Annotated in this window: 48 protein-coding genes and 1 pseudogene (1 of these 49 only partly in view); 22 read left to right on the top strand and 27 right to left on the bottom strand. The window is 73.9% G+C overall.

Annotated elements, in window-relative coordinates; genetic code table 11:
- The coding region (locus AB0L25_RS14475) for a DUF6801 domain-containing protein (protein ID WP_500171997.1) at window positions 1-800 on the bottom strand (800 nt) is incomplete at its 3' end.
- A 418-nt stretch (window positions 801-1,218) separates the two neighbouring features.
- Between AB0L25_RS14475 and AB0L25_RS14470 the strand changes: the two genes are divergently transcribed.
- Window positions 1,219-2,922, top strand: a complete 1,704-nt coding sequence (locus AB0L25_RS14470) for a serine/threonine-protein kinase (RefSeq protein ID WP_500171995.1) — start codon at window positions 1,219-1,221, stop codon at window positions 2,920-2,922.
- Between the two features lie 58 nt (window positions 2,923-2,980).
- Here AB0L25_RS14470 and AB0L25_RS14465 read toward each other — a convergent pair whose 3' ends face one another.
- From AB0L25_RS14465 to AB0L25_RS14455, 3 genes are read right to left on the bottom strand one after another with little or no spacing between them, the layout of a single operon-like run.
- Window positions 2,981-3,985 carry a cupin-like domain-containing protein gene (locus tag AB0L25_RS14465; protein ID WP_500171993.1) on the bottom strand — a complete coding sequence of 335 codons (1,005 nt, stop codon included), beginning with the start codon at window positions 3,983-3,985 and terminating at the stop codon, window positions 2,981-2,983.
- Between the two features lie 33 nt (window positions 3,986-4,018).
- The gene (locus AB0L25_RS14460) at window positions 4,019-5,437 is read right to left on the bottom strand and encodes a DUF6801 domain-containing protein (protein WP_500171991.1); all 1,419 of its coding nucleotides are present in this window, start codon (window positions 5,435-5,437) and stop codon (window positions 4,019-4,021) included.
- A 19-nt stretch (window positions 5,438-5,456) separates the two neighbouring features.
- Window positions 5,457-6,998 (bottom strand): dolichyl-phosphate-mannose--protein mannosyltransferase, encoded by a 1,542-nt coding sequence (locus AB0L25_RS14455; RefSeq protein WP_500171989.1) that lies wholly within the window; start codon window positions 6,996-6,998, stop codon window positions 5,457-5,459.
- Window positions 6,999-7,294: 296 nt separating this feature from the next.
- Between AB0L25_RS14455 and AB0L25_RS14450 the strand changes: the two genes are divergently transcribed.
- The 3 genes from AB0L25_RS14450 to AB0L25_RS14440 all read left to right on the top strand — a co-directional run bounded on the left by AB0L25_RS14450 (window position 7,295) and on the right by AB0L25_RS14440 (window position 10,637).
- Window positions 7,295-8,467, top strand: a complete 1,173-nt coding sequence (locus tag AB0L25_RS14450; protein WP_500171988.1) for a serine hydrolase domain-containing protein — start codon at window positions 7,295-7,297, stop codon at window positions 8,465-8,467.
- A gap of 171 nt (window positions 8,468-8,638) precedes the next feature.
- On the top strand, window positions 8,639-9,862 hold the full coding sequence (locus tag AB0L25_RS14445) for a PucR-like N-terminal domain-containing protein (RefSeq protein ID WP_500171986.1): 1,224 nt from the start codon (window positions 8,639-8,641) through the stop codon (window positions 9,860-9,862).
- Between the two features lie 145 nt (window positions 9,863-10,007).
- Window positions 10,008-10,637, top strand: coding sequence for a DUF4232 domain-containing protein (locus tag AB0L25_RS14440; protein ID WP_500171984.1), 630 nt, complete (start codon window positions 10,008-10,010; stop codon window positions 10,635-10,637).
- On the opposite strand, the gene AB0L25_RS14435 is transcribed toward AB0L25_RS14440, so the two are convergent.
- The 3 genes from AB0L25_RS14435 to AB0L25_RS14425 form a co-directional block, all read right to left on the bottom strand.
- A complete protein-coding gene (locus AB0L25_RS14435) occupies window positions 10,629-11,711 on the bottom strand; it encodes a hypothetical protein (protein WP_500171983.1) in 1,083 nt (360 codons plus the stop codon). The two genes, AB0L25_RS14440 and AB0L25_RS14435, sit on opposite strands and share 9 nt — an antisense overlap.
- Window positions 11,712-11,867: 156 nt before the next feature.
- Window positions 11,868-13,457 (bottom strand): AMP-binding protein, encoded by a 1,590-nt coding sequence (locus AB0L25_RS14430; RefSeq protein WP_500171981.1) that lies wholly within the window; start codon window positions 13,455-13,457, stop codon window positions 11,868-11,870.
- Window positions 13,458-13,571: 114 nt separating this feature from the next.
- Window positions 13,572-15,131, bottom strand: coding sequence for an MDR family MFS transporter (locus AB0L25_RS14425; protein WP_500172012.1), 1,560 nt, complete (start codon window positions 15,129-15,131; stop codon window positions 13,572-13,574).
- Between the two features lie 147 nt (window positions 15,132-15,278).
- On the opposite strand from AB0L25_RS14425, the gene AB0L25_RS14420 reads away from it, so the two are divergent.
- Window positions 15,279-15,860, top strand: a complete 582-nt coding sequence (locus AB0L25_RS14420) for a TetR/AcrR family transcriptional regulator (RefSeq protein WP_500171980.1) — start codon at window positions 15,279-15,281, stop codon at window positions 15,858-15,860.
- 250 nt (window positions 15,861-16,110) lie between these two features.
- Here the strand turns inward: AB0L25_RS14420 and AB0L25_RS14415 are convergent, their stop codons facing one another.
- The 4 genes from AB0L25_RS14415 to AB0L25_RS14400 form a co-directional block, all read right to left on the bottom strand.
- Window positions 16,111-17,253 (bottom strand): phosphorylase family protein, encoded by a 1,143-nt coding sequence (locus tag AB0L25_RS14415; RefSeq protein ID WP_500171978.1) that lies wholly within the window; start codon window positions 17,251-17,253, stop codon window positions 16,111-16,113.
- Window positions 17,254-17,263: 10 nt separating this feature from the next.
- On the bottom strand, window positions 17,264-17,614 hold the full coding sequence (locus tag AB0L25_RS14410) for a tetratricopeptide repeat protein (RefSeq protein ID WP_500171977.1): 351 nt from the start codon (window positions 17,612-17,614) through the stop codon (window positions 17,264-17,266).
- A 61-nt stretch (window positions 17,615-17,675) separates the two neighbouring features.
- Window positions 17,676-19,409 (bottom strand): pyruvate dehydrogenase, encoded by a 1,734-nt coding sequence (locus tag AB0L25_RS14405; RefSeq protein WP_500171975.1) that lies wholly within the window; start codon window positions 19,407-19,409, stop codon window positions 17,676-17,678.
- A gap of 172 nt (window positions 19,410-19,581) precedes the next feature.
- A complete protein-coding gene (locus AB0L25_RS14400) occupies window positions 19,582-20,265 on the bottom strand; it encodes an IclR family transcriptional regulator (protein WP_500171973.1) in 684 nt (227 codons plus the stop codon).
- A gap of 127 nt (window positions 20,266-20,392) precedes the next feature.
- On the opposite strand from AB0L25_RS14400, the gene AB0L25_RS14395 reads away from it, so the two are divergent.
- The 9 genes from AB0L25_RS14395 to fahA all read left to right on the top strand — a co-directional run bounded on the left by AB0L25_RS14395 (window position 20,393) and on the right by fahA (window position 29,291).
- On the top strand, window positions 20,393-20,845 hold the full coding sequence (locus tag AB0L25_RS14395; RefSeq protein WP_500171971.1) for a nuclear transport factor 2 family protein: 453 nt from the start codon (window positions 20,393-20,395) through the stop codon (window positions 20,843-20,845).
- Window positions 20,842-21,669, top strand: a complete 828-nt coding sequence (locus tag AB0L25_RS14390) for an SDR family NAD(P)-dependent oxidoreductase (RefSeq protein WP_500171970.1) — start codon at window positions 20,842-20,844, stop codon at window positions 21,667-21,669. The genes AB0L25_RS14395 and AB0L25_RS14390 overlap by 4 nt, the downstream gene beginning before the upstream one ends.
- Window positions 21,662-22,462: an SDR family NAD(P)-dependent oxidoreductase gene (locus AB0L25_RS14385; protein ID WP_500171968.1), complete on the top strand. Its 801-nt coding sequence runs from the start codon at window positions 21,662-21,664 to the stop codon at window positions 22,460-22,462. The genes AB0L25_RS14390 and AB0L25_RS14385 overlap by 8 nt, the downstream gene beginning before the upstream one ends.
- Window positions 22,459-23,904, top strand: coding sequence for an FAD-dependent oxidoreductase (locus AB0L25_RS14380; protein WP_500171966.1), 1,446 nt, complete (start codon window positions 22,459-22,461; stop codon window positions 23,902-23,904). The genes AB0L25_RS14385 and AB0L25_RS14380 overlap by 4 nt, the downstream gene beginning before the upstream one ends.
- A gap of 47 nt (window positions 23,905-23,951) precedes the next feature.
- Complete coding sequence (locus tag AB0L25_RS14375) at window positions 23,952-25,313, top strand: MFS transporter (RefSeq protein ID WP_500171964.1); 1,362 nt, start codon at window positions 23,952-23,954, stop codon at window positions 25,311-25,313.
- 40 nt (window positions 25,314-25,353) lie between these two features.
- Window positions 25,354-25,929, top strand: a complete 576-nt coding sequence (locus AB0L25_RS14370) for a MarR family winged helix-turn-helix transcriptional regulator (protein ID WP_500171963.1) — start codon at window positions 25,354-25,356, stop codon at window positions 25,927-25,929.
- 133 nt (window positions 25,930-26,062) lie between these two features.
- Window positions 26,063-27,262 carry a homogentisate 1,2-dioxygenase gene (locus AB0L25_RS14365; protein ID WP_500171961.1) on the top strand — a complete coding sequence of 400 codons (1,200 nt, stop codon included), beginning with the start codon at window positions 26,063-26,065 and terminating at the stop codon, window positions 27,260-27,262.
- Window positions 27,263-27,267: 5 nt separating this feature from the next.
- The gene (locus AB0L25_RS14360; RefSeq protein ID WP_500171959.1) at window positions 27,268-28,122 is read left to right on the top strand and encodes a hypothetical protein; all 855 of its coding nucleotides are present in this window, start codon (window positions 27,268-27,270) and stop codon (window positions 28,120-28,122) included.
- Window positions 28,119-29,291: a fumarylacetoacetase gene (gene fahA, locus AB0L25_RS14355; protein ID WP_500171958.1), complete on the top strand. Its 1,173-nt coding sequence runs from the start codon at window positions 28,119-28,121 to the stop codon at window positions 29,289-29,291. The genes AB0L25_RS14360 and fahA overlap by 4 nt, the downstream gene beginning before the upstream one ends.
- Before the next feature lie 34 nt (window positions 29,292-29,325).
- Here the strand turns inward: fahA and fmdA are convergent, their stop codons facing one another.
- From fmdA to AB0L25_RS14340, 3 genes are all read right to left on the bottom strand, one after another.
- The gene (fmdA, locus tag AB0L25_RS14350; protein WP_500171956.1) at window positions 29,326-30,573 is read right to left on the bottom strand and encodes a formamidase; all 1,248 of its coding nucleotides are present in this window, start codon (window positions 30,571-30,573) and stop codon (window positions 29,326-29,328) included.
- Between the two features lie 15 nt (window positions 30,574-30,588).
- Window positions 30,589-30,873, bottom strand: coding sequence for an FmdB family zinc ribbon protein (locus AB0L25_RS14345; protein WP_500171954.1), 285 nt, complete (start codon window positions 30,871-30,873; stop codon window positions 30,589-30,591).
- A gap of 64 nt (window positions 30,874-30,937) precedes the next feature.
- Window positions 30,938-32,062: a CobW family GTP-binding protein gene (locus tag AB0L25_RS14340; protein ID WP_500171952.1), complete on the bottom strand. Its 1,125-nt coding sequence runs from the start codon at window positions 32,060-32,062 to the stop codon at window positions 30,938-30,940.
- A 57-nt stretch (window positions 32,063-32,119) separates the two neighbouring features.
- Between AB0L25_RS14340 and rpmG the strand changes: the two genes are divergently transcribed.
- From rpmG to AB0L25_RS14325, 3 genes are all read left to right on the top strand, one after another.
- Complete coding sequence (gene rpmG, locus AB0L25_RS14335) at window positions 32,120-32,284, top strand: 50S ribosomal protein L33 (RefSeq protein ID WP_378297643.1); 165 nt, start codon at window positions 32,120-32,122, stop codon at window positions 32,282-32,284.
- A 183-nt stretch (window positions 32,285-32,467) separates the two neighbouring features.
- Window positions 32,468-33,673: an alpha/beta hydrolase family protein gene (locus tag AB0L25_RS14330; protein WP_500171949.1), complete on the top strand. Its 1,206-nt coding sequence runs from the start codon at window positions 32,468-32,470 to the stop codon at window positions 33,671-33,673.
- 51 nt (window positions 33,674-33,724) lie between these two features.
- Complete coding sequence (locus AB0L25_RS14325) at window positions 33,725-34,465, top strand: DUF8692 domain-containing protein (RefSeq protein WP_500171947.1); 741 nt, start codon at window positions 33,725-33,727, stop codon at window positions 34,463-34,465.
- Between the two features lie 263 nt (window positions 34,466-34,728).
- Here the strand turns inward: AB0L25_RS14325 and AB0L25_RS14320 are convergent, their stop codons facing one another.
- The 7 genes from AB0L25_RS14320 to AB0L25_RS14290 form a co-directional block, all read right to left on the bottom strand.
- On the bottom strand, window positions 34,729-35,193 hold the full coding sequence (locus AB0L25_RS14320; RefSeq protein WP_500171946.1) for a PPOX class F420-dependent oxidoreductase: 465 nt from the start codon (window positions 35,191-35,193) through the stop codon (window positions 34,729-34,731).
- Between the two features lie 201 nt (window positions 35,194-35,394).
- Window positions 35,395-36,060: a DUF4097 family beta strand repeat-containing protein gene (locus AB0L25_RS14315; protein WP_500171944.1), complete on the bottom strand. Its 666-nt coding sequence runs from the start codon at window positions 36,058-36,060 to the stop codon at window positions 35,395-35,397.
- Between the two features lie 268 nt (window positions 36,061-36,328).
- Complete coding sequence (locus AB0L25_RS14310) at window positions 36,329-36,790, bottom strand: nuclear transport factor 2 family protein (RefSeq protein WP_500171942.1); 462 nt, start codon at window positions 36,788-36,790, stop codon at window positions 36,329-36,331.
- A 91-nt stretch (window positions 36,791-36,881) separates the two neighbouring features.
- Complete coding sequence (locus tag AB0L25_RS14305; RefSeq protein WP_500172011.1) at window positions 36,882-37,157, bottom strand: helix-turn-helix domain-containing protein; 276 nt, start codon at window positions 37,155-37,157, stop codon at window positions 36,882-36,884.
- Window positions 37,158-37,287: 130 nt separating this feature from the next.
- Window positions 37,288-37,989: a DJ-1/PfpI family protein gene (locus AB0L25_RS14300; RefSeq protein ID WP_500171940.1), complete on the bottom strand. Its 702-nt coding sequence runs from the start codon at window positions 37,987-37,989 to the stop codon at window positions 37,288-37,290.
- A 26-nt stretch (window positions 37,990-38,015) separates the two neighbouring features.
- Window positions 38,016-39,374 carry a Dyp-type peroxidase gene (locus tag AB0L25_RS14295; protein ID WP_500171938.1) on the bottom strand — a complete coding sequence of 453 codons (1,359 nt, stop codon included), beginning with the start codon at window positions 39,372-39,374 and terminating at the stop codon, window positions 38,016-38,018.
- Between the two features lie 158 nt (window positions 39,375-39,532).
- The gene (locus AB0L25_RS14290) at window positions 39,533-40,513 is read right to left on the bottom strand and encodes a GNAT family N-acetyltransferase (protein WP_500171937.1); all 981 of its coding nucleotides are present in this window, start codon (window positions 40,511-40,513) and stop codon (window positions 39,533-39,535) included.
- Window positions 40,514-40,708: 195 nt separating this feature from the next.
- On the opposite strand from AB0L25_RS14290, the gene AB0L25_RS14285 reads away from it, so the two are divergent.
- Window positions 40,709-41,599: a LysR family transcriptional regulator gene (locus tag AB0L25_RS14285; RefSeq protein WP_500171935.1), complete on the top strand. Its 891-nt coding sequence runs from the start codon at window positions 40,709-40,711 to the stop codon at window positions 41,597-41,599.
- 33 nt (window positions 41,600-41,632) lie between these two features.
- Here AB0L25_RS14285 and AB0L25_RS14280 read toward each other — a convergent pair whose 3' ends face one another.
- The gene (locus AB0L25_RS14280) at window positions 41,633-42,073 is read right to left on the bottom strand and encodes a MarR family winged helix-turn-helix transcriptional regulator (protein ID WP_500171933.1); all 441 of its coding nucleotides are present in this window, start codon (window positions 42,071-42,073) and stop codon (window positions 41,633-41,635) included.
- 158 nt (window positions 42,074-42,231) lie between these two features.
- Between AB0L25_RS14280 and AB0L25_RS14275 the strand changes: the two genes are divergently transcribed.
- The gene (locus AB0L25_RS14275) at window positions 42,232-43,029 is read left to right on the top strand and encodes an SAM-dependent methyltransferase (RefSeq protein ID WP_500171932.1); all 798 of its coding nucleotides are present in this window, start codon (window positions 42,232-42,234) and stop codon (window positions 43,027-43,029) included.
- Between the two features lie 135 nt (window positions 43,030-43,164).
- On the opposite strand, the pseudogene AB0L25_RS14270 reads toward AB0L25_RS14275, so the two are convergent.
- Window positions 43,165-43,782, bottom strand: a pseudogene (locus AB0L25_RS14270) (alcohol dehydrogenase catalytic domain-containing protein); the annotation flags it as partial.
- Here AB0L25_RS14270 and AB0L25_RS14265 point away from each other — a divergent pair.
- The 3 genes from AB0L25_RS14265 (at window position 43,738) to AB0L25_RS14255 (ending at window position 45,135) form a co-directional block, all read left to right on the top strand.
- Window positions 43,738-44,412, top strand: coding sequence for a LysR family transcriptional regulator (locus tag AB0L25_RS14265; protein ID WP_500171930.1), 675 nt, complete (start codon window positions 43,738-43,740; stop codon window positions 44,410-44,412). The pseudogene AB0L25_RS14270 and the gene AB0L25_RS14265 overlap by 45 nt on opposite strands.
- A gap of 61 nt (window positions 44,413-44,473) precedes the next feature.
- The gene (locus tag AB0L25_RS14260; protein ID WP_500171928.1) at window positions 44,474-44,806 is read left to right on the top strand and encodes a hypothetical protein; all 333 of its coding nucleotides are present in this window, start codon (window positions 44,474-44,476) and stop codon (window positions 44,804-44,806) included.
- A gap of 20 nt (window positions 44,807-44,826) precedes the next feature.
- Complete coding sequence (locus AB0L25_RS14255; RefSeq protein ID WP_500171926.1) at window positions 44,827-45,135, top strand: hypothetical protein; 309 nt, start codon at window positions 44,827-44,829, stop codon at window positions 45,133-45,135.
- A gap of 79 nt (window positions 45,136-45,214) precedes the next feature.
- Here AB0L25_RS14255 and AB0L25_RS14250 read toward each other — a convergent pair whose 3' ends face one another.
- From AB0L25_RS14250 to AB0L25_RS14235, 4 genes are all read right to left on the bottom strand, one after another.
- A complete protein-coding gene (locus tag AB0L25_RS14250; RefSeq protein ID WP_500171925.1) occupies window positions 45,215-45,361 on the bottom strand; it encodes a hypothetical protein in 147 nt (48 codons plus the stop codon).
- A gap of 15 nt (window positions 45,362-45,376) precedes the next feature.
- Window positions 45,377-45,838 (bottom strand): pyridoxamine 5'-phosphate oxidase family protein, encoded by a 462-nt coding sequence (locus AB0L25_RS14245; RefSeq protein ID WP_500171923.1) that lies wholly within the window; start codon window positions 45,836-45,838, stop codon window positions 45,377-45,379.
- Window positions 45,839-45,973: 135 nt separating this feature from the next.
- Window positions 45,974-46,249 carry a hypothetical protein gene (locus AB0L25_RS14240; RefSeq protein WP_026402708.1) on the bottom strand — a complete coding sequence of 92 codons (276 nt, stop codon included), beginning with the start codon at window positions 46,247-46,249 and terminating at the stop codon, window positions 45,974-45,976.
- Between the two features lie 31 nt (window positions 46,250-46,280).
- A protein-coding gene (locus tag AB0L25_RS14235; protein ID WP_500171922.1) for a hypothetical protein crosses the window boundary here: on the bottom strand, window positions 46,281-46,426 show its 3' portion. Its footprint extends 196 nt past the window's final position; 146 of the gene's 342 nt are visible here — the last part of the coding sequence; its start codon lies beyond the right edge, outside the window — the gene reads right to left on this strand; its stop codon occupies window positions 46,281-46,283.

The following is a 46,426-nucleotide window of genomic DNA, read 5'->3' as shown; positions in this document are numbered from 1 at the left end:
CGCGCCGTCATGCGCGGCGACGTCCGCCCGGTGGTCGGCGTGGGGGTGGGCGTGGGGGTCGGGGTAGGCGTCGGCGTCGGCGTGGGGGTCGGCGTCGGCGTCGGAGTCGGGGTGGGGGTGGGCGTGGGGGTCGGCGTGGGCGTGGGGGTGGGGGTCGGGGTGGGGGTGCCCTCGACGATCTCGAAGGTGGCGAAGGGCTCGTCCTGGCCCGGGTCCTTGGTGCACTGGACCTCCTGGCCGCCCGGCCAGACCTCGGTGCCGTCCGCCCGCTTCGGGTTGATGACCTGCGTCATGTTGCCGACGTGGATCTCACCCGGGCCGGTCTGGGTGAAGACGAGCTGCGGCGCGGCGCCCGTGGCGATCAGGTCCCAGGCGGCCCCCGGACGGTTCGGGACGGGCGTGGTGTCGAACATCGCGTCCACGGCGACGGGCAGCGACGGCGACTCCGGCACCGACAGCGTCGCCTGCGCGGTGGCCCAGCCCTCCAGGGTGGCGGCCTGGACGGCGCGCAGCCCGTTGTGGATGGTCGGGGTGATGTGCGCCGTCGCCTCGATCTCGAACGCCGGCGTCTGCTCGCCCACGGCGATCTCCGTCGGGATGTCGGAGCGGACGTCGACGACGAGCGGCTGGTTGCCGATCAGCGGGAAGACGCAGTGGTAGTTGATCGTCTGGTGGACGGGCTCCGCCATGGCGGGCGCCGCGGCCGCGACGCCGAGCGCGGTGAGGCCGAGGCCGCCGATGGCGGCGGCGGCCAGGCCGCTGACGGTCCGGCGCGTGCGGTTGCTGAGCTTGCCTTCCAACTTTCTGCCCTTTCTGGACGGGACCCGGTGCATCAAGCGACGCACCGCAGAGTCGAAACGCCCCCCGAAAAATCAGATCTTGGAAAAGCTCTGATATTCGTTGCCGTAAGTTACTCGGCGGGCGAACGGCATGTCTGTGCCGAGCAATGACAAAAACGCGGAGCCCGCCACTCAACCCCATCAACAGATACGGATGCGTTTCTCAATGTCGCGAGAAGGCCGCGAATTAATCATTTTCCGAGCAGCGGCGGCCGGCATTGCTCACCGACTGACAGAGAACGCCCGGGCGGGCGCGCCGCGCGGGCCGCGCGGCGCGGGATTTGTCATTTCGTGAGCGCCCGCGCTTCCGCGACCGGGCCGGTTGCTGAGATCATCGGCGCTCGGACGGAACGGAACGGTCTTCTGGGAGGTGCCCGGCATGGAGCCGCTGCGGCCGGAGGATCCCCGCGAGGCGGGGCCGTACCGGCTGGAGCGGCGACTCGGCGGGGGCGGGACGGGCCGCGTCTATCTCGGCCGCTCCCGGGACGGCCGCCCCGCCGCGGTCAGGATCGTCCGCGCGGAACCGACCTGGGACGCGTCGTTCCGCAGCGGGTTCGCGCGGGAGGTCGAGGCCCTCCGGAAGGTCGGCGGCCCGCGCGTCGCGCCGGTCGTCGACGCCGGCGTGGACGCCGACCCGCCGTGGCTCGCCACCGCCTACGTGCCGGGCCCGTCCCTGCGGGACGCCGTCGGCCTGCACGGCCCGCTGCCCGCCCCGGCGCTGGCGGTGCTAGGGGCGGGCCTGGCGGAGGGGCTCGCCGCCGTGCGGGCCTGCGGCCTCGCGCACCGGGACGTGAAGCCGTCGAACGTCGTGCTGGCCGAGGACGGCCCGCGGCTCGTCGACGCCGGCGTCGCCCGCGCCCTCGACGCGGCGGCCCGCACCCTGCCCGGCGGGCCGCTCGGCGGGCGGGCCGGGACGCCGGCGTTCATGTCCCCCGAGCAGGCGCGCGGCGAACCGGCGGGCCCGCCCGGCGACGTGTTCGCGCTGGCGTCGGTGCTGGTCTTCGCCGCGACCGGGCGCGGCCCGTTCGGGACCGGACCGGCCCACGCGGTCCTCCACCGGGTCCGGCACGAGCGGCCCGACCTGTCCGGCGTCCCGTCGCCGCTGGCGGAGCTGCTGGCCGCGTGCCTGGCCAAGCGGCCCGACGACCGCCCCACCGCGGACACCGTCCTGGACGCCCTCGCCGTCCCGGCCACCGGCGCGCCGTGGCCACCGCCGAACGTGACGGCCCTGGTGGACGAACTCCGCGCCGCGACCCTCGAACCCCCCGCCGCCGAGCCGGACGCGCCGGACGATCCGGTGGAGCGGGCGTCCCTCACCGTGGCGAACTTCGGCCGGAGCGACCTGCAGATCATCGTGGACGGCGCCGCGCGGTGCGCCCTCCCGCCGGGCGGGCGGGAGACCCTGGCCGTCGCGGCGGGCGGGCACTCGGTGCAGGCGCGGGCGGCGGAGCAGGCGAGGCCCTCCCGGCGGCGCAGCCCGCTGAACCGCGTCGAGGCCCGACCGGGCGAGGACGTCCGGCTCGCCTTCGCCGTTCGCGGCAGCGGCGGGACGAAGCCGGTGCTCACGCGGATGGCGCTCTTCACGGGGCCGCGGGTCCCGGTCGCGGCGCGGGTCGCGGCGCGCTGGGGCGTGAAGGGCGCGCTCCTGGGCGGCCTGGTCTGCGGCCTCCTGCTGTCGGCGGGGGCGCTCGACGGCGCGGGCCGGTCCGCCGGACGGACGCTCGCGACCTTCCTCGCGGCGGGCCTCGCGGTCGGGGCCGCGGCGGGCTTCCTGCTCGCCCTCCTCCTGCGGCCCCGGAGCCTCCGCCTGGACTCCCGGGGCCTCACCGTCTTCTTCCCCCGTGGACGGTTGTGGAGGAAACGGATCCGCTGGCGGCGGCTCGCGGAAGCCGCCCTGGTCGGCGCCGGGCCGGACGCCCGCATCGTCGTCCGCTACCGCGGGACGCCCGGCCGTCCCGGTCGCGGCCGGGACGGCGTGGTCGTGTGCCAGGTTCGGGACGTGAGCGACGGGCACGACCTCGCCGAGCTCCGCCGGGCCCTCGCGTGGTTCGCGGGCGACCTCTACACGGACCGGACGCCCTGACCGTGCCCCCTCGGACGCGCCCTCGGACGCGCCCTCGGACGCCCCCTCGGGCGCGACCTCAGAGGTGCTGGTACGTCGTGTAGTTCTCGGCGAAGTCGTTGTAGCGGCGGAAGTTCGTGAAGCTCATCGTCGCGGTCGTGTCGAGGCCCTCGACGTAGTGCCACCAGCCGATCGGGATGAACAGCAGCTCGCCCGGCCCGAGGGTGCACTCGTGCACCTGCGCGTTCCGCATCTTGGGGAACCGCGCGTCGTCCACGTCGCTCGCGTCCACCTCGGAGTAGCAGTGGACGTTGTTGTAGATGTACGCGGTGTCGTGCAGCGGCACCAGCTTGACGTGCTTGCGCCCGATGACCTGCGCCATGAAGTTGTTCGTCAGGTCGTGGTGGTAGGGCGTCTTCGTGCCTGCGGGGCCGAGCCAGAAGAAGCTCTTGCCGCGCGTGTCGCCGTCGAGGTACTCGTCGATCGGGTCGATGTCGTTCCACAGGACGTCCAGCGCGTCCTGGTTGCGGGAGCCGTTGTTGGCGGTCATGTAGAAGTCGTTCGTCCGGCCTGCTCCCTCGACGAGGTCGAGGTACTCGCGGAACGGCATGACGCGCTTGTGCTTGGGGCCGTTAATCTCGTAGTTCTCGTCGGACTCCCGGCCGAACTGCACCTCGACCTCGCGGTCGCCGCAGCGGTCCCGGAAGTAGTCGAGGCTCCATTTCTCGAGGGCCGGCCACGACTTGAGCATTCCGGTGATGATGACGGGCCGGTTCTGCGCGTAGTACTCCTCGAAGAACTCGTCCCGGGACGGACGTTCGCGCCGTTCGACCACGCCGCTGCTCGCCCGCATCCGGGCGAGGCGCCCGTAGACGGTGAGGGTCCATTCGCGCTTGCGGAGCCGGTTGGCGACGCGCGAGCCGCCCTGCACGTACGGGCTCTCCAGCGCCGCGTTCACCTCGCGGTCGGCTTCGGCCGCGCCGAAGTCGTTCTGCACCAGCACCGCGCGGATCGCCTCCGGCGGGTTGCCGAGGAGCAGGTTCTCGGCGATCCAGCGGCGCCACTGCTCGATGGGAGGGGCCACGGTCTTCTCCTTCGCGACGGGGGTCGGCCGGGGTCAGCCGGAGGCGGACCCGGAACGGGACGGTTCGGGCAGCACCGGCGGGCAGCCGATCTGCGCGAACGGGATGCAGGTGGCGCCGAGGGTGACGCGGAGCAGGTTCTTCGGGCCGGACACGGACCCGGTGAACAGCGGGTCGAGGTCCTCGCCGGCGCCGCAACCGGCGAACGGCGGGATGGCGAACGTCCCGTCGAGGACGCCGCCCTCGAGGATGTTGGTCATCGTGCCGGTGAGCCGGAGGTCGGCGGGGACCTCGGTGCGGCAGCGGTCGCCGACGTCCAGCGGCGTGCCCTTCACGCTGACGTCGTGGATGCGGATCGACATCCTCATGTGCGCGTTGACGGTCTGCACGCCGGTCTCCAGGTCGGTGATCGCCTCAACGGAACCGTAGACCGGTTCGCCCGCTTCCAGGGGCTCCTGGGTGAGTTCCATCGTCGCCGTCGTCGGCATGAGGCCGAACGTCAGGAACGTCGACCGCGACCGCAGCGGGGTCACGAACCGCTGCCGCAGCTCCGCGCCCGTCGAGGTGATCTTGTAGATGACGTTGGTGAGGGCCGGGTCGGCGAACTCGGGATCGTTGACGATCGCCGCGCCGTCCAGCTTCGTCACGTTCGAGAACCCCGACAGGTAGATGCAGCCCGACATCCACGTCGTGTCGGGACCCTCGTAGGTGCCGCACTCCGGCGGCGTCTCGCCCGGCGGGTCCGCGGCGGGCGGGGCGGCGGCGCGCGGCGCGGCGGGCGCGGACGTCCCGGGCCCGGTGGGCGCGCCCGGACCGGCGCCCGGCGCCCCGGCCCGCACCGGGACGCTCGCGAGCGTGACGTCCTGGTCCGCGACCGGCTCGCAGGTGACCGCGACCGGCCCCGCGCCCTCGGGCGTCCGGCCCGCGGCGTCGCGCGGGTCGAGGTTCAGGGTGAGGGCGGCCGCCTCGAACGTGAGCGCGCCGGTCGCGGCGGGCGTCACCGGCGGGACGTCCCCGGACGCCTCCAGCACCAGGTCCGCGCCCGCCGCGACGGTCGCCGCCGGGGCGGCCAGCCCCGCCCAGGTCACCGGCGTCGGCGTGCCGCCCTGCGCCGCGACGACCGCGAGCGCGGCCGTCCCCGCGACGGACGCGGCGCCCGCGGGCAGGCCGGCCGCCGGGACGGCGTCCGCCGGGATCGTCGCGGTGACGGTCGCGCGCCCCGGCCGGACCGGCTCCCCGGCCGTCCCGTCCGCCGGGAAGCCCGCGCGGACGCGGACGTCCACGTCCCGGGACGTCCCGGACGGGAACGCGCACGCGTACCGCAGCGTCGCGTCGGCCTCCACCGCGCGGGCGGGCGCGGCGCCGCCGCCCGCGACCACCGCTCCGGCCGCGGCGGCGGCGAGCGCGACCGCCGCCGACGTCCCGCGAACCCGACGCGTCACCCGGTTCGTCATCTGCGCACACCTCGCATGGTCAGCTCCAGCCGGGAAGCCACAGGCGCGCCTGCCGCGCGGGCTCGGGGAGCGGTTCGGCCGTCAGGATCGGGTGCAGGTGGTACAGGTTCGCCGCAACGACCAGGACGTACACGACGCCCGCGGCGCGCGCGGTGACGGGCAGGGCCGCGTGCAGCCGCCCGGCGAGCAGGACGAGCGCGAGGACCGCGAACGGCAGCATCGGCAGCATGTACGTCGAGTACATCGTCCGGTCGTCGAGCGCGGCCGGGAACCACGGCAGCCAGCACGCCAGGTAGCCGCCGACGACCGCCGCGCCCCGCCGGTCCCGGACGAACACGGCGACGGCCGCCAGCGCGGCGATCGACGCCCACCAGATCGCGGGCGTCCCGACGTGGGCGATCTCGGCGACGCACGGCTCCGCGCCGCAGCCGTCCGACGCCGCCCGGTACATCGCGGCCGGGTGCCCGAGCCACGGCCAGTCCCACGGCCACGACTGCGCCGGGTTCGGCTCGGTGACGCCGGCGTGGAAGTCGAGCGTCATCGCGTGGTAGTGCCACAGCGACCGGATCGGGTCGAGGAACGACGGCCACACGTCGCTCGGGTGGTGCTCGGCCCAGTCCCGCTGGAACCCGACGACCCGGCGCCCGAAGATCGCCTGCTGCAGGCCCGTCCCGGACGCGAACCAGCCCCACCAGCTCGCCGCGTAGACCGCGCCCGCGACCACCCAGAACTGGACGAACGACAGCGGAACGTCGAGCCTCGCCGTCGTCCGCCAGGGACGTTCGGCGCCCGCGTCGCGGCGCGCCTTCCGGTCCCACAGCAGCGCCAGCACCCACAGGAACGCGACCGCGTAGACGGCGGACCACTTCGTCGCGCAGGCGAGGCCGAAGCAGAGCCCGGCCGCGAACCGCCACCGCCGGACGAGGAACCGGCCGGCGCCGCCGGCGAGCGCGGCGCGCGTCCGGTCGCCGTCGACGACGAGGCACCCGAACCCGGCGACGAGCCACAGCAGCAGGAACACGTCCAGCATCGCGAGGCGGCTCGACACGAGCCACGCGCCGTCGAGGGCGAGCAGCAGGCCCGCCGCGCAGCCGAGGACGGTCGACCCGGTCATCCGCCGCGCGGTGCGGGCGAGGATCAGCACGGTCAGGACGCCCGCGAGCGCGGCCGCCGCGCGGAACCCGAACGGGCCGGCGCCGAACACCGCGATCCCGGCGGCGATGAACCACTTGCCGAGCGGCGGGTGCGCCGCCCACGCGCCGCCGCCCGCGAGCCCCGACTCCGGGTGCCCGGCCAGGAAGTGCGCGTTCGCCGGATACCCCTGCCGGTCGGCGTTCCAGTTGTGCTCGACGCCGAAGTGCAGCAGCGACCACGCGTCCTTCGCGTAGTACGTCTCGTCCCAGACGAGCGCGTGCGGCTCGCCGAGCCGGTGGAACACCAGCGCCCCGGCGACGGCCGAGACGAGCAGCGGGCCGAGCCACCCCCACGGGACGGGACGACGGGACGGCCGCGGCGCGTCGTCCGCGCGTCCGGTCTCGTCCAGCGCTGCCGAGGCGGTCACCGTCAGCCTGCCTTTCGCCGTGGTCCCGGCCGGGGGCGCGGCCCGGCCGGGAGTTCAGGACCGTAACGAGCGGCGAACCACCGGATAAATCGAGTTCACGACGAAGAAAGGAGCCGCATTCCGCAGTCAAGTGATGACCTCGGCGGCGTTTCCGAAAAATTGTCGTCCGGGGACAATTTTCGGCGCGGGAGGGTGTCGTCAGGTACACCCCCCGCCGGGGGCTGGGCCCAGTGCGGGCACGGGCGCGCACCGGAAGAGTCGATCTTGCCGAACCGCACCGCACCCTGGAGGCCCGCATGCCGCGCACCCGAACCCGCCGCCCCGCCGCCCGCCGGTCGCTCGCCCGCGCCGCGCTCGCGGCGGCCGTCGCCGCGACCGCCGTCACCGCCGTGGCCGTCCCCGCCCAGGCCGCGCCCCACGACCGGCACGGCGGGCACGGCCGTCCCGGGCAGCACGAGCGGACGGTCGAGGCGTGGGCGGACCGGCTCGTCGCGGACGGCGCGCCCGGCGTGACGATCATGACCCGGCGCGGCGGGCGCGTGCACCACGCCACCGCCGGCGTCGCCGACAAGGCCACCGGGCGCCCCATGGACCACCGGCTGCTGTTCCGCATCGCGAGCGTCACCAAGTCGTTCACCTCGACGGTCGTGCTGCAGCTCGCCGCCGAGCGGCGGCTGTCGCTCGACGACACGGTGGAGAAGTGGCTGCCCGGCCTGGTCCGGGGCAACGGCAACGACGGCTCGAAGATCACCGTGCGGCAGCTCCTCGCGCAGACGAGCGGCCTGCACGACTACACGTCCGACCCGCGGATCTTCGCCGAGCCGGCGCGCTCCTGGACGCCCGAGGAGCTCGTCGCGATCGCAATGGAGACCCCGCCGCACCACGCGCCCGGCACCGGCTGGAACTACGCGAACACCAACTACATCCTCGCCGGGATGATCATCGAGCGGGCGACGGGGAACACCGTCGGGCACGAGTACGAGAAGCGGATCTTCCGGCCGCTGCGGCTGCGCGACACGTCCTACCCGGAGACGAGCACCGCGTTCCCCGGCCCGTACGTCCACGGCTACTACTTCGACTTCGGCGACGTCAGCACGCTGGTGAGCCCGTCGAGCGCCCGCGCGTCCGGCGGCATCGTCTCGACCGTGGACGACGTCGCGCGCTTCCACCGGGCCCTGTTCACCGGGCGGCTGCTGCCGCACCGGCAGATGCGCGAGCTGACGACCGTCCGGCCCGTCAACGACGGCGGGATCGTCGAGGACTACGGCCTCGGCGTCGCCCGGATCGCGTTCTCCTGCGGGTACGCGTGGGGGCACGACGGCGGCTTCCCCGGCTACCGCACCTGGACCTACACCAGCGCCGACGGCAAGCGCCAGGCCGTGATCACCTACAACGAGTCGGCGCTGGAGACCGACACCGCGTTCCGCGCCGACCTCGCGAAGGCCGCCGACGCCGCGTTCTGCTCCTGACGCCCGTCCGCCGCCCGGCGGAGATCACCGCTCGCGGGTTCTTGTAACCCGCTGAGCAGTGATCTTCGCGTTTTGTTCCCGTGCCCTACAGAAACCGCGCGGGCACCGTGCGTACGGTCGGGGACCACGGCCGGACGCCCGGCCGCCCGGAACGGCGACGGAGGTGCCCCCGTGTCCAGAACCGTCGAAGCCGCAGGCCCCGCCGAGCGGGCGGGCCGGGTCCCGCCGCGGCTCGCCCGGATCATGCGGCCCGAACTGCCCAGCCTCGCAGGGGAGATCATCACCGAGATCCGCCGCGGCATCCCCGCCTACGCGCGGCCGCTGGACGGCCCGTACGGGCAGGTGCTGCGGCTCAGCGTCGAGCACAACCTCGCCGCGTTCGTCGACCGCGTCGCCGCGCCGCCCGGCCCGTCCGACGCCGGGGCGCGCGGCGAGGGCGACCTCGCCCGGACCGCCCGGATGCTCGGCCAGTACGAGGCCCACGAGGGCCGCACCCTCGACACTTTGCAGGCCGCGTACCGGATCGGCGGGCAGGTCGCGTGGCGGCGGGTGATGAAGGTCGCGCCCCGCCACGACATCTCGTCGGCCGTCATGTCGCGGCTCGCCGACGCCCTGTTCAGCTTCCTCGACGAACTCGCCGCGCTGTCGCTGGAGGGCTACCTGGAGGCCCGCGAGCGGCCCATCCCGGCGCTGGACGAGCGCCGCCGCCGGCTGCTGCGGCGCGTCCTCGAGCACGCGCCGCACGAGGCGTCCGAGATCCGGCAGGCCGCGCAGGCCGCCGGGTGGACGGTGCCGGACGACGTCACGCTCGTCGCCGTCGAGCCCGAGTCGCGGTGCGTGTGGACGGCGCTGGACGGCGACGTCCTCGCCGACCTCGAGACCGACGCGCCGCACCTGCTGATCCCGGGCCCGTTCACGCGCGCGCGCCGCGCGATGCTGGACGCCGCGGTGCCGGACCGCCGCGCCGCGATCGGCCTGACGGTTCCGCTGCTCCAGGCCGCCGACTCGCTGCGCTGGGCCCGCCGCGGCCTCGACCTCGCACTGGACGGGGTGGTGGACGACCGGGTCGTCCAGTGCGAGGACCACCTGGTCACCCTGTGGCTGTTCTCCGACCCGGCGCTGGTCGAGCAGCTCACCCGGCGGCGCCTCGGCATCCTGGACGGGATGACGCGGGGCCAGCAGGACCGGCTGACCGAGACGCTGCGGACCTGGCTCGTCACCCGCGGCACCGCCGCCGAGATCGCGGCGGAACTGCACATCCACCCGCAGACCGTGCGGTACCGGATGCGCAAGATCGAGCAGACGTTCGGCGCCGCCCTGGCCGACCCGGAGACCCGCTTCGGCATCGAGGTCGCCCTCCGCGCCGCCCACCTACGCCCCGCCCCCACCCGCTAAGCCCTGCCCACCCCGTCCACGTGCGGCCGAGTGCTCGAAGCCCATATAGGAGAACTGCACACGCGACCGGACCGGGCGGCCGTTCGCCGTCTATGCGGTCGTCAGCGGTCGTCCCGGAGTTCGGGGGTCTGGGAGGATCGGGGTTGTGCCCCTTTTCTTCCGATTTGCCGGGCGGGTGGTGGTGGTCGGTGCCGCGCTCGCGGTGCTCGGTCCGCTCGCGGCCGGGTGCGGCTCCGAGGTCCACACCCCGCCGGCCGCCGGTGCCGCGCCCGTCCCCGAGCCGGGCGCGTCGGCCCCGCCGGGCTCGGCGACGCCGCCCGTCTCGCCCATGCCCACGCCGCGGGGGCCGCGGACCGCGCGGACGGAGTGCGCGCCGGACGGCGTCCGCCTGGAGGCCCTCGAACCGGACGCGGCGATGGGGCTGCGCGGGATGCGGGTGACGCTCGTGAACTGCGGCGACGCGCCCCGCCGGCTGAACGGCTACCCGGCGCTGCGGGTCCTCGACGGGGCGTTCAAGCCGTTCGAGGTGCGGGTCGTCGAGGGCACGAACACCGTGCCCGACCCGGGGCCGCAGGCGATCACCGTGCGGCCCGGCGCGTCCGCGTCGGCGGTCGTGGTGTGGCGGAACACGGTGACCCACGGGACGAACGTCAACGGCACGTTCCTCGAGGTCGGGCCGGGCGGCGGGATCCGCCCGGCGAGCCTGCGGGTGCCGGGCGGGATCGACCTCGGCACGACCGGGCGCCTCGAAGTGACCGCCTGGTCGCTATCGTGACGCGCGCCGGGCGTGCGGGACCGTCCACTGCCCGTCCGGCCGCACCGCGACCGGGCGGACGCCGGGCGGCGCGGGCCGGACGGGCCACCCGGCGGGCGGCGGGCTCTGCGGGACGCCCGGCCCCGGACGGACGACCCGCGGCGGCGCGGCCGCGATGCCCGCGGCGGCGGTCCGGCGGCGCTCGTGGCGGGGGAAGGCGAGCAGCGCCAGCACGGCCAGCAGCACGCCCGCGACCCGCAGCCCGAACGGCGCCGCGTCGCGCGGCCACGGCTCGCCGAACAGCAGCGTCGCCGACAGCAGCAGGTGCGTCTTCGCCGTCACCGTGACGACCGTGACGATGATCGTGAGGCGGCACCGCTGCAGCCCGACCGACACGAGCCCGAGGCCGAGCGTGCCCGCCAGCAGGAACAGGTACGGGTGCGGGGTCGCGAGGACGCCGAACCCCGTGCCGTCCGCCAGCAGCATCGCCGTGCCCAGCCCGAACGCCTCCGTCGCGCCGAGCAGGACGCCCGCGCCGACCCCGTACGCGATGCCGGTGACGGGGCGCGCGTGCCGGCCCGCGACGGGCCGGTCGCGGACGCTGAACATCCAGATCGGCACGGCCAGCGACGGCACGAACACCAGCGCGGCCTTCCACAGCGACAGCGCGCCCGCGGCGTCCGCGCCGCCGGTGCGGTGCAGCGCGTCGGCGAGCGTCCCGCCGTCCCCGGGCAGCACCGACAGCGCGGCCGTCACCATCGCGGCGACGGTGACGACCACGGCGAGCCACTCGCGCGACGTCGGCCGCTCGCCGAACCCGCTCATCCCGACGACCAGCAGCAGCACCAGGCTGAGGCCGTAGGCGGGCAGCGCGGCGATCACCGGCAGCGTCACCAGCGCCGCCGCCGAGACCGCGAACCCGCCGATCAGCAGGAAGACGGCGGCGAGCCAGCGGGGATCGCGCAGCAGCTCGGCCCCGGCGTGCAGCGGGTGCCGTCCGCTGATCGGGTCGGCCCGCCCGACGGCCGTCTTGAACAGGACGAAGGCGACGATGTAGACGGCCTGCGCGGCGCAGGCGAGGACGACGGCGTGCATGGCGCACCTCCGAGGGCGCGGCTCCCGTGGGCCGGGACGCGGGGGCGCCCGACCGCCCGTTCACCAGCCGGACAATCGTTCTTCATCGGATGGTGACATGAGGAGACCCTGCGGCGATTCGCCGCAGGGCACGGAGATGTTCGCGTTTTTGTGCGCCTAGGTGACAGTTCGCGAATCGCCTTCGGATTCCGCGGACAGCCGCCGCCGGACGACCTTTCCCGTCGCGTTCCGCGGCAGTTCCGCCACGAAATGCACGTCGCGCGGAACGGCGAACCGGGCGAGGTGGTCGCGGACGTGCGCCCGCACGGCGTCGGCGTCGAGCGACGCGCCGTCCCGCAGGACGACGAACGCGGCCGCGCGCTGCCCGAACTTCTCGTCCGGCACCCCGGTGACCGCGACCTCCCGCACGTCCGGCAGGCCCTCGATGACCTCCTCGATCGCCCCCGGGAAGACGTTCTCCCCACCGGAGACGATCATGTCGTCGTCGCGTCCGTGCACGAACAGCCGTCCTCGCTCGTCGATCCGGCCGACGTCCCCGAGGCTGATCATCCCGTCGCGCATCTCCTTCGCGGCGCCGCTCGTGTACCCCGCGAACAGCAGCTCGTTCGCCGCGAAGATCCGCCCGACCGTCCCCGCCGGGACCCGTTCGCCCGACTCGTCCAGGATCGCGACGCGGGTGCCGGGCGGCGGCGTGCCCGCGGTGTCCGGGGCGGCCCGCAGGTCCGCGGGCGTCGCGATCGTCACCCACGACGCCTCCGTCGACCCGTACAGGTTGTAGAGGACGTCGCCGAACTCGTCCATGAACGCCGTCGCGAGCGTCGCGGGCAGCGCCGACCCGCTCACCGCCGCGATCCGCAGCGACGGCACCGCCGGCCGGTCCGGGACCTCCAGGATCCGCTGCAGCATCACCGGCACCGCCACCAGCGCGGTCGCCTCCGTCGCCGCGATCGTCCGCAGCGTCTCCGCGGGGTCGAACCGGGGCCGCAGGACGATCGTCGCGCGCAGCGAGATCGCGACCTGCAGCATCGCGTAGCCCCAGGTGTGGAACAGCGGCGCCTCGATGAACATCCGCTCGTGCACCCGGTACGGGATCCGCGACAGGATCGACGTCAGCGGCGACAGCCCCGGCCGCGACTTGCGGTCGGCCCCCTTCGGGCGCCCGGTGGTGCCCGAGCTGAGGACGATCGTCCGTCCCGTCTTCGCGGGCGGCTCGACCTTCTTGCCGTCGTCGCCTGCGACGAGCGCCTCCAGCTCCGCGTCGGTGAGGGCCCGCACGCCGTCCGGCAGCGCCTCGAGGAACCCGCCGAACTCCTCGTCTGCGATCACCACGCCGACCTTCTGCTCCTCGACCACCAGGACGAGCTGCTCGACGCTCATCCCCGTGTTCATCAGCACCAGGTCGGCGCCCGCCTTGCCGCACGCGGCCAGCGCCTCGATCATCCCCCGGTGGTTGCGGCACAGGACCGCCACCACCTTCCCCCGCACCTGCGCGGCCAGCCGGTCGGTGCGCGCGTCGAGCTCCCCGTAGGTCAGCTCGCCCAGATGGTCGACGATCGCGACCCGGTCCGGGTCGCGGGCCGCGGCCGACGCGACCGTCCCGCCCAGCACGGTGCCCCACCTGCGCAGGGCACCGAGCTGGCGCGCGACCCGCAGCGGCGGACCCGGACGCCACAGCCCGCTCCGGGCGAACATCCCGCCCGCCCGCGCGACCGACGCCGTGCGGCGTCCGAACTCCGATCCGCTCATCGGCACTCCCCACCCTGGTCGTTTCGGGTTTCCGACCGTACGGATGGGGAGTTGGCGGTTTCTTCTACTTCAGCCCAGCTCTTCGGGTCCGCCGTTGTCAGTGAACTGACAACCTCACGACCCGCCGAGCTTCGCCGGGACGCCGGCCTCCGCGTCCTCCGGCGCGTCCGGCTCGGGCAGGTCGAGGCTGTCGCGCAGCCGCACCGGCTTCAGCGCCGCCGCCGCGACGATCCCGACGACCGCGATGGCCGCGGAGATCAGGAAGATGTGCCCCGTCGCGTCGCCGTACGCGGCCCGCACCACCTCGCGGATCGGCGCCGGCAGCGCCGCCACGTCGAGGTCGCCGCCCGCGCCGCCGCTCTGCGACGCCGGGACGCCCAGCTTCGCGAGGCCCTCGGCGATGCGGTCCGCGACCTTGCTCGCCAGTACGGCCCCGAGCACCGACACGCCGATCGTCCCGCCCAGCGAGCGGAAGAACGTCACCGTCCCGCTCGCCGCGCCGATCTCGTTCAGCCGCACCGAGTTCTGCACGACCAGTACCAGGTTCTGCATCGTCATGCCGACGCCCGCGCCGATCAGGAACATCCCGACGCCGAGGTAGACCAGCGACGTCTCGTGGTCGATGACCGACAGCATCGCGAACCCGGCCGTCAGCACCACCGACCCGATGACGATGTACTGCTTGACCGTCCCGGTCTTGGTGGCGAGCCGTCCCGCGATCGTGGACGACCCGAGGACGCCCAGCATCATCGGGAACGTCAGCAGCCCGGCCTTCGTCGGGCTGAACCCGCGGCCGATCTGGAAGTACTGCCCGAGGAAGACGGCCCCGCCGAACATGGCCATGCCCACCGCCAGGCTCGCGATGATCGCCAGGGCCGTGTTGCGCTGCGCCACGATCTTCAGCGGCACGATCGGCTCGCGCACCCGCGCCTCGACCCACACCGCCGCGGCCAGCGGCACCAGCCCGCCGGCCACCATCGCCGCGGTCTGCCAGGACAGCCACGCGAAGTCGTTCCCGACGAACGTCACCCAGATCAGCAGGACGCTCACACCGCCCGCGATGAGCATCGCGCCCCAGTAGTCGATCTGGACGTCGTCCCGCCGGAACACCGGAAGCTTCAGCGTCTTCTGCAGCATCACCAGCGCGATCGCCGAGAACGGCACGCCGATGAAGAAGCACCAGCGCCAGCCCAGCCACGACGTGTCGACGATCAGTCCGCCGAGCAGCGGCCCGCCGACCGTCGCGACCGCCATCACCGCGCCCAGGTAGCCGTAGTAGCGGCCCCGGTCCCGCGGGCTGATCATCGCGGCCATGATGATCTGCACGAGGATCTGCAGCGCCCCCATGCCGAGGCCCTGCACCGCCCGCGCCGCGATCAGCTGCTCGGTGTTCTGCGCGAACCCGGACGCCAGCGACGCCACGATGAAGATCACGATCGCGATCTGGAGCAGCAGCTTCTTGCTGTAGAGGTCGGCGAGCTTGCCCCAGATCGGGGTGCTCGCCGTCGACACCAGCAGCGTCGCCGTGACCACCCACGTGTACTGCGACTGGCTGCCCTTCAGGGCACCGATGATCTGCGGCAGCGCCGTGGACACCACCGTGGAACTGAGCATCGCGACGAACAGCACCAGCAGCAGGCCGCTCAGCGCCTCCAGGATCTGCCGCCGCGTCATCGGCGGCGGCGAGGGGGCACGCACACTCAAGGAACGCCTCCGGGAAGTAGTGGGAACGGAAATTTCAAGGCCGCCCGGACGGAATATATTCCCTCTGCGCAAAGTTTCTCAGAGGGCAACATCGTCTACCGCTAGGGTCCTGGAGGCATGGAGAGCCTGCGCGAGCGCAAGAAGGAGGCCACCCGGCGCGCCCTGCACCGCGCCGCGATACGCCTCACCCTCGACCACGGATTCGACAACGTCACGGTCGAGGCCATCGCCGACGCCGCGAACGTCTCCCGCCGCACCTTCTCCAACTACTTCGCCGCCAAGGAGGACGCCCTCCTCTACGGCGACGGCGAGCGCATGCAGTCCCTCCTGCGCACCTTCGAGTCCCGTCCCGCGGCCGAACGCTCGTGGCCCGCACTGCGCAACTCCCTGCACGCCCTCATGGAAGAGGTCGGCGAACCCGACCCGGAGTGGGCCGCACAGGCCCGGCTGGCGCGCGCGCACCCGTCCGTCCTGGCCCGCCAGCTCGCCCGGTGGGCCGAATTCGAACGCACCCTGTCGTCCCTCATCGCCGAACGCGACGAACTCCCCCCGGGCAGCCCCCGCGCCCGCATCCTCGCGGGCGCGTTCATGACGAGCCTCCGCATCGCGTCCCTCGCCTGGACCGACCGGCAGCCCCCGCGCCCCCTCGCGGTCGTGGCCGACGAACACCTCGACGAAATGGCCCGATCTTTCGAGTGACGCATGACGGCGGCGGCGAATAGGCGCGCAGCAAATCCGGGCAGCATTTCCGGGCGGTTCCGGAAAGCGTGCACCGCGTGTCCGGTACCGGACGGGAACGCGACGGACGGCGGGCCGTCGAAAGGGCCGAGAGGCGGTGACGCCGATGCGGCGGATGGCCGGTTACGTGATGCCGGTGTTCCAGCACGGTGCTGAGCGGCGATCTCGGGGCGGAGGTGCGCGGGTTCCGGTCGGGGGTGGTGCTGCTGCGCTACCGGTCCTGATCGGCGCCGAGGAGGGGTTCGTCGGCGGCGCGGAGCTCCTGGTTGGGGAGGCCGTCGGGGTAGTCGCGGCGGACGCGGTCGAGGGCGGTGAGCGCGATGTCGAGGTGGTGGCGCTTGCTGGCCTCGTAGAAGGAGCGGGCGCCGGCGGAGAGCTTGAACTCGGCGTGGAGGGGCTTGTCGGAGACGCACAGGAGCGTCGCGTTGGGGATGCGGTAGCGGAACCCGTTGGCGGCGATCGTCGCGGACTCCATGTCGACGGCGATGCAGCGGGCGCTCTTCATCATGGCGAGGGTGCGGCGCTGGTTGAACTCCCAGTTGCGGTTGTCGGTGGTGTGGACGACGCCGAGGCGGTAGCGGGCGTCGGCGGCGTCGAGGCTGTCGAGCAGGACGGTGTTGAGCCGGTGGTTCGGGATGACGGGGATGTCGAGGGGGAGGACCTCGTCGAGGACGTGGTCGGCGCGCTGGTAGGCGGTGGCGAGCACGAAGTCGCCGAGGGCCTGGTGGTTCCGCAGCCCGCCGCAGTGGCCGATCATGACCATGGTGTCGGGGCGCAGGACGGCCAGGTGGTCGGTGATGGTCTTCGCGTTGGACGGGCCGACGCCGATGTTGACGAGGCTGACGCCGGAGCCGTCCGGGGCGGGGTGGTGCCAGGCGGGCATCTGGACGCCCGGACGGGACGGGCCCTCGGCGTCGGGGAAGCGTTCGCGGAACGACTCGACGTGCATCGCGTAGTTGGTGAACAGGACGTGCCGCTGGAAGCGTTCGGCGGGCGTCCCGGTGTAGTGCGCGAGCCGGTCGAGGGACAGCGCCATCCGTTCGGGGCCGAACAGGAAGAGCTTCTTGCCGCGCAGGTCGACGCGGTCCTCGTCGAGGGCGTCGAAGAAGGCGGGGTCGTCGAACCGGAGGGCGGGCCGGGACGCCCGGACGGACACGTCCGCCCCGGCCTTGATGAGCGCCGCGAGTTCGCGGCGCAGGTAGGGGCGGATCGCGTCCGGCCGGGCGAACTCCCCGGTGATCTGGGGATTCGCCGTCGACCACGGGCGCCGGACGTCGACCGCGGGGTACCAGCCGTCCGCGGCGACGGCGTCCAGGGCGTCGAGCAGTTCCTCGACGGGGGGTTCGGTTGCCACGGGGGGCAGCCTAGGCCAGGTCGGCGGCGGTGAGGGAGACGTCGACGGGGGTCGCCTGGGCGACGCCCATCGCGGCGGCGAGGTTGTGGTGGACGCGCGCCTCGCCGGCCCGGCTCTGGCGTTCGAGGGTCCGGGCGAGGGCCTCGTGGGCCCACCCGTCGCTCGGGTCCAGGTCGAGGAGCCGGCGGAGCGTCCGCTCGGCGGGCGCGAGCTGGGCGCTGTGGAAGTAGGCGCGGGCCAGCAGCTCGACGGCGGACCGGTTGCGCGGGTCGGCCTCGACGACGGGCGCGAGCAGCCGCGCGGCGGTGGCGTAGTCCTTCGCGTCGAAGAACATGCGCGCCCGCTGGAAGTCCTCGTACATCTCGTGCCCCCTTTCCTCGCCCGCCCCAACCCGCCGGGTACGGGGTTTGTTCCCGGGGCGGTCAGGGGCGGGGGATGTTGCGGAGGTTGCTGCGGGCGAGGTCGACCATCTTGCCGACGCCGCCGGTGAGGACGGTCTTGCCCGCGGAGAGCGCGAACCCCTTGATCTGCTGCGGGGTGATGCGCGGCGGGATGGAGAGGGCGTTCGGGTCGGTGACGACGTCGAGGAGGTAGGGGCCGGGAGCGGCGAGGGCGCGCTCTAGGCCGGGACGGACGTCGGCGGGGCGCTCGACGCGGGACGCGTCGATCCCGGACGCGGCGGCGATCGCGGCGAAGTCGACGGGTTCGTGGTCGGTCTCGTAGGACGGGAGGCCGTCGACCATCATCTCCAGCCGCACCATGCCGAGCGACGCGTTGTCGAACACGATGATCTTCACGGGGATCCGGTGCAGGCGGACGGTGAGGAGTTCGCCCAGCAGCATCCCGAGGCCCCCGTCGCCGGCCATGGCGATCACCTGCCGCCCGGGGGCGCCGTACTGGGCGCCGATGGCGTGCGGCAGCGCGTTGGCCATGGAGCCGTGGACGAACGAGCCCATCACGCGGCGGCGCCCGTTCGGGGTGATGTAGCGGGCGGCCCACACGTTGCACATGCCGGTGTCGACGGTGAAGATCGCGTCCTCGGCGGCGAGGTCGTCCAGGACGCTCGCGACGTATTCGGGGTGGATCGGCGTGTGCTTCTCGATGTCGCGCGTGTAGGCGGAGACGACGTTCTCGAGCGCGCGCGCATGCTGGCGCAGCATCGACTCCAGGTACGTGCGGTCGTGTTTCTGCTCGACACGGTCGAGCACGAGGCGGAGGGTCTCCCCCACGTCGCCGTGGATCGCGAGGTCAAGCGGTGTGCGGCGGCCCAGGCGGGACGGGTCGTGGTCCACCTGGATCGTGTTCCGCAGCGGCAGGAAGTCGTCGTAGGGGAAGTCGGTGCCCAGCAGGACGACGAGGTCGGCCTCCTGCATGGCGTCGTAGCAGGCGCCGTAGCCGAGGAGGCCGCTCATGCCGACGTCGAAGGGGTTGCCGAACTGGATCCATTCCTTGCCGCGCAGGGCGTGGCCCACCGGGGCGAGGGTCTTGTAGGCCAGCGCCATCACTTCGGAGCGCGCGTCCCGGGTGCCGGAGCCGCAGAACAGCATGACCTTGCGTGCGTGGTTCAGCGCGCGCGCCAGCTGGTCTACCTGGTCGGCCGGTGGACGGACGATGCCGCGGCGGACGAGGAAGTCGTGGTCGCCCGTCGGGTGCGCGGCGTCGCGGCTGGCGACGTCCCCGGAGAGGGTGAGGACGGAGACGCCGCCGAGGCCGATCGCGTGCTGGATCGCCGTCCGGAGGACGCGGGGCATCTGCGCGGGCCCGTTGATCGCCTCGCAGTAGTGGCTGCAGTCGACGAACAGCCGCTCGGGGTGCGTCTCCTGGAAGTAGCCGGTGCCGATCTGGGTGCTCGGGATCTGCGACGCGAGCGCGAGGACGGGCGCGCCCGAGCGGTGCGCGTCGTAGAGGCCCTGCACGAGGTGGGTGTTGCCGGGCCCGCAGCTCCCGGCGCACACCGCGAGCCGTCCGGTCGTCTGCGCCTCGGCGGCCGCCGCGAACGCCCCGGCCTCCTCGTTGCGGACGTGCACCCAGTCGATGCCGCCGGTGCGGCGGACGGCGTCCACGACGGGGTTGAGGCTGTCGCCGACGACGCCGTAGATCCGGCGGACGCCCGCCCGGTGCAGCACCTCGATGAACTGATCCGCGACGGTCGCCATCGCACCCCCTGGCACGTTCCGTGATGGTGTGCTCACGGAGATGCCCGGTGATCCGCCCCTGACACCCCGGACGTCCGTCAGGCGGCCTGGGCCGGCCTGCCGGCGGGTGACCGGGGACGGGATACGAGGTGCGGGGTTCGGCTTCGCCGGTGGCGCGGGGCGCGGGGCGGGGTCAGCGCAGGAGCGTGCCGAGGCGGGCGGCCGCGTCGACGACGATCCGGCCGAGTTCGTCCTCGTCGGACGCCTCGAACAGCGACAGGCCCACGCTGGTCTGCGTCCGGGCGCCGGGGACGACGGCGGACACGCCGATGATCGAGGAGCGGATCTCGCCGTAGGAGACGGCGAAGCCGCGCTCGCGGGCGAGCGCGACCTCGGGGCGCTCGCCGGGGACGGGCGGGGCGGCGGCGAGCATCGCGAGGCCGGCGGAGCCGCGGTCGACGGGGTCGAGCTGGCCGACCCGGAACGCGACGTGCATCGGGGCCCGCCGCGGCTCGACGATCATGAGCATCCGCACCCTGGTCTCGTCCTCGCGGACGACGAGGTGGGCGGTGGCCTGCGCGGCGTCGGTCATCTCCTCCAGGACGGGGCGCGCGAGGGTGCGCAGGTCCTGCTCGACGGGTTCGGCGAGTTCGACGAGGCCGGCGCCGAGCGAGATCCGCTTGAAGCGGTCGCGGCGGCAGAGCCGGTGGGCCTCCAGGGTGCGCACGAGCCGGTGCGCGACGGTGCGGTGGACGCCGACGCCCTCGGCGATCTCGGTGAGCGTGAGGCCCTGCGGGTGCCGGACCAGCAGCTCCAGGATCTGCAGGCCGTTGTGCAGCGTCTTCGACATTCCGGAGTCGATCTCGGGGGCCGCCACACCGGGGACCGTACCGTCGCGGGCCGCGGACATGGGCCTCCTCTTGACGCATGTGAGTCACGCTACATACGGTGTCCGTACTTCGCACGTTGCGTGCGATAATAGCACACAGGAGAGGGTTCGTCCGATGTTCGAGTCGCTGCACCGCCTCTACGGGGCGCAGAGCCACCACATCGACGGCGGCCGGGCGCGCGCGTGGGCGGCGACCTTCACCCCGGACGGCGAGTTCCGTTCGCCCACGTATCCGCGTCCCGTCGCCGGGACGGCCGAGCTGACGGCGTTCGCCGAGCGGTTCTTCGCCGACGCGCGGGCCGCGGGCGTCACCGTCCGGCACGTCCTGACGAACGTGTTCGCCGAGCGGGCGGACGAGCGCACCGCCCTCGTCCATGCATACCTGCAGATCGTGAGCACCCCGGACGGCGGCGAGCCGCGCCTGGACCGGATGACCGTCGTCACCGACGACCTCGTCCGGGACGGCGACGGATGGCTGATCCGCCGCCGCGTCGTCCACCGCGACGGCGCCCCGGGCGCACCCGGCGCGAACGACGGACCGAACGACGAGAAGGAGCAGCAGCGATGAGCGAGACCGCCGAGCCGGCCAACCCCGGACGCGTCGTCGGGACCCCGGTGACGGCCGTGTACCCGGAGCTGCGCGGCAAGGCCGCCGTGGTGACGGGCGCGGCGCGCGGCATGGGGGCGCGGTTCGCGGCGGCGCTCGCCGCCCGGGGCGTGGACGTCGTGGGCGCCGACATCGACGGGGACGCGATGGCGGTCACCGCGAAGGAGATCGCCGCCGAGACCGCGGCCGCGGACCGGCCCGGACGGGTCGTCGCGGCGCGGGTGGACGTGACGAAGGCGGCGGAGCACGAGGCCGTCGCGCAGGTCGCGCTCGCGGAGTTCGGGCGGCTCGACTTCTGGGTGAACAACGCGGGGATCTTCCCGTTCGCCGAGGTCGGCGACATCACGCCCGAGCAGATCCGGGCGACGCTCGCGGTGAACGTCGAGGGGGTGCTGTTCGGGGCGCAGGCGGCGGCGCGGCACATGAGGCCGGGCGGGGCGATCGTGAACATGTCGTCGGTGTCGGCGGTGCGGGTGCGGCGCGGGCGCGGGGCGTACTGCTCGTCGAAGGCGGCGGTCGCGCACCTGACGGAGTCGCTCGCGGTCGAGCTGGGCGACCGGGGCGTGCGGGTCAACGCGATCGCGCCCGGCTACATCGACACGGAGATGACCCGCTGGGTGCGGGAGGACGAGGCGGCGCTGCGGCACGCGCTGGACGTCGTCCCGCTGCACCGGCTCGGGTCGCCGGAGGAGGTCGTGGGGCCGCTGCTGTTCCTGCTGTCCGACAGTGCCCGGTACGTGACGGGGCACAGCATCGCGGTGGACGGCGGGTCCCGGCATGTCTGAGGTGGTCCACGCCGACGCCGTCCGCTACCCGGGGACGGTGCTGGTCACGGGCGCGGCGGGCGGCATGGGCGCGGCGCACGCGCGGGCGCTGGGCGCGCGCGGCGTGCACGTGTGCGCGGCGGACGTCGCCGACGCGGGGCCGGTCGCCGAGGAGATCCGGGCGGCCGGGGGTTCGGCGAGCGCGCACGCGCTGGACGTCACGGACGCGGCCGCGTGGACGCGGGTGATCGGCGAGATCCGGGCGGACCGCGGCGAACTGGGCGGCCTCGTCAACAACGCGGGCATCTCGCGGCGGCTCGAGTTCATGGACACGACCGAGGACGTGTGGGAGCGGGTCCTGCGCGTCAACCTGACGGGACCGTTCCACGGCATGCGGGCGGCGGTGCCGCTGATGCGCGACTCGGGCGGCGGCTCCATCGTGAACATCTCCTCCGTCTCGGGGCAGATCGGCTACTTCTCCCCCGCGTACTCGGCGAGCAAGTGGGGGCTGACCGGGCTGTCGAAGTCGGCGGCCGGGAACTTCGCCGCGTGGGGCGTCCGGGTCAACTCGGTGCATCCCGGGCTGGTCGGCACCGGGCTGCTGGACGGCGCGGACGCGTTCGTCGCGTCGGCCGTCCGGAGCATCCCCGCCGGGCGCATGGGACGGCCCGAGGAGATCACCGACGCCGTCCTGTTCCTGCTGTCGGACCGTTCCACCTACCTCACCGGCGCCGAGCTGACGGCGGACGGCGGCCTGGTGAGCAACGGCCTGTACCACCGCATCCTCGCCGACACCGGAGGTGACCTCGGATGAACCCGGACGTGATCGTCGTCGGCGGCGGCGGGGCGGGCCTCGCCGCCGCCGCCACCGCGGCGGAGGCGGGCGCCTCCGTCCTGCTGCTGGAGGCGGAGCGGGAGCCGGGCGGCTCCACGGAGCTGTCGGCCGGCATGTTCACCGCCGCGGGCACCAGCGTGCAGAAGGGCCTCGGCGTCGAAGACTCGCCGGAGCAGTTCTTCCAGCACTACATGGACCTCAACCACTGGATGCTCAACCCCGGCCTGATCATGGCGTTCTGCCGGAACGCCGCGCCGACGCTGGAGTGGCTGATCGGCCTCGGGGTGGAGGTTCCGGCGGCCGTGTCGCACAACGCGCACATGCCCGGCCTCTGCCAGGCGGGCGTGGAGGACGTCTGGCGCGGGCACGTCCCGCGCGACCAGGGCCTCGGGATCGTCCGGGCGCTCGTCCGGGCGTGCCGCGCGAACGGCGTGGAGATCGTCGCGAACACGCGGGTGGAGCGGCTGCTGGTCGAGGACGGCCGGGTCGCCGGGGTCGTCGCGGACGGCCTGGACGTGCGGGCCCGCGCGGTCGTCGTCGCGACCGGCGGCCTCGCGCACGACCGCGACCTGCTCGAACGGTACTTCCCGGCGGCGCTGCGGGCGGGCGGCGACCTGTTCGTCGTCGCGGCGCCCGGGGCGCGCGGCGACCACCTGCGGTTCGGCCGGCAGGTCGGCGCGTCCGTCGCCGGGGACGGCCAGGGGCTGCTGCTGCCCACGGCGTACTTCCAGCGGCTGCACCACTGGCAGTCCGGTTTCCCGCCGAGGTCGCGAATCCACGTGAACGCGCACGGCCGCCGGTTCATGGACGAGGACGCCTCGTACGCGGTGTCGAGCGGGATCATCGACGCGCAGCCGGGCCCGGTGTGGGCGGTGTTCGACGAGCGCGCCCGGCTCGGGCTGCCGCCCGGCTACGCGCACTGGACGCCCGAGCACGTCGCGCGGGAGGCCGACGCCGGACGGACGTTCCGCGCGGACACCCTTGACGGCCTCGCGGCGGCGATCGGCGTCCCGGCGGACGCGCTCGGCGCGGCCGTCCGCCGCTGGAACGGCACGCTGCCGCACGGCCGCGACCCCGAGTTCCGGCGGCACCGCACGCTGGCGAACAAGGGCGCGGACGCGCACCCCGACCCGATCGACCGGCCGCCGTTCTACGCCGTCCGGATCCTGCCCGCCGAGCTCGTCTGCACCCACGCCGGGCTGGAGATCGACGCGTCGGCGCGGGTGCTGGACGAGCGCGGCGAGCCCGTCCCGGGCCTGTTCGCGGCGGGCGAGGCGGGCGCGGGCGTGCTCGGCCGGCGCTACGTCGGCGGCGGCAACTCGGTGGCGGGCGCCCTCACGATGGGCCGCATCGCCGGCCGCACCGCCGCCGCGTCCCGCCCGTCCGCGCCCGCTCCCACCACGTCGACGGCCGCCGGCTGACGGCCGTCCGCACCACCACCCCGCCCCACCCCACCGAGGAGAACGACATGGCGAACGGCACCGCCGTCCCCGGGGACGCCGACATCGGCCGGCGCACGATCCGGAAGGTGACGCTCCGGATCATGCCGATCATCGGCCTGCTCTACGTGTTCAACTACATGGACCGCGCCAACATCTCGTACGCGCAGCTCGGCATGGAGGACGAGCTCGCCGTCACGACGGCGGTGTTCGGCACCGCATCGGCGATCTTCTTCCTCGCCTACGTCGTGTTCGAGGTCCCCAGCAACATGATCATGAAGCGGGTCGGGGCGCGGCTGTGGCTGGCCCGGATCGCGATCAGCTGGGGGATCGTGACGGCCGCGACCGGCCTCGTGCACAGCGTCACCCAGCTCTACGCCGCCCGCATCCTGCTGGGCGTCGCGGAGGCCGGCCTGTTCCCGGGCCTGCTGCTGTACCTGACGCTGTGGTACCGCACGCAGGAGCGCGGACGGGCGATCGCGGGGCTCGCGCTGGCGCAGCCGGTCGCGATGATCCTCGGCAGCCTCACCGGCGGGCTGATCCTCGACCACGTGCACTGGCTCGACATGAGCAGCTGGCGGTGGGTGTTCATCCTGCAGGGCGCCCCCGCGATCCTGATCGGCGTCGCCGTCCTGTTCCTGCTGCCGGACGTCCCGGGCAAGGCGCGGTTCCTCAGCCGGGAGGAGGCGGCGTGGCTGGACGGCGAGATCGCGAAGGAGTACACGCCGGAGAAGTCGCACGGGCCGCTCGCCGAACTGAAGGTCGTCCGCGACCGGAAGGTGCTGTACCTCGCGGTCGCGAACTTCTTCGCCGCGTGCGGGCTGTACGGGTTCACGTTCTTCCTGCCGAAGATCGTCGAGCAGATGGACCCGTCGTACTCGGCGACGAACATCGGCTTCCTCGGCGCGATCCCGTTCCTGGTCGGCGCGGTCGGGATGGTGCTGGTCGCGCGCAACTCCGACCGGACGGGCGAGCGCCGGTGGCACGTGATCGCGCTGATGCTCGTCGCCGCCGCCGGCCTGTTCGGAACGATCCAGTTCCGGCAGGAGCCGGCGGTCGCGCTCGCCTGCCTGTCGCTCGTCGGGATCGGCGTGCTCGGGTACATGGCGCCGTACTGGGCGATGGCCGCGCGGGTGCTGTCGCGGGAGCACACGGCCGTCGGGCTGGCGGCGATCAACTCGATCGCGGCGCTGGGCGGGTTCTTCGGCCCGTACGTGATCGGGAAGAACGCGACGGCGGACGACGTGTCGGTGGGCCTGTACTTCCCGATCGGCTGCCTGGTGGTGTGCGCGGTCATGCTCGTGTTCCTGCGGGTGCCGCGGGACGAGCCGCGCCGTGCGGCGCCCGCGGGCGCGGCGCCCGTGACGGCGGCGGAGGCCACCGGGAAGTGATCAAACCATGAATCACTCTCGCGCCGTTAGTGTTGCGGCCATGGACGATCGCGACAGCAGCGCGGGCGGCGCGACCGGCGGCGAGGTCGGCGGCGAGGTCGGCGAGCTCGACTTCTGGTCGTTCGTCGACCTCGCCGGCGGCCGGCTGGCCGAGGAGTTCGGCTTCCCGCACCGGCTGGCGACCCGGCTGCTGCTGACCCTGAACCGGGCGTCGGCGATCGTCACCTACGACCTGGAGTCGACGGTGCACCGGCCGCGCGGGCACTCGTGGGCGGGGTTCCGGCTGCTGTTCGTCACGTGGCTGGCCGGGCCGCTGGAGCCGGGGCGGGCCGCGACGCTGGCCGGGATGAGCCGGGCGGCGGTGTCGAACCTCGCCAAGACGCTCGTCGCGGACGGGATGCTGGAGCGGACGCGCGGCGAGCGGGACGGCCGGTCGGTGATCCTGTCGCTGACCGGGCGGGGCCGCGCCGCGATGCTGGAGATCTTCGCGGCCCAGCACGCCCGCGAGAAGCAGTGGGCGGACGTCCTCACCGAGACCGAGCAGCAGATGCTGATCATGCTGCTGGACAAGCTGATCGAGGGCCGCACGCGGTTCGACGTCCGCGAGCGCAGCTAGGCGCGCCCCTCTGGCCAGCGAGCCCGGCGTCCCCCGTCGGGCCGGGCGGGTTAGGTCTTCCCTGCGGCGGAGAAGAGCCGTAGTGTCGGCCGAAAATAGTTAATGCATTTACCATCTTCGGGAGGCGAGGAACATGGCGCACTATCGCCGGGTCGGCGACGTGCCGCCGAAACGCCACACCCAGCACCGGGACGGCGAGGGTCGGCTGTACTACGAGGAGCTGATGGGCGAGGAGGGCTTCTCGGCCGACTCGTCCCTGCTCTACCACCGCGAGATCCCGTCGGCGATCGTCGACGCGCGGCCCTGGGACGTCCCGGACGCCGCGACCACGCCCAACCATCCGCTGAAGCCCCGCCACCTGCGGCTGCACGAGCTGTTCCCCGAGGAGACGTGGGCCGGGACCGACGCGGTCACCGGGCGCCGGCTCGTCCTCGGCAACGGCGACGTCCGCATCTCCTACGCCGTCTCCGCCGCCGACTCGCCGCTGTACCGCAACGCGACCGGCGACGAGGTCGTCTACGTCGAGTCCGGCGCGGCGACCGTCGAGACGATCTTCGGGACGCTGCGCGCCGAGCAGGGCGACTACGTCGTCGTCCCCATGTCGGCGACGCACCGCTGGCTGCCCACCGGCGACGCGCCCCTGCGCACCTACGCGATCGAGGCGAACGGGCATATCGCGCCGCCGAAGCGGTACCTGTCGCGGTTCGGGCAGTTCCTGGAGCACGCCCCCTACTGCGAGCGCGACCTGCACGGGCCCGGCGAGCCCCTCCAGACGGACGGCACGGACGTCGAGGTGCTCGTGAAGCACCGCACGTCCCGGGGGATCACCGGCACCCGGATGGTGTACGCGCGGCACCCGTTCGACGTCGTCGGCTGGGACGGCTGCCTGTACCCGTACACGTTCAACATCCGCGACTTCGAGCCGATCACCGGGCGCGTCCACCAGCCGCCGCCCGTCCACCAGGTGTTCGAGGGGCCCGGCTTCGTCGTGTGCAACTTCGTGCCGCGCAAGGTCGACTACCACCCGCTGTCGATCCCGGTGCCGTACTACCACTCGAACGTCGACTCCGACGAGGTCATGTTCTACTGCGGCGGCGACTACGAGGCCCGCAAGGGCTCCGGCATCGGGCAGGGCTCGATCTCCGTCCACCCCGGCGGCCTCGCGCACGGCCCGCAGCCCGGCGCGTACGAGCGCAGCATCGGCGCCGAGTTCTTCGACGAGCTCGCCGTCATGGTCGACACGTTCCGCCCCCTCGAACTCGGCGAGGGCGGCACCGCCTGCGAGGACGACGGCTACGCCTGGACCTGGGCGGGCCGGGGACCGGACCGGTGACCGGCATGACCGATCTCCCCGCCTTCGCGCTCGGGCTGTGCGACGACGCCGCCGTCTTCCCGCCGGGCCGCGCGCCGCTCGCCGACGCCGTCCCGGCGCACCGCCGCCACCGCGCCGCCCCGTACGCCGCGCTCGTCGGTCCGCTCGTCCTGCCCGCCACCGCGCTGGACGACCTCGCGCCGCTCCTCGCCGGGGACCCAGGCCCGCTGGACGTCGCGCTCACCGCGCCCGCGGGTCCCGCGCAGGCCGCGGGCGCCCTCGCGGCGGCCGCCGACCTGCCCGTCGACCTGCGCGGGCTCGAGATCGCCGTGCCCGCCGGGTGGACGCCGTCCGACCTGGTCCGCGCCGTGGACGGGCTGCGCACGGACGTCCCGATCCACGTCGAGGTGCCGCGGGACGAGCGCCGTCCCGCGCTGCTCGCGGCGCTCGCCGCGTCCGGGCACCGCGCGAAGTTCCGCACCGGCGGCGTCACGGCCGACCTCTACCCGGGCCCGGACGAGCTGGCCGCCGCGGTCGCGTCCGCCGTCGCCGCGGGCGTCCCGTTCAAGGCGACCGCCGGGCTGCACCATCCGGTCCGCAACACCGACCCCGAGACCGGCTTCGACCAGCACGGCTTTCTCAACCTGCTGCTCGCGGCGGACGCCGCGCTGGACGGCCGCCCCGCCGCCGGCCTCGCCGCGCTGCTCGCCGACCGCGACGCCGCGTCCGTCGCCGCCCGCGTCGCCGCCCTGCCGCCCGACCGGACGGCCGCCGCCCGCGCGGCGTTCACGTCCTTCGGCACGTGCAGCATCACCGACCCCCTGACCGAACTCGCGGACCTCGGGCTCCTCCCGGCCGCGCTCACCGAGGAGTACGCATGACGCGCATCGCGGTACCCGACGGCTCGCCGTTCGGGCTCGCCAACCTCCCGTACGGGGTGTTCTCCACGCCCGGCACGGCGCCCCGCGTCGGCGTCCGCGTCGCCGACTCCGTCGTCGACCTCGCCGCCGTCCTCCACGACGACGTGTTCGCGAACCCGACCCTGAACCCGTTCATGGCGCAGGGGCACGCGCGCTGGGTCGAGGTGCGCGAGCGGATCCTGGACGCCGTCACCGGCGACCTCCCGGCCGGCGCCGTGCACCCGATCGGCTCGGTCACCCTGCACATGCCGTTCGACGTCGGCGACTACGTCGACTTCTACGCGTCCGAGCACCACGCCTCCAACCTCGGGCGCCTGTTCCGGCCCGACTCCGAGCCGCTGATGCCGAACTGGAAGCACCTGCCCGTCGGCTACCACGGCCGCGCCGGGACGGTCGTGCCGTCCGGCACCCCGATCGTGCGGCCGTGCGGGCAGCGCAAGGCCCCGGACGACGCCGCCCCCGGGTTCGGGCCGTCCCGCCGGCTCGACATCGAGGCCGAGGTCGGGTTCGTCGTCGGCACCGGCTCCCCGCTCGGCGCCCCCGTCCCGGTCGACGAGTTCGCCGAGCGCGTCTTCGGCGCCGTCCTCGTCAACGACTGGTCGGCCCGCGACATCCAGGCGTGGGAGTACGTCCCGCTCGGTCCGTTCCTCGGGAAGAGCTTCGCGACCTCGGTCTCGTGCTGGGTCGTCCCGCTCCTCGCGCTGGAGGCGGCGCGCGTCGCGACCCCGCCGCAGGACCCCGAACCCCTCCCCTACCTGCGGGAGAAGAACCCGTGGGGGCTCGACCTCGACCTCGCCGTCGAGTGGAACGGGCAGCTCGTCTCGCGGCCGCCGTACCGGGAGATGTACTGGTCGCCCGCGCAGATGCTCGCCCACATGACGGTGAACGGCGCCGCGACCCGCACCGGCGACCTGTTCGCGTCCGGCACCGTCTCCGGTCCCGCGAAGGACCAGCGGGGCGCGTTCATCGAGCTGACGTGGGGCGGGCGCGAGCCGATGGAGGTCGCGGGCGAGCCCCGCACGTTCCTGATGGACGGCGACGAGGTCGTCCTGTCGGCGACGGCCCCGGCGGCGGACGGCACCCGCCTCGGCTTCGGCGAGGTCCGCGCCCGCGTCCTCCCGGCCCCCTGACCCGCCCGCGCCCGCGCCGCGCACCCGCGGACGGTCAGGACGTCACGGCGCACTGGCCGCGGTCGGTGCGGCGCGGGCCCTCGGCCGTCGGGCGGACGTCGAAGTCGAAGATCGCCGTCGGCAGGTACAGCGAGCAGCAGGCGTTCGGGATGTCGACGACGCCGCTGAGCCGTCCCTCGATGGGTGCGGCGCCGAGCAGCAGGTACGCCTGCTCGCCGGTGTAGCCGAACGTCTTCAGGTACTCGATCGCGTTCAGGCAGGCGTTGCGGTAGGCGAGCGTCGCGTCGGTGTACGCGTTCGCGTCGGTCTCGTGGTCGACCGAGATGCCGATGAACGAGATGAACTCGTCGTACCGGGGCTCGACGTTGCCGGGCATGAAGATCGGGTTGGTCGTCACCCCGTACTTCTCCATGCCGCCCTTGATCAGGTCGATGCCGAGGTCGATGAACCCGCCCATCTCGATGGCGCCACAGAAGGTGATCTCGCCGTCGCCCTGGCTGAAGTGGAGGTCGCCGCCGGACAGCAGCGCGCCCGGGACGTACACGGGGAAGAAGACCCGCGAGCCGCGGCTGAAGTTCTTGATGTCCTGGTTGCCGCCGTTCTCCCGGGGCGGGACGGTCCGGGCGCCCTCCCGCCCGATCCGTTCGAGTTCGGCGCCGCTCAGGGTGCCCGCCAGGACGTCCCGCGGTTCGGGCGGCAGGGCGAGCGGCGGCACCCGGTCCGGGTCGGTGTCGATGAGGGCCTGCTCGCGGGCGTTCCAGCGGCGCAGCATGTCGGCGGACGGCGCGGTGCCGAACAGCCCGGGGTGCGTGATGCCGGTGAACCGGACACCGGGGATGTGCCGGGACGTCGCCGTCTGCCCGTGGAAGTCCCAGATGGCCTTGTAGGCGTCGGGGAACCGGTCGGTCAGGAAGCCGCCGCCGTTGTGCCGGGCGAAGATGCCGGTGTACCCCCAGCCCTGGCCCGCGACGTCCCCCGTCTCCTGCGGGACGGGCCCGATGTCGAGGACGTCCACGACGAGCAGATCGCCGGGCTCGGCGCCCTCCACCGCGATCGGGCCGCTCAGCATGTGGTTGACGTTCAGGTTCAGGTCGCGGATGTCGTTCGCCGAGTCGTTGTTCCCGACCTGGCCGTCCATCCACTCCCGGCTCTCGACGCGGATCTCCGCCCCGGGACGCACGGTGACGGCGGGCGGGATGTCGGGATGCCACCGGTTGTGTCCGGGGACGTCCTGGTCGCGCATCGACCGCGCCTGGTCCACGCTGAAGACGACTTCGGGCATGGCTTCCTCCGTAGGTCAGGGGCGGGGCAGCCGGGCCCGCCGCGGGTCGGCGGGCGGCGCGGGCGGGCGCGCCCGGGAGTCCCGCCGGACGACCCGCGGCTCGTGGGCGCTCGCCTCCCGGGCGTCCAGCGCCCGCGTCAGCGCCCCCGGCGTGCGGGCGACGAGCGGCGGCGTGAACACGCGGGCCCCCGCGCGGCCGCACCCCGGGCACGGCTCGGCCGCCCCGGCCGTCCCGATCGGGCGGGCGACGTCGAACGCCCCGCACTCCGCGCACCGGTACCGGTAGATCGCCACGGACACCCCCCAATGCCTCCGTGGCCGACTATTCCGCCAGGACGGCCGGGTAAACGGGCGGAACCCCAGGTCAGGCGGCGTCGAAGAAGGCGGCGAACGGGTCGTCGAGGCCGGTGTCGGGCTCGTCGGGGCCCAGCAGGCAGGCGTCCAGCAGCGCGTGGATCCGGTCGGCGTCGATGCCCGGCCCGGTCAGCACCAGGTGCTGGACGCGGTCGCCGTGTTCGGCCGACCAGTCGAGCGCGGCGGCGACCCGGCGGGCGGGCGGCACCGCGTCCCACGCGGCCTCGGGGAGCGCGGCGAGCCAGACCCCGGCGTCCTCCAGCGTGACGACGCCGGCCACCGCGTCCCACGTGAGCATCCGGTCGGGCCGGTTCGTCAGCCAGAACCGGCCCCGGCTGCGCACCGACTCGGTGGCGAGGACGTCCATGGCGTCGAAGAACCGCGCCGGATGCAGGGGCGCGGTGCGGCGCCACACGACCGTGTCGGCGGTGGGGCTGTGCGCCGGGCAGGGCAGCAGCGCGGTGGCCGGGTCGACCCGGTCGGCGAGTTCGCGGGTGCACAGCGCGGGGCCGGTGAGCCGCGGCGGCGGGTCGCCGGGCATGGCGACCGGGGTGAGCGGCGCCAGGTGCCGCAGGACGTCGCGGCACACCTGCAGGTCGTCGTCGGCGGCGCCGAGCGCGGGGACGGCGATCGCCGTCGCGTACTCGATCTGGTGGGCCAGCACCTCGGCGAGGTAGCGCTCGTCGCCGGGCGCGACCGGCGTGCCGGTCTCCGCGAGCCGTTCGCCCCGGCAGATGTCGACGGGCATCAGCTCGGCGTCCACGGCGGTCAGGACGGCCGTGAGCCGGAGCCGGTCGCGCAGTTCGGGGTCGTCGAGGGCCTCGGCGACCGTCCTCGGCTCCACGCAGTCCCACAGGTCGACCACCAGCGGCCCGGTGTGCGCGGCCCGGCGCAGCAGCTCGGGGACCAGGTCCTCCCGGACCGTGCACGTCACGCACCCGTGGTCGAGCCTGATCACGGCGCGGTCGAGCACCGCGCGGGCGTCCCGGACCGTCCGCGTGACGAGCCCGCCGGACATCGCCCGCAGGTCGTGGTGGACGGCGACGGCGCCGGGGTGCCCGCGCAGCAGCCGGTCGACGACGGCGGTCCGCGCGGCGGCGTGCACCCCGGCCACCAGCACGACGGGTACGGACATGACGACCTCCATGTGAAAATGATTATCGCTATCATGCCACGATCGAGAGGAGATCCGATGGCCCGCAACGACCTGCGACCGGTGATCAAGCTGCGCTCCACCGCCGGAACCGGGCACACCTACGTCACCCGGAAGAACCGGCGGAACGACCCCGACCGCCTGACGCTGCGCAAGTACGACCCGATCGTCCGCAGGCACGTCCTCTACAGAGAAGAACGCTGACCCGGCCCCTTACATGCCGCCCGACCCCGCTCGGGCGGCCATCAGCCCTCACCGTCGAGGACGGCCTCGCGGTCGTCCGGGCGTTCGCGCCGTCCGGGCAGGAGAGCGTCAAACCCGGGTAGCACCTCGGCATGGCACCGTGGTGTGTCGCGGCGGCGGCGCCCGTCCGGCGAGGATGCCCGTATGACGATCCGCGTCCGGCCCCTCCTGCTCGTCCTGCTCGTGCTCGCCGGGCTGCTCGCCCCGCCGCCGCTGCGGGCGTCCGCCGCCGGGCCCGTCCGGCTGCCCGCCCCGACCGGGCGGTTCGCGGTCGGCACCGTCGCGGTGCACCTCGTCGACCGCGACCGCCGCGACCCGTGGAAGCCCGGCCGGGCCCGCGAGCTGATGGTGAGCGTCTGGTACCCGGCCGCGCCCGGCGGGACCGGCCCGGTGCCGCAGATGACGCCGCAGGCCGCGGCGCACTTCGGGTCCGCGAAGGGCGCCGGGACGCTCAACCTCGGCGTCCCGGCCGGGGCGGCCGACTGGGGCGCGACGGTCGGCGCCGCCCGCGCCGGGGCGCCCGCCGACCGCCGCGCCGGGCGGCTGCCGGTCGTCCTGTACTCGCCGGGCCTCGGCGATCCGCGGACGTGGAACACCGCGCTCGTCCAGGACCTCGCCAGCCGCGGCTACGCCGTGGTAACGATCGACCACACCCACGAGTCGTCCGAGGTCGAGTTCCCCGGCGGACGGCTCGTCCCGAGCGTCCTGCTCGGCGCGCCGCCGCCCTCGACGCCCGGGGAGATCACCGCGCTGCTGAAGAAGGCGATGGCGGCCCGGGTCGCCGACACCCGCTTCGTCCTGGACGAGCTGCCGCGCCTCGGCCGCCGCGCCGGCGCGGCCCTCGACACCCGCCGCGTCGGCATGGCCGGGCACTCGGCCGGCGGGTTCACCGCCGCGCAGGCCATGCACGACGACCGCCGCATCCGCGCGGGGATCAACATGGACGGGCAGATGGACTTCCCCGGCGAGCTGAGCGGCGTCGCCCGGAACGGGCTGGACCGGCCGCTGCTGTTCATGCAGGCGGAGGGCGACGGCGCCACCGGCCACCGCGACGTCCCGTCCTGGGCGGCGTTCTGGCGCAACACCCGCGGCTGGAAGGCGAACGTGCTGGTGCGCGGGTCGCGGCACGCCTCGTTCACGGACGCGTCGGCGGTGCTGCCCGCGCTCGCCCGCCGGGGCGTCGAACCGTCCGGCGGGCTCGCCGCCGCCCTCGGCACCGTCCCGCCGCACCGGGCGACCGCCGTCCAGCGCGCCTACACGGCCGCGTTCTTCGACCGGTGGCTCCGCGGGCGCGACGGCGCGCTGCTGGACGTCCCGTCCCCGTTCCCCGGCGTCCGCTACGAACGCTGAGGAGCGGAACGTCCGGAAGATCCTCATCTGCCGCCGTTAGCTTCGCGGCCCATGGACCACGGAACCACCGGCCTGCTGGGCGCCCCGCCGCAGGCCGCCCCCCACCTCCGCCGCCCCCGCCGCCCGCTGCTCGCCGCGGCGGCCGCCACCGCCCTCCTCCTCGTGGTGGACTTCGCGCTCCGGATGTACCACGAGTACGTCGAGCCGATCACCGGCCTCCGGCGGCTGTTCAACATCGGCTCGGAGAGCAACCTCGCGACCTGGTGGAACAGCGCCCTGCTGCTCTCGGTCGCCGGAACGGCGCTGCTCGCGGCCCTGCTCACCGACCGGACGTCCCGGCCCGGACGGACGTCGTGGCTCGCCCTCGCCGCGGTGACCGCCTGGCTCAGCGTCGACGAGACCGTGCAGGTCCACGAGCGCCTCGCCGGGATCGGCGAGGGCTGGGCGGACGGGCTCGGCATGTCCGTGCCGACGTACGCGTGGGTGCTGCCCGGCGCCGCGATGGCGCTGACCGGCGCGGTCGCGGCCGTCCTGTGGGCGCGCGGCCTCCCCCGCGACCTGCGGCTCGGCCTCCTCGGCGCGCTGGCCGTCTACATCACGGGCGCCCTCGTCGTCGAGGCGTTCAACGGCTGGGTGAACCGGCAGGGGCTCAAGGAGGTCTACGCGCTGGGCACGAGCGTCGAGGAGGGCATGGAGATGGGCGCGTGCCTGCTCGCCCTCGCCGTCCTCGCCCGCTTCGTGGTCTTCACGCGGGACCCCGCGTCGGGCCGTCTCGCCGTCCGCCTCCGATGAGAGCGCGATGAGAGGTTCCTCATCTGCGCGCGGTCAGTCCTGCCAGTAGAACAGCAGGTCGCGGACGCGCAGCGACCCCCGGTCGCCGAAGAAGTAGACGTGCGGCCCCTCGACCACCGTCGTCCGCCGGGACCGACGCCGTCCGCCGCGCGAGGCTCGCCGGCGGCTCCCGCCGCACCGCGGGCGAGTCGATGAGGTCCCGCACGCGCTCCCGTGTCACCGGCCGATGATCGCGCGCGGGCGTCCCGCCCCGCAACGGCCCCTCAGGACCCGGCCAGCCCCGGCGGGAAGCCGCCCGTCGCGATCGGCCCCCACCCCTCGACCGTGATCCGGATCAGCGACTTGTTCTGCCGCTCCATCGCCCGGCGGTAGTCGTCCCAGTCCGGATGCTCGCCCGCGATGCGGCGGTAGTACTCGACGAGCCCGTCGAGCGCCTCCGGCATGTCGAGGACCTCCGCACGCCCGTCCACCTGCACGTACGGGCCGTCCCAGTCGTCAGACAGCACGCAGATCGACACACCGGGCTCGCGACGGGCGTTGCGCGCCTTCGCACGATCCGGATACGTCGACACGACGATGCGTCCCTCGCCGTCCACACCGCACGTCACGGGCGACATCTGCGGCGCCCCGCCCGCCCGCGTGGTGACGAGCACCCCCCGATGGCGCGGGCGCAGGAACTCCAGCAGCGCGGCGCGATCGACGCGCTCGGCGGTGGCGATACGTGGCATGAGCCCCTCTTCCGACAGTTCACGGCGGATCGATGGAGCCGGACGACTCCCCGTCCGACCCTAGAAGCTGGAGCGCACTCGAGCGCAAGCAGGGGAAATGGTCGGGGCCGTCAGACCGGTGGGGTCTGACGGCCCTGTCGGCCGGTTCCATGGTCACGCTTTGTTGAAGGTGTTGCGGGTTGGGGGAGGCGGGGCGGGCGGTCAGAGGCTGCGGGCGGTGATGTCGCCGTGGGCCGTGGTCGCGCGGATCTTCAGAGCGGGAGTACCGTCGTTCTTCAGCGCGTTGCTCACGCGGCCGCGGCCGGTCTGCGCGTCCAGCGACGCCGACACGCCCGCCGCCGCGACCACCGAGATGTCACCCGACTGGGTGGACAGGGCGACCTCGCCGCCCGCGGCCTCGGCGATGCGGATGTCGCCGCGCTGTGCGCTGATCTGCGCCGGGCCGTCCAGCCGGGCCACCTCGACGTCCCCGTCGAGCGCGGTCAGGCGCACGCTCGCCGCTTCGTCGATCTTGACCGGGCCGTGGGCGCCGTCGAAGACGACCTCGCCCAGCCGGCCCACCGCCCGAAACTCCGCACTCGCCGCCCGCGCCTCGACCCGCGAACCCGCGGGGAGCTTCACCGTGACCTCCACCGACCCGGACGGGCCGAAGTACTGGTTCCCGGCCGCCGGCGCCTCCACCCGCAGCACACCGTCGGCGAACTCGACCGTGGTCTGCTCGGCCGCCTTCACGTCCCGGCCCCGGGACGGGTCGGCGGGCCGGACCTCGACCTGCGTGTCGGCCCGGTCGGCGGCGATCACCTGCACCCGCCCGGCCGGGACGTTCACCACGGTCGCGATCGGGGCGGGGGTCTGGAACGTGTTCATCGTGCTTCTCCCTTGCGGTTCGCCTTGCGGCTTCCTTCTTGTTTCCGACAACGCAAAAGCTACGTTGCCTTCACAGATTCCGCAACAAGATCTTTGCATCTAAACAGTGATATCGCAGGTCAGCGTGAGGATTTCGTTGCACTGGCTCCTGCATGGAATGCAACATGCGACGTTCACTCGTTGCAATAGAATGCGCGCGAACGCTACGCGGGCAGCGGGCGAACCGAAGCGGCCTCGGTCACCGGGGTGCGGTGACCGAGGTCGTTCGTCACTCCATTCCGATCGGAGGGCGCCCGTTGAACCACACCGGCCGAACGTCCATGCGGCGGAACCGCCAGCCGTCCGCCGTCCGCACCGCCTCCGCGTCGAAGCGGCCGCCGACGTCGAAGTGCACGCCGGGCTCCTCCCCCCGGGCCTCCGCCGTCGACGCGAGGTGGACGTGCACCATCAGCGCGTTCCACCGCACCGCCGCCCGGTCCCCGTCGAGGTCGACGATGTGGTTGGACGAGAGATGCTGCGTCCGCTCGAACCGCTCCAGGGCGACCCGCGTCGATTCCGCCAGCCCGTCCAGCCCGACGACGTCGCCCACCGGGGCCTCCATCGTGACGTCGGACGTGTGGAAGCGGCGCGCCCACTCGTCGTCGAAGTTCCGTTCGTCCAGGCTCGCCATGAACCTGTCGACCAGCTCGACGATCTCCACCCGGTCGATCAGTTCGCTCATCGTTTCCATGCCACGACGCTATGGACCGGCCGGTCCCCCGGGCATCGGTCAGATGACTGGCATCCTGACGTTGTTCACTTGGGATCCGTGCAGCCGACGATCACGCAGCCGAGGTGCGGCCGGCGCCGGATGATGAGCCGGGGCCGGGATTCTGGTGGGAGGTGAAGGCGAAGCTCGATTCCCCTTCGTCCAACCGAATGGTCAGGGCCGCGTCCAGGGCTTTGGCGAGCCGCGTGAGCAAGGGGAGAGTGGGTGTCGAGTCTCCGCCCTCGATGTTGGAGATCTGGGGTTGGGTCATACCCGCGCGGCGCGCCAGTTCGGCCTGGGACAGTCCGAGTGCGACGCGGCGATCGTGTACCGCTTGCCCGAGAGCCAGAGCGTGTCCGGCCTCGACGTAGGCGGAGGATTCCTCGACCGTCTCCCCCTAAATCTATATGGGGCAGGGACCTCGACGAGCCAAGTGGTCCACGAGGGGTGGGGAAGGGGCGTCGCGGCTGGGGGCGGTGTCAGCGGGAGCGCCAGACGGTGCCGCGGCGCTCGTACTCGAGGACCATTTCGGCGAACAGTGCGGTTTCGGGGCCGTACAGGCGCTCGACCAGCCACAGCGCGAGGTCGAGGCCCGAGGTCACGCCGCCGGAGGTGATCAGGTCGCCGTCGTCGACGACCCGGCCGGGGACCACCCTGCCGCCCTGGGCCTCCAGTTCCTTCTTGGCGGCGTGGTGCGTCGTGCAGGGGCGGCCGTCGGTGATGCCCGCGGCTGACAGCAGCAGCGCCCCGCTGCACACCGACGCCGTGATCAGGCCCGGACGGCACGCGCCCGCCAGCGCCCGGGGAAGGACGCCGCGGCGGATCTCGCGGTCCACGGCGGACCCCTCGCCCAGGCCGCCTCCGGGCACCATGATCACGTCGGCCGATCGCGGTGACCACGGGGTGCGCACCGCGATGTCCATGCCGGAGAACGTGGTCACCGTGCGGGGGCCGTCGGCGGTGACGAACCGCTGCTCCACTCCGCGCTCGTCGGCGATGATGCCGAGCACCTCCACGGGTCCGGCGAAGTCCTGCTCCTCGACGCCGTCGTAGAGGACCGTGTGCACCCGCAGCGGCCTGCGGGGAGGCCGGGCGGCGGGCGACGCCGGGGCCGCGAGGGCGCCGAGGCCGAGTGCCGTCGTGGTGACCGTGCCCGTGCGCAGCACGTCGCGTCTGTTCATCTCGCTCCTCCATCGTCGGGGGGACATCACATGCCGGAGAGCAGCCCCGCGGCCACCGGCTTCCCCGGCGCCACGCCCGGGGGGACGGCGAAGACGGCGCTGCCGGTGTGCCGGATGAAGGCGTTCAGCCGGTCGGATCCGGCGAGCGCGCGCTGGGCGCGGACGAACACGTCGGGGTCGCGCACGTAGGCGCAGAACAGCACGCCGCTGTCGAAGGCCGCGTGGCCCGAACCGTCGTGCACGGGCATGCCCTCGCCGTGCTCGTGGTCGTGCTCGTGGTCGTGCTCGTGGTCGTGCTCGTGGTCGTGGGCGGCGTTCGTCCGGCCGGCCGTCTGGAAGCCGTAGTCGTAGTTGTACGAGCGCCGCAGCATCGGGACGTCCCGGACGAGGGCGAGGTGCGAGTCGGCGGGGATGAGGGGCTTCCCGTCGGGCCCCTTCTTGCCGAAGTCGGGGGCGCTGAACTCGTGCCCGCCGCTGAGCGGGGCGCCGTCGCCGCGGCGCCGTCCGATCGTCTCGTCCTGGACGCGCGCCGTGGCGGTGTCCCACTTCGGCAGGTCCATGCGGATCTTGCGGAAGACCAGGTAGGTGCCGCCCGCGAACCAGGCCGGGTCGTTCGCGTCCCGGGCGCGGACGACCGCGTCGAGCTCGTCCGGGCGGGGGTTGACGGTGCCGTCCTTGTGGCCGAACAGGTTGCGCGGCGTGGCGTCGCCGAACCCGCCCAGGAAGCCCTGCTGGGTCCAGCGCAGCCGCGCGACGCCCGGGGCCCGGCTGCGCAGGGCGCGGAACGCGCGGCTGATGACCTGGGGATCCTCGGCGCAGATCTGGACGAGCAGTTCGCCGCCGCTCCACGCGTCCTCCAGCCCGTCGCCGCGGAAGGCGGGCAGCGGCTCCAGCCGGCGCGGGCGGGCGTCCGGACGGCCGACGCGCTCGAACAGGTCCGGGCCGAACCCGAACGTGACGGTCAGCCGGGACGGTTCGAGGCCGTCGGCGATGCCGGTGTCCGGCGGCACGTCCGGTCCGGCCGCCGGCATGGGGCCGGGCGGGCGGCCCTGCGTGAGCCGCTCGGCGACGGTCGTCCAGCGTTCCATGAGCCGCCGGAAGGCGGCCGCGACCCGCGCGGAGCCCAGCCGGCTCCCGTCGGCCGGGTCGGTGGTCACCAGGTCGAACGCGGCGAACAGCGCGTACCGCTGCTGCGGTGTGGCGATGCCCGCCTGGCGCGCCCCGTGGAACGGCTCGATCCGGCGCTCCGTCCCGGACGGGCGCGGCGCCTCGTCGCCGCGCGCGGTCGCGACCAGCGCTCCGCCCGCCGCCGCCGCGCCGGCGGTCGCCGCGAACGTGGTGATGACGGCGCGCCGCGAGAAGGGACGGCTGGACTGTTCCGGCATTGGGACCCCCAGAGGAAAACACGACCTTCAGCCTTCCTGAAGCCTAAGGCAGGCTTCAGGAAGCCTGAAGGTGGGGTGGTTCCAAGGGCTGGGAGCCGCTTCCGCACCAGGTCACGGCGGGGGCGGGGCCGGGGCCCGCGACCGGTCGAGGGGTTCGATCAGAGGCCGCGGGCGGTGATGTCACCGTGGGCCGTGGTCGCGCGGATCTCCACGCCCGCGGTGCCGTCGTTCTCGAGGGCGTCGACGTCGAGGCGGTACTCGTTGGTGCGGTGGTGCAGCCGGAACCCCAGATGGCGGTTGACGGCCAGGAGGGCGGCGTCGTTCCCGGCGGTGTCGGTGGCGACCTGCGTGACCTGCGGGTAGTCGTCGTACAGCAGGCGCAGCATCGACGCCTTGACCCACAGGTCCAGCCCCAGGCCGTGATGGTCGTCGGCCGGCGGGCGGTCGTGCTGGGTCGCACGGGCCCCGCCGCCCCCGGGGACGACGACCTCGGTGCACCCGACGACCCTGCGGCCGTGCTCGGCGGCGACCGTCAGCAGCACGTCGCCCGGGACGGCGTCCTCACGGCCCGGCGGGGCGATCCGCGCCGTCTTCGTCAGCCGGTAGCCCGGATGCTCGACCGCGACCATCTCGTCCAGCCAGCCCGGATGCACGTCCCGCAGCGACAGCAGCAGGTGGTGCAGCGTGCGCAGGCGGGTCAGGCCGCGCCGCAGGCAGAAGGCGTCGCCGGTCCCGCCCGCGGGCACGGCCGCGATGACGCGGCGCAGGCCGCGGCGGCGCGCCTCGGCGGTCAGCGTGGTCAGGAGCCGGGTGCCGGTGCCGCGGCGCCGATGCGCCGGGTGAACGTGCACGTGCGCGCGTCCCGTCGCCGTCGTGGACGGCAGGTGCAGGACCGCCAGACCCACGACCTGCTCCGCGCGGGTCGCCGTCCAGACGGCCGTCGCCCCGGCGGTCAGGTGGGCGTGGAACCGGCCGGGGGGCGCGGGCGCCGTGCCGGGCGCGTCCACGGCCATGGACGCGGCGACCACCGCGTGCCAGGTTCGCAGGCGCGGCCCGTCCGGCTCCTCCCGCGCCGGTTCGGCCCGGGCGACGCGCAGCCGGGCCGGGCGGGGCCGGACGTCGTCGGCGGCCTGCGTCATCGGTCGTGTCCGTTCCCTGGTCGTCGGCGGGCGGTCGCCCGGCCGGGGCGCCGAGACGCCCGTCACCAGGCTGGCGGGACGGCCGCCGCCGAACAACGGCGATGTCGGGAAGGCAGCGTTGCGCGAACGGTCATCGATGCGATTTGTGCCGACGCGACCGGGACGGTTAGCTTCACGATCGATTCAGGGGGGTCCATGGAGCTTCGGGACATTGAGATCTTCTTGGTGTTGGCGGAGGAACTGCACTTCGGGCGTACCGCCGAGCGGCTGCGCATCACCCCGTCCCGGGTCAGCCACGTCATCAAGAAGGCCGAACGCCGCATCGGCGCCCCGCTGTTCGCGCGCACCTCCCGCACCGTCCGCCTCACCCCGCTGGGCGAACGGCTCCGCGACGGGCTGCTGCCGGCGCACCAGCGGATCCGGCAGGCCGTGGACCAGGCCGTCGCCGAGGCGCGCGGCATCACCGGCACCCTGCGCGTCGGGTACTCCACCCCCTGGTGCGCCGACCTGCTGCTGAAGGCGTCCCGGACCTTCCGCGACCGCTACGCCGACTGCACCGTCCGCATCCAGGAGATCCAGCTCAACGATCCGCACGGCCCGCTGCGCCGGGGCGAGCTCGACCTGCAGCTCAGCGAACTCCCCGTCGCCGAACCCGGCATCACCGCCGGCCCCACCGTCCTCTCGGACGCCCGGGCCCTGCTCGTCCCCGCCGACCATCCCCTCGCCCGGCGGGAGAACCTGTCGCTGGAGGACCTCGCCGACATCCCGCTGATCACACCGGGCGGGAACTTCCCGCCCTACATGGCGGCCGTCCACCTGCCCACCCACACCCCGTCCGGCCGCGCCGTCCCCCGCGGACCCGTCTTCACCTACTGGGCCGAGGTGCTCTCCCTGGTCGCCGCCGGCCTCGGCGCCTTCCCGGTCTCGGTGCGCGGAGCGCACTACTTCGCCCGGCCCGGCGTCTCCTTCGTCCCGTTCCTGGACGCGCCGCCCGTCGAGTACGGGCTCCTGTGGCCGACCGCCGGGCACACCGCCCGCGCCATGGCGTTCGTCGACCTCCTCGTCGACCTCCCCGAGGACGAGTGACCGACCGGACGGCCGCGTCCCGACCCGCGTTCGTCAGCGGCCGGCGTCGATCGCCGCGCGCACCGCGTCCCGGATCGCCCGGTGCAGCGGATCGGCGTCCGCGCCGAAGACCCGCTCGTCGACCTCGGCCACCGCCTCCCGCGCCGCCTCCAGCAGCCGGGCGCCCTCCGCCGTGATCTCGAGCGTCGACGCCGACCCGGCACGGGCGTTGCGGTCGCGCACCAGGCCCGCCGCGGCGAGCGCCTTCACCGCCGCGTGCACGCTCTGCACGGTGATCCCGGACATCCGCGCCAGGTCGCTGAACGACGCCCCCGGCACGGTGGCGATGTGGCCGAGCAGCCCGAGCCTGCCGACCGTGAGCCCCAGCGGCGCGAGGACGGGGGCGAGTTCGGTCTCGATCCGGCGCGCGAGCGACAGCACGAAGACCGACGTGCTCGTCACCCGGGGTCCGGTCCGTCCGCTCTCGGTGCTCACCCTCCCAGTCTCCCTCAGATCCGCCGCTCCCCGCGGCGCCCGGACGGCCCCGCGGACCATCGCGACACGCCTGCCGGGCATGTCCGAAAAGGGGCACCGAACCCCCGCCTCCGGGCAAGATGAAGATCCACAACCGGCATCGCGGCATGGAGCGGCTCGTGAACGACATTCCCGGCATCGACACGACCGTGCCGAGTTCGGCGCGGATCACCAACTACTGGCTCGGCGGCAAGGACAACTACCCCATCGACCGCGAGGTCGGCGACGCGATCGCCCGCGTCCATCCCGACATCGTCACGATGGCGCGGCACGACCGCGCGTTCATCGGCCGCTCCGTCCGGTACCTGGCGGGCGAGGCGGGCGTCCGCCAGTTCCTCGACATCGGCACCGGCCTGCCCACGCAGGACAACACCCACGAGGTCGCGCAGCGCGTCGCCCCCGACGCCCGCATCGTCTACGTCGACAACGACCCGATGGTCCTCGCGCACGCCCGCGCCCTGCTCACCTCGACACCCGAGGGCACGACCGCCTACATCGACGCCGACCTGCGCGAGCCCGAGGCCATCCTCGACAAGGCCCGCGAGACCCTCGACTTCACCGAGCCGATCGCCGTCATGCTCATCGGCATCCTGCAGCACATCGTCGACGACGCCGAAGCCGAGTCGATCGTCCGGCGGCTCGTCGCCCCCCTGCCGTCCGGCAGCCACTTCGTCCTCGTGCACGACACCGCCGACTTCCACGGCCAGTCCGTCCTGGACGCCATGGAGACGTTCATGGCCGAGGGCGGCCTGCCGATCTGCGCCCGCGACCACGCGCAGATGGAACGCCTGATGGACGGCCTCGACATCATCGACCCCGGCATCGTGTCGACCGCACGCTGGCGCGTCGGCCTCGACAGCCCGTGGGGCGAGGCCGAGAACGTCGCCCAGTACAGCGCCGTGGGCCGCAAGCCCTGACCCGTCAGCCCGCCATGTCGAGGACGAACCGGTAGCGGACGTCGTTGCGCGCCAGCCGTTCCAGCGCGGCGTCCGCCTCCCGCGGGGGATGCCGACCATGCACAGCGTCCCGTCCACGGCCAGCGCCGCCAGGTACGGCTCCAGCGCGTGCGGCGCCCCGACCGTGTCGATGATCAGGTCGCAGCGGCCCGCCTGCGCCGCCATCCGCCGCCCGTCCGACGCGAGGACGGCGTCGTCCGCGCCCAGCCGGCGCGCCTCGGCGACCTTCGCGGGCGACGAGGTGAACTGGACGGTCTCGGCCCCCAGGGCGCGGGCGAGCTTGAGGGCGACGTGCCCGAGCCCGCCCATGCCGACGACGCCGACCGTCCGTCCGGGCCCGGCGCCCCAGCGGCGCAGCGGCACCCACGTGGTGACGCCCGCGCGCATCAGCGGCGCCGCGCCCGCCGGGTCCAGCCCGTCCGGCAGCGCGTGCACGAAGTGCTCGTCCGCGACGTACTCGGACGAGAACCCGCCCCGCGTCGGCGAACCGTCGACACGGTCGGCGCCGCCGTAGGTGAGGGTGACGCCCTCTTCGCACCAGTTCTCCCGCCCCGCCCGGCAGGCCGCGCACCGCCGGCACGAATCGACGATGTTGCCCACCGCCACCCGGTCGCCGACGGCGAACCGGAACACCCCGGACCCCACCTCCGCGACCTCCCCCACGATCTCGTGCCCCGGCACGAGCGGAACCCCGGCGGGATCCCCGCCGCGCACCGCCGCCAGGTCGCTCGCGCACACGCCGCAGTACCGAACCCGCACCGCGACGTCCGTCCGCCGCAACTCCCGCCGCTCGAACACCCACCGTTCGAGGCCCGCCCCCGGAGCGAGGGCGGCCCACCCGTTCACCTCACGCATGGCACCACTCCGATCTCGAAGCCCGGACGGACGTCACCAGGGCAGTTCGCCCTCGTAGTCGCGCAGCCCCCGCTCTCGCGGGCGATCCACCGGCTCGAACGCCGCCTCGGCGCGACGCTGCTGGAGCGCACCAGCCGCTCCGTCGCGCTCACCGAGGCGGGCCGGGTGCTCCTGCGGGAGGCCCGCGCGGCGCTGCACGCGGTCGACGCCGCCGAGCGCCGCACCCGCCGCGCCGACGGGGCCCTGCTGCACCTCCCGTTCGACGACTCGGCGGGCTTCGACACCGAGGAGCTCGGCACGGAGGGCCAGGTCGTCCTCCTGCCGGCCGCGCACCCCCTCGCCGCCCGCTCCCACCTGCGCCCCGACCTCGCCGCCGTCCCGGTCCTGGACGCCCCGGCGGTCACCACGGTCATCGCGTGGCCCCGCACAGCCGCTCGAAGGCCGTCGCCGGCCTCGTCCGGACCGCCACCCGCGTCTAGGACGGCGTGACCGGCGCGTGACCGGGGCGACAGCGCGCGGGCGGAGCATGGCGATGTCCGGAAGGAGCGCCATGCACACCACTCTGAGCAAGCTCACCGCGACCGCCGCGGCCGCGGCCGCGCTCACGTCCCTGTACCCCGCCGCCGCGCACGCGGGGCAGGCCGTCCGCTCGTTCGTCTACAAGGGGCAGACGTGCGAGGACCACAGCTACGACCGCACCGCGAGCTACCACTGCTGGGCGGGACCGCCCGACGCGCAGATGTACCAGACGCAGGCCAGGTGCAGCGACGGCTCCTACAAGCACGGCAACTACGAGTGGTACACCTCCAAGTACTTCTCGCTCGTGTCCTGCCCGCCGGGCACGTCGGTGACCTGGTCGCGTCCCGAACCCCAGTACGACTGACACCGAGAAGGGACGATCCCGTGAAGGCACACGCACGAGCCGCCGCGGTCGCGCTCGCGGCCGCCGCGGCCTGCACTACGGGCCTCGGCGCCCTCCCCGCCCACGCCGCCCCGGCCGCCGAGAAGGCCACCTGCTCGACCTACCGGTCGTCGGACGGCAAGAGCATCGGCGTCAGCTGCGACGCGGGCCGCTACTACATCGTCGGCACGGCGTGCGGCCCGGGCCACTGCACCACGATCGGCGGCCCCATCGTGGACGCGCCCGCCATCTCCTGGGCGCACGCCGGCAGCGGCTACTTCGGCGGCCCCATCCGAGCGGTCTTCGTCTGAGCCGTCCCGGTCACGGGCGTTCAAACCGCTCGACGAGCCCCCTCGACCCCGCAACCGGGATCGAGGGGCTTGCTCGGCGTCAGGGCGTGGACGTGTCCAGGCCGAGCGCGTCGAGCACGTGGGCGAGGAGCTCGTCACGATACGAGCCAGAGGACGTCGCGTAGGCGAAGGGGATCAGCCGGTCCAGGTAGGTGTCGGGCGCGTCGCCACAGAACCAGTTGCACACTTTTCGTGCCGCCCGCTATTCGAGCCACGTCCCGTCGCGCATGATGACTCTGCCGCGGAGTTCCGGCTCGCCGCGCCAAGCGCGCACGGTCTTCGGCACCACGCGCACATACAGGAAGGGATCGTCTTCCGTACGCGGGTCCCACCCGAACTTGGCGGCGAAGGCATCCGCCGCTTCTCCGGGCACGTCCCGGTCCGGGAAGCACTCCGCCTCGCCCTGGAAAAGCACCACGTCGAAGGAGTCCGGTAGCGCCAGGCGCACGCGCGGCTCCTCGCGGACGTTCCGCGCGGTCGCGGAAGCCGCACCGGTGCACATCCACACCGCCCGCCCGTCCCACAGGAACCACAGCGGCACCTGGTGCGGGCCGTGATCGGGGTGCGATGTCGACACCCAGACGTCCCGCTCGGTGACGAGCCGTTCCAGGGTGTCGCGCTTTCGCTCCGCCGTCCGGCGGCGAGCACTGTCCGTGGTCTGCATGAGGATCGACCTTAACCAGCGGGCCCACGAGGCGCATGAGGCGAGAGACCTACGCCCGGCATGGCTGGTGGCCGAAGTCAGGTCCAGGATGGCGATTTCCGGGTGGGCCCACACCGCCCCGGCGAGCGTGCGCGGTCATGACGGCTTCACCGCCGCGCCCATCTCCCGGGCGATCTCGACCGCCGCCTTTTCGGCGTCTTCGGGCAGGCGCCGTCCCGCCGCGGGCCCGGTGCGCCATCGGTAGGTGCCGCCGTCCCAGGACACGAACCGGGGCCCGTTCTCGCGGTAGGTGACGCGCACGTGCGGCAGGTCCCGGTCGTCACGGTCGAGGGACGCCGTCATCTGGGGCGCGCACCGGCGGAGCGCCGCGTGCAGTTGCGCGTCCCGGCCGAACATTTCGATGCTCTCCATCTCTCCTCACGGAAGTCGCGGCGGAAGGGGGTCAGGGGGCGACGAGGCCGCCGAGTGCGGTCCGCAGCCGTCCCCGGCGCGGCGCACGATGGCGGCGTTCAGGCCGGGGAGGTGCGGGGGCGGTGCGGACGGGCGCGGCGGCGCGCGGGTGCCTCGGTTCGGCCGATGGCGTGGCGC

It is taken from the genome of Spirillospora sp. NPDC052242 (assembly GCF_040679555.1).
Taxonomy (GTDB): Bacteria; Actinomycetota; Actinomycetes; order Streptosporangiales; family Streptosporangiaceae; genus Spirillospora.
Note: the sequence above shows the minus strand (reverse complement) of the source record. Positions and strands in the feature narration are given on the sequence as shown.

Coding starts and splice junctions, on each gene's coding strand:
- AB0L25_RS14470 (WP_500171995.1), top strand. CDS start 1,219: ATGGAGCCGCTGCGGCCGGAGGATCCCCGCGAGGCGGGGCCGTACCGG.
- AB0L25_RS14460 (WP_500171991.1), bottom strand. CDS start 5,437: ATGACGAACCGGGTGACGCGTCGGGTTCGCGGGACGTCGGCGGCGGTC.
- AB0L25_RS14450 (WP_500171988.1), top strand. CDS start 7,295: ATGCCGCGCACCCGAACCCGCCGCCCCGCCGCCCGCCGGTCGCTCGCC.
- AB0L25_RS14435 (WP_500171983.1), bottom strand. CDS start 11,711: ATGCACGCCGTCGTCCTCGCCTGCGCCGCGCAGGCCGTCTACATCGTC.
- AB0L25_RS14430 (WP_500171981.1), bottom strand. CDS start 13,457: ATGAGCGGATCGGAGTTCGGACGCCGCACGGCGTCGGTCGCGCGGGCG.
- AB0L25_RS14425 (WP_500172012.1), bottom strand. CDS start 15,131: ATGACGCGGCGGCAGATCCTGGAGGCGCTGAGCGGCCTGCTGCTGGTG.
- AB0L25_RS14420 (WP_500171980.1), top strand. CDS start 15,279: ATGGAGAGCCTGCGCGAGCGCAAGAAGGAGGCCACCCGGCGCGCCCTG.
- AB0L25_RS14410 (WP_500171977.1), bottom strand. CDS start 17,614: ATGTACGAGGACTTCCAGCGGGCGCGCATGTTCTTCGACGCGAAGGAC.
- AB0L25_RS14405 (WP_500171975.1), bottom strand. CDS start 19,409: ATGGCGACCGTCGCGGATCAGTTCATCGAGGTGCTGCACCGGGCGGGC.
- AB0L25_RS14395 (WP_500171971.1), top strand. CDS start 20,393: ATGTTCGAGTCGCTGCACCGCCTCTACGGGGCGCAGAGCCACCACATC.
- AB0L25_RS14390 (WP_500171970.1), top strand. CDS start 20,842: ATGAGCGAGACCGCCGAGCCGGCCAACCCCGGACGCGTCGTCGGGACC.
- AB0L25_RS14385 (WP_500171968.1), top strand. CDS start 21,662: ATGTCTGAGGTGGTCCACGCCGACGCCGTCCGCTACCCGGGGACGGTG.
- AB0L25_RS14380 (WP_500171966.1), top strand. CDS start 22,459: ATGAACCCGGACGTGATCGTCGTCGGCGGCGGCGGGGCGGGCCTCGCC.
- AB0L25_RS14375 (WP_500171964.1), top strand. CDS start 23,952: ATGGCGAACGGCACCGCCGTCCCCGGGGACGCCGACATCGGCCGGCGC.
- AB0L25_RS14370 (WP_500171963.1), top strand. CDS start 25,354: ATGGACGATCGCGACAGCAGCGCGGGCGGCGCGACCGGCGGCGAGGTC.
- AB0L25_RS14365 (WP_500171961.1), top strand. CDS start 26,063: ATGGCGCACTATCGCCGGGTCGGCGACGTGCCGCCGAAACGCCACACC.
- AB0L25_RS14360 (WP_500171959.1), top strand. CDS start 27,268: ATGACCGATCTCCCCGCCTTCGCGCTCGGGCTGTGCGACGACGCCGCC.
- fahA (WP_500171958.1), top strand. CDS start 28,119: ATGACGCGCATCGCGGTACCCGACGGCTCGCCGTTCGGGCTCGCCAAC.
- fmdA (WP_500171956.1), bottom strand. CDS start 30,573: ATGCCCGAAGTCGTCTTCAGCGTGGACCAGGCGCGGTCGATGCGCGAC.
- AB0L25_RS14340 (WP_500171952.1), bottom strand. CDS start 32,062: ATGTCCGTACCCGTCGTGCTGGTGGCCGGGGTGCACGCCGCCGCGCGG.
- rpmG (WP_378297643.1), top strand. CDS start 32,120: ATGGCCCGCAACGACCTGCGACCGGTGATCAAGCTGCGCTCCACCGCC.
- AB0L25_RS14330 (WP_500171949.1), top strand. CDS start 32,468: ATGACGATCCGCGTCCGGCCCCTCCTGCTCGTCCTGCTCGTGCTCGCC.
- AB0L25_RS14325 (WP_500171947.1), top strand. CDS start 33,725: ATGGACCACGGAACCACCGGCCTGCTGGGCGCCCCGCCGCAGGCCGCC.
- AB0L25_RS14320 (WP_500171946.1), bottom strand. CDS start 35,193: ATGCCACGTATCGCCACCGCCGAGCGCGTCGATCGCGCCGCGCTGCTG.
- AB0L25_RS14315 (WP_500171944.1), bottom strand. CDS start 36,060: ATGAACACGTTCCAGACCCCCGCCCCGATCGCGACCGTGGTGAACGTC.
- AB0L25_RS14310 (WP_500171942.1), bottom strand. CDS start 36,790: ATGGAAACGATGAGCGAACTGATCGACCGGGTGGAGATCGTCGAGCTG.
- AB0L25_RS14300 (WP_500171940.1), bottom strand. CDS start 37,989: ATGAACAGACGCGACGTGCTGCGCACGGGCACGGTCACCACGACGGCA.
- AB0L25_RS14295 (WP_500171938.1), bottom strand. CDS start 39,374: ATGCCGGAACAGTCCAGCCGTCCCTTCTCGCGGCGCGCCGTCATCACC.
- AB0L25_RS14290 (WP_500171937.1), bottom strand. CDS start 40,513: ATGACGCAGGCCGCCGACGACGTCCGGCCCCGCCCGGCCCGGCTGCGC.
- AB0L25_RS14285 (WP_500171935.1), top strand. CDS start 40,709: ATGGAGCTTCGGGACATTGAGATCTTCTTGGTGTTGGCGGAGGAACTG.
- AB0L25_RS14260 (WP_500171928.1), top strand. CDS start 44,474: ATGCACACCACTCTGAGCAAGCTCACCGCGACCGCCGCGGCCGCGGCC.
- AB0L25_RS14245 (WP_500171923.1), bottom strand. CDS start 45,838: ATGCAGACCACGGACAGTGCTCGCCGCCGGACGGCGGAGCGAAAGCGC.
- AB0L25_RS14240 (WP_026402708.1), bottom strand. CDS start 46,249: ATGGAGAGCATCGAAATGTTCGGCCGGGACGCGCAACTGCACGCGGCG.